A 57,671-nucleotide genomic window follows, 5' to 3' on the forward strand; every position below is an offset into this window, starting at 1 on the left:
GAAGTGCGAATCACCGCCTACGCCTCCTCGAGCTAGTTCCGTACCTAGAGGCCTTTGGCACTGCACGGGGCTACCACGAAACGGCAGGCGTCTTCCAATGGTTTGGCGTGGTTTCAATAGACAATGCATTTCTCCGCCTGGCCGTTAACTTCGGATGGGCATTAGGTTCCCTGTTCTTGCTGGCCGCGGCTTGGACTGTGTTCCGCGCCGTAAATAGAAAAGCTAATTCTCCAGAAATCGCGCTCGCGAGCGTGATGCCAGCACTGCTGACGGTCGCCTTGATCACGCAGTTCGGAATATTGGTGTGGTTCTACATGGGAGTTGCCGTCGCAACGACAGAACTAGGGCGCGCCCATATGGGCGGCCTCGAACATGAGGATAGTCGTGAGCCGGCGTTCGTCGGGCAGAAGGGGATGATTTGACGCAGCGCGCCTTGGTGCTTTGGGCTAAACATTCAGCAACAAATCTCGGGATACGGGTGTTGGCGACCGGCGCCGCTCGGCTATGTGAAATGGCATTCAAGAATGTTGAAGTGGACTTCCACGACCACGACACTCTGGGTACTCCACTAGGTAAGGGGGCCATTGTACGAGACGTCGGTCGGTCTAGCGGCTACATCAAAGAACTGTTTAGGAACTACGACGTTATTGTCGACACAACTTCCGGTGATAGTTTCACCGATATGTACAGCTCGCGACGCCTCACCGTCATGACCTACGCGCACCGCGCTGCCATCAAGGCCGGGATCCCCTTGGTTCTTGCCCCTCAAACTATCGGGCCTTTCGATTCGCGATACGGTCGAAGCATTGCGCGGGCATCCATTCGGGGCGCGACACGCGTTTATGCACGGGACTCAGAAAGCGCGAGGTACTCCGCTGCACTCGGTCGGCGCCCAGATGCTCTGTCGTCCGACCTTGTCTTTGCGCTCCCGCCGCTGCCGGAAGCTAACTCACGCGCCGGCGTATATATGAACGTATCTGGGCTGTTGTGGCGCTCAAATCCACACGTGGACTACTTGCGATACAGAAACGCTGTAATCGATGCCTGTCGCGCTATCTCGGGGGCCGGTCATCCTGTCACGATTTTCCCGCATGTACTACGATCAGCAGTAAGCCGCGAAGACGACGTTACCGCCGTTGAAGAAGCCGCCAAAGCGTTAAGAAGCGACGACGTTGGTTTTTTCGTTCCGCAGTCGTTGAATGACGTAAGAAGTCGCCTCAACGAGGCCGCGGCGGTTATCGGCGCACGAATGCACGCATGCTTGAACGCCCTATCCGTCGGCACGCCCGCTCTAGCATGGGCCTATTCGCGCAAATTCGCGCCCTTGCTGAATGATCTTGACTGGAGTGCGAGTCTCGACCTGCGCACGAGCCCGGATATAGTGGAGCAAACGAGCGCGTTCGTGAGAAATCTCGATCACTGGACAAGGAAAGCACCGTCCGTGCGAGCGGAAGCCGTGGGATCGATCGAGCGAGTTGCACAAGACCTCGCCAAGGCGCTGTAAATGAGCTCCCCCCAAGATGTCGGTGTGCCCCGCCTTGCCGCCTCCCCGAAGATCATCGCTTTCCCGATGCACGGGTATCGCAAAATGGTTGATGAGGGTTTCCGCACTCGTGACGCTCACTTGATCGAATGGCTCGCGAAGTTCGTCATGCCGGACGGGATAGTTGAGGTGCTTTCGCGGCCGGAACCAAAGGTGTTAGATCTGCGAAGGCGGTTTCGTAGACGTCCGAATTCAGCAACTACGAACCCGTACCTTGCTGACCATTCTTCTAGCACGTGGCGCCTGCCTAACCTCACGGACCGCCGCCGTTGGTGGGTCGATAGTGCGAGCCACTACGCCTCGCCGCGAGCACCAGCTAGCGCGCCAGCGATCATCTGGAACCCCTTCGTTGCTGTATCGAATGTTGCGGACACAGTCTTCAACATCCGGAGGCGAACAATCGCTGACCTCCTTGACGACTGGACAGTGCATTACGCTTTCGCGGGTATTCGCGATCGAGTTGAGGATGCCTACAGATGCTTATTCGATCGCGTGCACCATGTGACCGCAAATTCCGAAGGTACTGCGGAACTGGCGCGCCGACTCGGCCGCCCAGACGTTGAGCTGATGACGAACGGTGTTGACCCAGAACGATTCGACCCTGGTTCTACGGCGACCGGGCCAATGACCGTCGGGTACGTGGGGAAGATCGGACACCGCCTTGATCTGGATCTTGTCTGCACTGCGGCGCGCTCCCTACCTTCAGTCAAATTCGTCTTCGCCGGGCCGATCCTGGATGCTGGGTACCGGGATCCGCTGGAGCGTGAACCGAATATCACTCTGCTCGGCGACGTGCATTATGAGGATGTCCCATCGCTGCTGAGTACATTTGATGTCGGGTGGGTTCCGCACAGAGTTGGAGAGTTCGAGATCGGTGGGGACATACTAAAGACGTACGAATACCGAGCAGCGGGTCTGCCAGTTCTGACCACGCCAGTACGCGGTGCGGGCAAGCGAGGCCTCGTAGCGGTTCAAGTGGCCGAGGCGGAGGATCACCCACGGCTTCTGGCGACACTTGCATCAAATGGCCCTCGCGTCGAGCGTGATCCAACGCCGATACCGGTAGAGCATACGTGGGAAGCTAAAGCGCGCCGTCTCTTAACGCTCGCGGGGGGTTCATGACCGGTTCCGATAAGGCTAGCCTCGACACTTTCCGGTCGGCGGTGGATAGGGTGGTCGCTAACGAAAATTGCACGGGCTGCGGAGCATGCGCGCTTATCTCATCGAGAGTTCAGATGGCCTTATCTGCCGACGGATATATGCGTCCCACAGTGACCGCAGGTCCGAACTCCCCGATCGAAACCAAGCGCTTCCAATATGTGTGCCCGGGAGTCAGGGTTGACGCACGGGCCGTGAAGGCGCCCTACTCGCATCGAACCTTTGGCAGATATTGGTCGGTTTGGGAAGCGTGGGCGGTAGATCCGACGGTTCGGCACAGCGGTAGCAGCGCCGGGGTCATCACAGCCTTAGTGCAAGGCATCGTTGCTTCTGGTGGGCATGCCGTGGGAGCGTCTGCGTCGGCTGAGCAACCGAGCAGAACGGTGCCCATCACGCTGACCACTAAGGAGGAGGCACTGGCCGCAGCCGGTTCAAGATACGCCCCAGTAGCTACAGCTTCGCAGGCTAGGGGGCTTAACAGTAGCGACGCATTTATTGGTAAGCCGTGCGAGGTTTCTGCGCTGCGCGCCTATCAACTGCATGCGGATACCCACGAGGAGCCTTTCTTACTTTCGTTCTTTTGCGCGGGCACGCCGTCCCAACTGGCTACGGACAGGCTCGCTAACGACCGATTGGGGATCGCCACTGAGAACATTGAGCGACTCCGTTACCGTGGTAATGGGTGGCCAGGGGAGTTCCAAGTCGTGGCTCGTGACGGGGAGAGCCGAGCCCTCTCTTATAGGGAATCTTGGGGACAAGTACTCGGCAAATCGCTGCAGTGGCGGTGCAAGATATGCCCCGACGGCACCGGTCAACTCGCCGATGTGACGGTGGGCGACTACTGGGAGGCGGATTCGGGCGGGTACCCCCGGTTCGACACTGATTCCGTTGGCCGGTCGGTCGTCATTTGCCGAACGCGACGAGGGCATGAGAGCGTTATACGCGCCGCCCAAGCCGGGGAAATCGAGATTCGAGAATTAGGCATTGAGCGATTAGAGCCTGTTCAACCGCTCCAAGTTGACCGGCGCGAAACTATGGCCGGCCGGATCATCGGCACATCGGCAGCAGGCCGGGAAGTACCCAGTTATCGCGGCTTCGGTGTTATCAGTCTCGGGGCCAAGTATGCGAAACGCAATCTTCGAGCTGCGGTCGGCGCCTACCTTCGAGTACTCGGTCGACGCGCCTAGGTGGCCGCCATGAGACTGGCGTACGGCACAATACCTGTCGAGGGCGGCCTGCTGTGACCATCCGCCAGCGAAGAGGTGCGACCCCAGACGTCCCCGGCGGGGGCACGAAACGACACGCTTTCCCGAGATTGTTCCGCTCAAACCACGTCCCACTTCGTCGCGCGTAACCCGCGAACACGTTCGATAGCAACGCTGTAGCGACCATGGAAGTGTGATGACAAGAACAGATGCTAACAATTCGCGTTTTCGTAGGTCGCCGTCCGCGCTTATAGTCGGGCGCTTCCTAGCGACAGCGCTATCGTTGATTTCGGCGCCGATCATTTCGCGAGCCGTCGGGCCAGAAGGCAGGGGGGAAACAGCGGCAGCGTTGGCGCTCTTTCTCATTGTTCCGGTGGTGATCTCTATTGGAATGCCGATGGAAGTGCGTCGACTCTCGGCGATCTCGGAAGCCGATGCCGCCCTCCGCTCCGCACGCCTGGTCATCGCGATTTCGATATTTGCCTCGATAGTGCTAGCCCTGGCGTGCTATTTCTCCCTTTTCGAGTCGTTCGATAAATTCTCCCGCGTCACCGCCACAGTTGGCGTTGCCTTGTCCGCTCTCCCAGCCAGTTGGGCGCTCGATGTGAGCGTCTTGATCGCTCACGAACGATTCGGCGCAGTGGCAATCTTGCAAGTAATACAACCCGCGACGTACGTAGTCTTGATCGTAGCTTTCTGGCTGCTTGACATCGCGACCGTCGCGACGGTATTGGTCGCTTTCATCATAAGTAATTTTGCGAACTTCGTTACCGGGATAGCGCTGACAAGAGTTCCACTACGCGGCGAGGTGCTGGCGAGCCGACGTTTTCTGTCAAACAGCTTCGCCTTCTACGCAGGCTCAGTTGCTCAGATAGCTTCAACTCGACTAGACCAAGTACTGGCGTTACCTCTTATTGGAGCGCAACAAGCGGGTTATTACTCCGTGGCGGTAACCATCGGTTCTGCTCCCCCGTTAGTGTTGGGACATGCGCTTGCGGGCAGCATCTTCCGTGGAATCGCTAGGGCGGACGCTGGCGAACGTGCGCGTCTAGAATCGGCCGCAATACGTTCGGCGGCCGCGCTGGCCCTGATGTGCTGCCCCCTTCTCGCCATCGCCGCTTGGCCCATGGTGCCATTCGTATTCGGCGCGGATTTCGAAGGAGCACTGCCAGCCACTTTCGTTGCAATCATCGCCGGCGGAGCCCAGCTAATCGGCTTCGTAGCTTCTTCGGCCGCGAACGCACGTGGAAGAGGAAGGCTCCTCACGCTAGCGCAGGTGGGCGGTCTCGCGGTGGGAGTCTCGGCGTTGATACCTCTTGGCCACTTTGCCGGCGCTCTCGGCGCATCTATAGCTTCCGCTGCCGGCTTTATTGTTACCGTGCTGATCCTAGCCCTTGCGCTGCGTGTCCGGCTAAGCGACTTGGTGCCTAGACCGGCTGATTTCGTCAACGCCGTTAAACTGATCGGGCGGCGTTAACTTGTCCCTTCGCCGGCATCGACTCTTCGCCAACGCGCGGTCCTTTTGGATCTGAGCCGCACGCAGAGTCGACACGCTGTCAAAGTAGGCTGTTGCGGTGCGCACATCTGCGCGGCGTCTTCCTCACTTCCCCGCTGAGCGATCTGATCGAAGACTACTGCAGGGCATGAATCAAGCAGCAATGACCCTTCTTAATCCGTCGACCAAAGCTGGGGCTAGAGTAGAAAAGTATGTCGCGGTGACATGCGATCCGATGTCGCGGTAGACGATTACGTTCCCGATCACTGATGGGCAGCGGTCTTCGGTGCAGAAGTATTGCGTTAGATCCACAACGAAAGTGTTCGGAACGAGACCAGCAGCAGCAACTAATGGATCGGGTCTCGCGATCGCTTCCGCCCGTTCAGTTCCACAGTCCCCGATCTGCTCGCTACCGAAGGCTGGCCGAGTCAGACATTCAATCGAGTCTTCGCTGACCTCGGGGTTGTCAGCCACCACCGCAATGCGACTGCCAGCCTCGACGAAATCGTCCCACGCGTTCGCGTACTCCTTAGGTTCCCCTCCGAATTTGCGCGAAGCGGTAGTGATTATTAGGTCGTATCTACGCTCGGTCAGTTGCTTGCGGGCTTCCTCCATGGCGGTCACGCATGCTCTACCAGCCGGCTCCTTGAAGACGCATCCCCACCCAACGTACGTAGTCAGGCGCCATCTTAAGGACTCCAGATACGGCGCCAAAGCGACGAGGATCCTTGAAGCATGTGAGTCGCCTACGAGCGCGATGCGCGTTGCCCCGTCACCGTCGTATCCGTACGTACACGACTTAAGTGGCGAGTTTTCGCCAGTCCAGCAAGTCGGAGAGCCGAGATCTTTAGTGAAAGTCTCGACACTAGGTTGTAGGGGTTGGCCAGGGTCCCACAAGGCGCATTGGCTATCAAGCATAGCTGTGGCCCCAAAGCATGGGCCGGTCCCCGGCAGCGGCGTAGTGATCGGTTCGATTCGGTCGGAGGTCCCAGCGTGCGGAGCAGGCAACAGCGGCGGAGGCGCGAGTGGTCCCACTTTATCGACAAGTGAAGCGGCCTCGACCTCTTCCCTGGCATTCGTAATTTTGGTGCTGTAGTTACTCGCCAATATGGACAGCACGATCGCTACCACCAAAACGACTCCGATAGATGCCCAGCCTGATTGACTAATTCTCAAGCGCCCCTGGTGCACACCACGGGGATCGTCCGCGAGCCAAGAGGATTTTCGGATCGGATTCTCATAATAGAGGTACGTAACTGTCGTCAACCCGAAGGCTAAGCCGACTGCGACTATGTAGAACAGCGGCCCCTTTGGTACTACTGTCAGCATCAATATTATTATCGGCCAGTGCCACAAGTAAAGCGTATAACTAGTGTCACCAACGAACCTAGCGACTGGGTTCGTCAGAAGAGGCACGGCGCGGGCATCAGCACCATGGAAAGATGCTATCACCACCGCTGTTGACAGAACCGGTAACGCTGCCCATGGTGCCGGGAATTGAACAGATTCATCTATCAAAAACAGCGAAGCGAAAGCTCCAGCTAATCCGAGATACGCCAATCCTGGCCGGATACTCAGCGGCATCCGCGCAAACCATGGACCTGCGATTGCCACAAGAGCCCCAGTTCCCAGTTCCCAAACACGGGTCATGCTGGAAAAATAAGCGGTGTTCGCGTCCGCGCTTGACATGTGCAACGCTAATCCAAAGGACGTGGATACTACGAACGACATGGCACAAAAGAGCCCCCACTGCCGGATATGGCGATTACCCCTGCGTGCGCGACGACGGGTGATGACGAAAACCCCGAAGAGCAATAACGGCCAGACGAAGTAGAACTGTTCTTCGATTGATAGTGACCAGTAATGCTGCACGGGCGATGGCGGCTGATCTTTCTGAAAGTAGTCTGCCCCAACCGTTTCAAACCGGTAGTTCGCGGCGAAAACCGCCGCATAGAGCGCATCAATTAGCGTCTCTTTCGCGCGAAGCGCGGGGAATAAGGCATAGGACCCTATGACGGTTACGACGAGCACAAGTACCGCTGATGGTAGAATCCGCCGCGCCCGGCGGATGTAGAAATTCCGGAATGACAGCGATCCGGTCGCGGTCCTCTCCCGGATCAGAAGCCCAGTGATGAAGAAGCCACTCAGCACAAAAAATACATCGACGCCTACGAATCCGCCAGCCGGCCAGCCGAATAAGTGGTCCGCAAAAACCGCCAGAACCGCAAATGCTCTCATCCCTTGGAGGTCGACGCGTCTGGTGTGCGTATAGTCTCGAGACAGAGGCGAGGACGAAAGTTGGGTGTCGACGTGCACGGCAGGTCCCCCTGGAAGGCGCTTCTTCGAACGGGCGAGAATTTCGCTAATTCTCGCACGAAGACCGTTAGGCTGCGGCTGGAAACTACCGCATCGTGCCAAATCGGCGCTCGGGACAGTGCCCCGTGAACGCCCCGTAATCCAGTCTTCGGGTGGGAGCACATCGCGTCAGCAGGATGCTTTTCATCGACGTTTCTGGTTAGCGGAGCACCGACTGCCATGGATCGGGCACAGGCCAGCGCTAACTCTCCTCGCACTGAATTGAAGGACAACCGAGATGGCGTGCGGCGGTTATAAGCTCACTCAGTAATGAGGGCCAACAATTCGCGCCGATATACCTCGACCGGCTAGAGGATCCGGGACCTAGGCGACTACCGCCGGCCTCCACACGTGCAACGGCCCACTCAACCTGGGTCGGTTAAGCGCGATTTTCCCCACAGGCGACGCAGGCTCTCCTATCGGAGCAGGCAACTGCGCGTCAAACAGGCAACCTAAGCAACTGCCCGCCGCCCCAGCCAGGGCGAGTCATGGTTGCTGGGAACGCCGAAGTGCGGTGATCAACGCAGGTTCAACCGCGACCCCGATAACGGCATTCCCGGCGTCATTAGGGTGGATTCCGTCTTTACTGAGCCCCTCTGCCATCTGCACTTGCCCGCCAACTACCGGCCCGGACAACGGTTCCGCGACGTCTGCGACCAACAACCCGTTTGGCGCAAGCTGGAGAAGCTCAGAGTTATAGGCCACTCGTCTCGCATCAGTAGTCCCGTACGAACGAACTGTCGCATTCGTCGGAAGCCAAGTCCAGATGAGGGGCACTACTCCCTGATCTTGAGCAGCTGCAACGACGCTATCCCGGCCGACAGCAATTTTGGAGACCGCCTCGTCGGTGAGCGCGCCCGCCGACGCAGGATTAGGCGATCCCGCGGGAAATATCAAGACGTCGGGCTTCAATTCCGAATCCAGAAGTCGCAACGCTCGTTCGGTGTATTGCGCTGGGTTCTGCCCGGACCACCCGAAATTTGCGTACTCATACTTGGTCGAGTTGCTGTCAGAATTGAGCTTCTCCAAGAGGGGCAGTATGAAACCCTCCCCGATGTAGGAACCACGCCCTTCAGTGATAGAATCACCGACCGCGGCGACCGTTACGACCCGCCCACTGCACAGGTACTGTATGCCGAAAATGGGGGATTGACTTCGGTTAACAGATGACGCGAAGCCCGATGGATCGGAAACATGGTCGCCTTCTTGCTCTCTCCACCAGAACTTCCTACCGCCGTCTGACCGACTCGCCCAATTCGTGAAGTCGTCTTTTCCATTCCCAAGTACCGGCAGCGCAGAGGTGGGCGCCATACGAGCCCGCACACTTACCAGGGGAAAACCCGCGCCGTCCGTACGATCAACGGAAGTGAGAGGCAACCAGTCGCTAACCGTATAAGCGGTCTGTCCGTTCTCGTGTGGCGCCGACGAAATACTGAATTCGGTTTCTCCTTGGCTCGTTACGCGCGACCATGCGCCATTGGAATTATTAAGGTCATCCGCCGAGGATGGGGCGCTTACGATTGCCTCAGTCACTTTTACAGAGTTCTCTTCGTCATCAGAACCGAATATCACGCGCACAGCATCGAAGGAGCCAACCAACTCGTAGGTAGCCTGATAGGTCTTAGACGTCATATTGTTGATGGAACCGACGCGTCCAGCGGGGATCCGGGTTGCGATCTTCGACGAGTCTAAGATGAAGTTATTTCGCCGCGACTCCCCTAATGGTTGTTTTACAAGCACCGCCAGGCCGACCCCAAGTGCGACAATGGCGATCACACCGACCAACACAACCGTTGGGTTCCGTCTGCGGCTACTCCCTAGCTCACCGATGATCGTGGCCTTCCGCATTTCCTGTCAAACCGGCACAATTCTTTGCAGAGGGCTTCCAATCGCAGCCCTAGCACGCAGCCAGCATCCTCAGAGACTCTTCATAACTGCCGCAAATATCTGCCCACGCGTAGTGCTTTTCTGCGCGTCCAAGATTGGCTTTGGATGCCGTGTCGAGTGCGCGGGCATTGCTCATCATTTGTAAGACGCTTGTGGCAATCGAATCGGGGTCTGCCTTCACGAAGACCCCATTCTGGCCAAGTACCTCACGGTTGTAAACGGTGTCTCTGGCCAGGACGGGCGCCCCGGCTGCCATAGCTTGCACCAACGCCGGATTAGTTCCGCCAACACTGTGGCCATGAAAGTAGACACCGGCGTGTTGCCAGAGCGATAGGAGCAACCCATCATCGCTGACATGTCCCAGCCAAGATACAGACGGATTGGTAGCCGCCAAGTCCGCCGCGGTCGCATCCAACTCCCCGCCATATCCAGCGCTACCGACGATCACAACGGGATATTTTGCCGCAATGGCCGGCACGGCCTGAAAGAACTCCGGCACGCTGTTCTCAGGTACGAATCTTGCAACTATGAGCACATAACCACGATGCGTTAAACCCTCCGGCACCCGCATCATGGGCGGCACGTCACCTCCGTAGGGAATGAATCGCCCTTCAACCCCGAAGTGTTCATTCCAGTGACTCTCGATGGCGCGGGCGTCGAAAACAAGGCCGGACGCCCACTTGGCGGTGAACCGCGCACCCGTTCTGAAGACTTGCCTCGCTCGCGGACCCCATTTTGCCCGCTCCCACTCGAGGCCATCAACGTTCACCAGCGACGGTACACCCCTCGACCTCAGCAGCGGGAGATAGAAGCCGTTTGCGACGTTCATCACCAGAGCGACATCTGGTCGGTGCCTGGCGGCGTCGAAACTAGACGATAAACCGTACGACAGAGTGCTTAGACTTTTGGATTCAAGTCCCTTCGTTATGCGGGTAGTAACCCGCCCGTCCTTGTCCGGGTCATCCAGCCTCGTCGAACCAGGTCTGCCATAGACCGTCACATCCCACCCATTATCTGCGAGGTAGGGCGCCAGCTTTCGGATCGCTGTCTCGAAACCACCGTAGTAGCTGGGATACCCTCGCGTCCCAATCACTGCAACTGATGGCACCGCTACCCCTCCGATCCGCGTTGATATCCAGGTGAAAGTTTCTCCAAAAGCCGCGTACAAACTATCGCCATGATCGGGGGGTGATCCCGACAGCCGACATCGCAAAAGAAGCGCGACACCGTTACTGGCTCCACGACCGGTGACTCAATGCGGAGCAGATCTGCAAATTCATGGGCACGTAGCGACCGCAGCAGAGGAAAGCTGCGGTGACGCGATCCATTACAGATATCATTCCTCGAGGTTCCCCCGGCCTAGCGCATGTACTTTCCAGCCTGCTTCGATCCAGACCTCATGATTCAAGGCATTTCTGGCGTCAATCAGTACCGGCTGACCAACTAGGGACGCAAACACACGCGGGTCGATATCACGATAGTCCTGCCATTCAGTCGCCAGAACTACCAGATCCGCAGCGCGGCACGCCTCGTCGACATGCTCGTAGTAAGAAAGTGTAGGGAACTGTTTTTTGGCATTGTTGATAGCTTGAGGGTCATGGACTCCGACAGCTGCTCCTTTTAGGTGCATTGCTGCGGCGACATTCAAGGCAGGGGAATCTCGAACATCGTCACTATCGGGCTTGAAGGCGGCACCGAGGACTGCGATGCGCTTACCCAGGAAATCCCCGCCGAAGATGTTCGACGCTAATGACACAACACGGTCTCTACGTCGCTGATTAATCTTATCGATCTCTCGAAGGAAACTTACGGCGTCGGCTGCACCAAGCTCGCCAGCGCGCGCGCTAAATGCCCGGATGTCCTTCGGCAGACAGCCTCCGCCGAACCCCAACCCTGCGTTGAGAAACCGCGGTCCGATCCTCTGGTCGTAACCCAGTGCTCGGCTCAGCGTTACAACGTCTGCCTTCGCAACTTCGCAGATCTCGGCCATCGCGTTGATGAAGGAAATCTTCGTCGCCAGGAATGAGTTGGCGGCGACTTTGACCATCTCCGAGGTAGGCAAATCCGTCGTGACAACAGGGACGCCACTGTCAAGAAGACTTCTGTACACCTCCGCGAGGACTTTCTCCGCGGTGTCAGTGTCGACTCCAAAGACTAGACGGTCAGGACGCAGTGTGTCCGCGATCGCTGTACCCTCACGAAGAAACTCCGGGTTCCACGCCAGTTCTAGCTGACTTCCAGTTCGATCCTGCGATAGTGCATCAGCCAGGCGCCGGGCTGTTCCTACCGGAACAGTTGACTTACCGACAATGGTTCCTGGGCAGCTTGCGTGTTTAACAATTGCCTCGAAGGCTGAGTCAACGTAGCGGAGATCCGCCGCCTCAGCTCCTTGCTGTTGCGGCGTTCCCACACAGATGAAATGGACGTCGCTCCCCTCAATGGCGTCACGTGCGGATGATGTGAAAGTCAGCCTGCCCGTCGTCAACGTCGAACTGAGAAGCTCCTCAAAACCTGGCTCGTAGAAGGGAGCTTTCCCGTCTGCTAATAACGCGACCTTCGCAGGATCTATATCGTAAACCCTCACTTCGTGGCCAAGATGGGCCATACAAGCAGCGTGTACCGCACCCAGGTACCCAGCGCCTAGAACACTTAATCGCATATTTATCCCCCTGGTCGAGCCGCCGCCCCGCTTCTCGCATGTCTTTCCTGCGTCGATTAACGAAAGCGCCGGCGAGCGCCTCCGTTACATTATGGCATCACCAAGGCGACCCTGCCCGGCCGCGGGGCTCAAAGGCTCGTTGTGGTTTGCGTTCTCCGGCGATTCAGATTATTCGGCGGTCGCGCATGTGCTGACCTTGTCGACTTATTCATAGACTTCTGGTGTTTGCCGATTCGTCCACGGTGCTTTGCGCGGGATTGCCGTCGGGTGCCATATGTTTCGCGCCCACCTTTGGCTCCACACTCTGCGTCCGCACGGCGGCATCGCCGTAATAACCGTAGCTATATGACCCACTCCCTCTTGTGGGAACCATCGTGAATACTGCGCCCAACAAGGGGGCGCCGACGCTCTCAAGGCTCTCTACTGCGTGGGCAAGTTGCTCGCGTTTGGTATGGCCGAATCGTGCCATGATGAGCACCCCATCAGCGCCCGCTGCCAGTATTGCGGCGTCGGTGACCGCAAGCAGCGGAGTGGAGTCGACAATTACGAAGTCGAAATGAGCTCGCATCTCACTCAAGAGCTTCTTCGCAGCAAGAGACCCCAACAGTTCGCTCGGGTTTGGTGGGATTGCCCCGGAGGTAAGCACAGTCAGGCCTCGGAAGCGAGTTTCTTGTAACGCGTCGTCCAAAGACGCACTGCCACTCAGCACCGTGCTGAATCCTACCGGTTGGACCAGATCGAGGTGCTTATGGAGTGTTGGGCGCCTCATGTCGCCGTCAACCAGCACCACGTTATGTTCAGCCTCCGCCAAAGCCAGTGCGATGTTTATAGCTGTGGTTGATTTTCCCTCGTTAGGCACGCTACTAGTCACGACGATCACTCGCGGCGGGTTGTCAACAGCAAGGAACTGCAGATTAGTCCGCACCTTGCGGAACGCCTCAGCAATTGGGGAGTTATCACTCTCGAACGCTATGGCTGCTTGCTTCCTGCGCTCCTTGTCAAGAGGGATACTCCCTACAATTCCAGCTTTGGTAATATTTTCTAGATCCTCACGCCTTTTGACTGTGTTGTCCAAGAGGTCACGGAGAACGGCTAGTCCGATTCCGAGCACCAGTCCCAGACCGAGTCCGATAGCAATGTTCCGAATCGGTTGCGGTATCACTGGAGAATCGGATATGGAAGCGCGTTGTTCGACTACTACGCGCGCATTCGGGCTTGTGCCGTCTTCGGGCGTCTCCAGTTCGCGCACCATGGCGACGAACTCGTCTGAGAGCGTATTCGCAATATCGCGCGCCCGAACTGGGGAGGTGTCAAGGACCTGCACGTCTATAAGCACAGTGTCCAACTTCGAACTTGCGGTGACGTGACTTTGGAGTTCAGGAGCACTTATTTCAAGGCCCAATTTATCTATAGTGCGCTGCGCAAGCGTCTCCCCGGTCAGCAATTGAGCGTATGAAACCACACGCTCCTGCGACACACGATTCCCCTGGTACGTCTCCGCCAGCGTGGAGCCGCCGTTGGTCGACACGAACAACCTCGTTGAAGATTGGTAGAGGGGCGTTGTAAGTAGCGTTACAGCGACTGCAGACAGCAGGGTAATCACTACAGTCACAAACACGGTGAGCCACCGTGATCGCAATGTCTTTACGAAATCCTGTAGATTCAACGCATCCCCTTCACTACTGCTTGTATTAGCCCCCAAACGCCATTAACATCCGACGCCTCGATTTGCCCGAGCATACCGTTGCACCCTCAGGTGGCCCTCCGCGGATGGGCAACGATAATTATGTTTAGCCCGCATAAGCTGCTCCTAACGGGGGGTTCGTCTGTCCATAGTCATTGCGCCCCCATACCGATAGCTTGCTTAGAGGAAGACAGCGTGGCGCCCTTACGGATTTCTGTTGAAGCGCTTCGCATGACTGCCTGCTCGCCGACGACGCAATCCAGTATGGACGAGTCTCGGAGGGTGCTTTTCGTGCGTTGTAGCCGGTAGCTTCGATCGACGCGCGTTCGTCGCCCATCCGAGTCGTTGTAAATCGGCCCACACGCGAAGGGACGCCGACCTACCCCGAACACTGGGGCACCGACACTTTCGGTTCGACAGTGTCGATCAATGGCTGCACGGGTACACGCGCTGCGCCGGCAGAGGTCGGTTCTGAGAGCCGGAAGCTCAGCACGCCGGATTGACCGGGTGGTATGCCGAGCTGCACTTCGAAGCTCGGGTGTCCGCGTTCTGTACCACTGAAGACGGGCACTTGCTGCCCATCGACCAACGCACTGGTCAACGTGGCGCCGGTGGTCGCCACCAAACGAACGGAGGTGACCATCGCACCCCTCGGCACATCGAGAGGTATATCTGGACGAATCCCGGGTGCCGCGGCAACATACTCAGGGAGCCCAGTCTTGGGCGCCTCGTTGGACAGCCGAATCGTGACGGTCGAGTTCCTCGTCTCGGCACTACAGCCGTCGGCGACGTACTCGATTTGCCTTCTCAAGTAGTAGTCGAGCTTGTTGCCGCCCAGGTTGTTGATGACGACACCGGCGTACGGTGCGGGGTCATCGGGAACCACGTGAGCCAAGGGGGTCTCTTCGAGCAACTCCTGCTCGGCCGGCACCGAACTCCACACCGCTATTCGTCGTTCGCCGACCGCCTTCCCCAAGGCGTCGAGCAACTCTTGCGGCGATTCCACCCGCCCGGTGATCTTTCTGACCACTTCGCTCGCAATGTCCTGCAGGTAATTCTTGCGAGCGACCTGGTCGTTCGGGAAGCGGCTGTACGCAGTGGACTCGGTGAGTTCGACGACGTTGTCCTTGGTGATTACCTCACCATCCGGCATCCTCACCGAGCCGACTGCCCCGAGCACGTAACTCAGCGCCACCGGGTCGAGAGCGATCACCCCGTCGACATTCATCCCGGTCCGCTCCGCCCACATCGACTTCCATATCTGAGCTGCGTAGGGGAAGTGCGAGCTCAGGTTGCTGTTACGGAAATCCGTTGTGGGATTGGTGAAGCCGTACATTTCCGTGAACTCGCGGCCGAGGTCCACCGAAGCCGAAGCACCGTCCAGATCTCGGTTTGAGGCCAACGTGTCGACGGTCGCAGTACCGTTGTCGAACCGCAGAAGGCCGAAGCCTCCGAGTAAGCCACCGGTGCCTCGCGCCTCGGCATTCGTCTGGAAAGCCATGAAATACGTACGTGTGCCGTCCGCGCCCATCATCGAGGGCACGATGCGCGCGGCGAGCGCTGTGTTATCGAGTAAGTCTGCGACGTTGGCGGTCTGGTCCTGCAGTTGCGAACGAGCGTCACTCAGAAGCGAAACGTACTTCGGATCCGATATGGCCTGAGCGTTCTCGTTGAGTTTGGTGGCGGCAGCGGCCAGCGTGCTCAGCTCGGGTTCGCGGTCGCGAAGCACCTGAACGTCCACGCGGTTGCCTTGCAGTAGATGGTCCGGCGAGAGGACCGCACCAACCGTTGCCGCCGGCTGTAGGACATCGGTCGCAAGACCCACAACGACGTCGGATATCTCTTGACCCGTGGTGAATGGATCTCCTATCCATGGGACCGCCGAGGCAATGTTCCAGGGAACTGAATGCGTCGCGTCGCGCGCATGCTGGGCGTGAGAATGCGCGTCATCTGCATGTTTGGCGGCACCATCGGTGTCACCGTCTAATAGCGCATCTTTCGCCTGTTGGGCGCTGTTCCGCGCCGCCTCGAGGTTCGATTTCGCCTCGAAGGCTCGTAAAGCGAGCCAACAGCCGAATCCCACAACCAGGATCAAGACAAACAGCCCGGCGAAAATCACGTGGCGCCGCCGAAGATGTCGCAGCATCTTCGGCCGCCCCTCTCCCTCGTCCGGTCCTACGAACTCGTCTTGCGCATCGTTGTCACCATTCACTTCACGCATGGACGACCAACGCGCGAGTACGTGAAATCAATGATGACTCGCGTTCATTTGAAACTCTGATTTGCATAACCGCCAGCTCTGGTGCGGTTCACCTGAAGGCGAACCGCACCAGAATTGTCGCTAAGAGCAGCTGTTTAGCCGCGGCCCGTGGAGTAGGGCCCGATCTGGAAGAAGCGTTGAACGGCGGTGATGACCGCTTGCGCAACGGCGACGAACGGCGCAATGATCGCTCCGGTAACCGCAAAGACCAACGCGCCGAACCGCTCAATGATGGTGCGGCCGTTCTCCAACCAACCAGGCGCTCCGGGCTGCTCAGCGATGTTCATGACCGGGCTCAGCGGCGCCTCGATCAGGAGCTGCGTCACTGGCGCGAGAGGCGCAGGCACGGTCGGCTCAGCATTGGCAACTACTGCCGGAAATGCAGCAGCCGCAGCGACCGCGCATGCGGCGGTACCGACCTGCAGTCGAGTAACTCCCCCACGAAAATGTGTCGCCATAGTCGACATGTCCCCCCCTGTTTGTTGAAACGACTTTAGTGAGCAAAGTTTCTCAGACGCTAGTGGCCGTGTCAACACGAACGCGCTGTTCACCCTCAGTGCCGTTATCCCCACCACTGAATGCAACAACGCACCATTCGCTGCGGCCAAAACAACCGACGATCGCTTTACATCGGTGCGCTGCTGACATTCCGTGTCTAGGCAGGTCAAGCGTTGCGACATGCGCATGACTATGTCGAGTAACGCGTAAGAAACAATAAAATTCGCCGTCCTTCCTGGGCGTTCCCGCAACTGACGGCAACATCGGCCCCGAACCCCGCCTGGGCTACGAGTTTGCCAAAATTGCGTAGCAATGCGCGGGTCTGAGGCAAACGATCCAGCCAATAGCTACCCACCCTGACAAACCCACTTGTGCGATCGCCGGTCACAGCGGTTGGCCCCTGGTGGACGGACTGCTCCTCGCGGGATGCGACACAGAAATATGACCATCTATCGGGTGGACGAGTCTGCACTGCGGATGACCGGATCCGTTGCCGAGATTCTCGCGCCGAGACGCCAGTGCGACCGTATGACCGAGCCGCCGCGCGGCATCTCACTCGGGGCGAGCAGCCGAAACTCGCGGGGATCTGCGATTTTCAGGCACAGCTTATTTGCTACCGCTACTGTGGCGACATGGACGGTCCACAGGCGTACCTGGTCTCTTCCTGGCTTAACAACCAGGCTCAGTGCCAGTGCGGCTATCAAGGCAAACGGCGCTGGTTTCGCGGTAATGCCGTCATCGATGTCATCGAGCACTGCCAGCTGACCAAGCACAAGCCAGTCGGCCTACCCGCCCTGAAACAGCAGATGCAGGCGCTCTGACGACGATGCTCACCGACGTCGATCAGGCGCCGGACAGGAATTCTGCACCGGCCAGCCGCAGCACTTCCGTCGCTTAGAAATCGTTCGGCCCGCTCCCGCGCTGCCCGGAGCTCCCCGGTTCGCCAGGCGTGCCATCAATGCCGTCTGCGCCGTTGTCGCCAGCCGCGCCGGATGCTCCGCCCAACCCGCTCGCACCTCCCGCGCCACCGGCACCGCCGGTTCCCCGAGTGCCCCCGGCGCCACCTTGGCCCCCGTGACCGCCTTCGCCCCCCACACCATCGTTCAGCGCGTCAGACCCGTTGCCCCCATTGCCGCCGTTGCCGCCGCGGTCGCCGTCACCGCCATTGCCACCGGCACCGCCGATGCCGCCCGCACCACCGCGCCCACCGAAGAGTCCGCCACGGCCCCCGGCGCCGCCTGCGCCACCGGCCTGCCCGTTGGTGCCTGCGGCACCGTTGCCGCCGTCGCCACCTCGTCCGCCGTCTCCGCCGGCGCCCTGGACTCCTTGTTCAGGGGACGGGAATTCCTGTGACGCAACGGCGAATCCCCCGTTGCCTCCATTGCCACCGTCTGCGCCAGTTCCCCCATTGCCGCCATCGCCGCCGTTGCCCCCGTAGGCCTCCGGCATTCCGGTGGCGTCGATGCTGAACGCGTCGCCACCGGCACCGCCGTCTCCACCTCGGCCGCCCGGAGCCCCGTCGCCTCCCCGACCGCCGTTACCTCCGATGGCGACACCGCCGGGTGGAGTGACTTCCGGCTGCCCATTGACGTCCTGGACGCCGCTGTAGACGGTTTGTCCGCCCCCACCGGAGCCGCCGGCCTGGCCGGTTATGGCACCCGAAGCACCGGGCCCACCTGACGTGCCCGCCTGGTTCCCGGGACCTGACCTCTGCGGAGATGACGTACCGGAAGCGGCTGGCGTACCGCTGGATTCGGGATTGACGCCATCGACTCCGCTGGTTCCGGCCGCCCCGTTGCCGCCATCGCCACCGGCACCGAAGAGCAAGCCGCCATTGCCGCCCGCCCCGCCGGCCTGGCCGGCGTTCAGGCCGTCACCGCCGCGTCCACCGTTGCCGAAAAGGAAGGCGTCGCCGCCCTTTCCTCCGTTCGCGCCGTTGCCGCCGTTACCCCACAGCAGTCCCCCGTTGCCGCCATCGCATGCGGTCCCCGTGCAGTCGGCGGCGGCATCCATCCCGTCGCCGATCAGGCCGAGAAACGGACCGGTGTACGAGACCGTGACTCCCACCCGTGGCGCATCTGCCGAACCGTTGCCGCAGTCGGTCGTCAGTTGCGAGCACGCGGGTCCGAAGACACTAGACCCGCTTCCGATGGACTCCGAGGTGTCCGAGAACGACGGCGCCGCCAAGGCGACCGCGACCGGTCCGCCAGCGAGCAGGCCGCCCGCGACGATCGCTCCACTGACCGCGCGATTATTGCTACGTGTTGAACGCTTGTTGTGCCGACCCACGACGTGACCCCCCCCGATCAATTGACTGCGGCTACATAGCAGGGAGCGCCCAGAATCCACACAAGTGGTGGCTGGCCTTTTTGTTGATGACGGAACCGCGCATCGTGTGAACCATCGCAAGTACCCGCACAGCAGTGATCACTGCTTCTCCCCCCGAAGAACGGCGGCATAGTGACGCCGTCGCCGAAGTATTGCACGCGCGGGCACGCTCATCGCCGCATTGGCCTGACCGTTGACCGTTCCTTTGCGTGTGCAAGTATCTGTGCCGGCCTGCGAGACCTCAGGGCCTTCGCCAAATCGACTGCCCCACAACGCAAGAACCCCCGCACCCAAAGGTGCGGGGGTTCTTGCGGTTTCAGAGAACTCAGGCCTCGGCGAAGTTCCGGGTCACCTGCGGGTCGACCGGGATGCCCGGACCCGTCGTCGTCGACACGACGATCTTCTTCAGGTAGCGGCCCTTCGACGCCGACGGCTTGGCCCGCAGGATCTCGTCGAGCGCGGCACCGTAATTCTCGGCCAGCTTCTTCTCGTCGAAGGAAGCCTTGCCGATCACAATGTGCAGGTTGGCCTGCTTGTCCACGCGGAAGTTGATCTTGCCGCCCTTGATGTCCTGCACAGCCTTGGCCACATCGGCGGTCACCGTGCCGGTCTTCGGGTTCGGCATCAGGCCACGGGGGCCCAGGATGCGCGCGATGCGTCCGACCTTGGCCATCTGATCCGGCGTCGCGATCGCTGCGTCGAAGTCGAGCATGCCGCCCTGGATCTGCTCGATCAGGTCGTCGCTGCCGACGATGTCGGCACCCGCGGCCGCGGCCTGCTCGGCCTTGTCACCCACGGCGAACACCGCGACGCGCGCGGTCTTGCCGGTGCCGTGCGGCAGGTTCACGGTGCCGCGCACCATCTGATCGGCCTTACGCGGGTCGACGCCCAGGCGGATAGCGACCTCGACGGTGGCGTCCTGCTTCTTCGACGACGTCTCCTTGGCCAGCTTCGCGGCCTCGAGCGGCGTGTAGAGCCGGGTCTTGTCCACCTTCTCGGCGGCTTCGCGGTATGCCTTGCTGTCCTTGCTCATTGATCTTCCAATCGTGTGTGTTGGAGTCGTGGTGCGGGCCGATGCCAGCCCTCCCACGGGGACGGTCGAAACTGCTATTCGACGGTGATCCCCATCGACCGGGCGGTGCCGGCGATGATCTTGGCGGCCTGATCGATGTCGTTGGCGTTCAGGTCCGACTTCTTGGTCTCGGCGATCTCGCGCACCTGATCCCAGGTCACCTTGGCGACCTTGGTCTTGTGCGGCTCTCCGGAACCCTTCTGCACACCGGCAGCCTTCAGCAGCAGTTTGGCTGCCGGCGGCGTCTTGAGCGCAAAGGTGAAGCTGCGGTCCTCGTAGACGGTGATCTCCACGGGGATGACGTTGCCGCGCTGCGACTCGGTCGCGGCGTTGTACGCCTTGCAGAACTCCATGATGTTGACGCCGTGCTGACCGAGCGCCGGACCCACGGGCGGGGCGGGGTTGGCCTGCCCGGCCTGGATCTGCAGCTTGATCAGCCCGGTGACCTTCTTCTTCGGGGCCATGCTGTTGTTTGTTCCTTCTCTTTTCTGGGGCTTGCGTTAGATCTTGGAGACCTGGTTGAAGGTCAGTTCGACCGGTGTCTCGCGACCGAAGATCGACACGAGCACCTTGAGCTTCTGCTGTTCGGCGTTGACCTCGCTGATGGAGGCCGGCAGCGTCGCGAACGGTCCGTCCATGACGGTGACCGACTCGCCGACCTCGAAGTCGACCAGGATCTCCGGACGCTCCAGCGTCGCCTCGGTCGAGGCCGCACCGGCAGCCGTCGACGCGGCCTTTCCGGGCTTCTTCGCCGCGGCGGGCGGCAGCAGGAACTTCACCACGTCGTCGAGGCTCAGTGGCGACGGCCGCGAGGTCGCGCCGACGAATCCGGTGACGCCCGGCGTGTTGCGCACCGCACCCCACGACTCGTCGTTCAATTCCATGCGGACCAGAATGTAGCCGGGCAGCACCTTGCGGTTGACCTGCTTGCGCTGGCCGTTCTTGATCTCGGTGACCTCTTCGGTCGGCACCTCGACCTGGAAGATGTAGTCGCCCACGTCCAGGTTCTGCACGCGGGTCTCGAGGTTGGCCTTCACCTTGTTCTCGTAGCCGGCGTAGGAGTGGATCACGTACCAGTCGCCCGGCTTGAGCCGCAGTTCCTTCTTCAGCGCGACGGCGGGGTCCTCGTCGACTTCCTCCACCGGCTCGGCGGCAGCGGAATCGGCGGTCTCGGCCGGCGCGTCGGTGGCAGCCTCTTCGCTCACCTCGCCGCCCGCGACGTCGGCATCCTCGGTCGCGGGATCGGTCGTCACGTCGTCGACCAGATCGACGCTCTCGGCCGAAGGCGTATCGCCCTCGAAGCTCGTCACGGTTGTAGTCCTCTCTTGTTACTGGCCGATCCTCGGCTATTCGCCGAACACCAGTCCGACCAGTCGGGCCAGGCCATAGTCGAACCCGGCGATCAGCGTCACCATGAAGGCGAGGAAGACCAGCACCACGGTGGTGTAGCTGACCATCTGCTTGCGGTTCGGCCAGATGACCTTGCGCAGCTCGGCGACGACCTGCTTGATGTAGTTGACGACGAAGAGGAACGGGTTCGGGTAGCGACCCGGCTCCTTCTTCGCGGTCTTCTTCTTGGCCTTGCCGGAGCCGTTCTCGGTGCCCGCGCTCTCGGTCAGCTCGACGGCGTCTGATTCGGCGTCGGTCTCGACGGCCGCACGCCGCGTCCGCTTGCCGGTGGGACGCAGCGGCCGGGTCACCACAGCGGTCTGACCGCGGGTGTCTTCGACGCCGTCGGTCTCCGCGTCGTTGCCGGTGCCTGCGGAGCCGGCACTGTCGCGCTCGTCGCTCACCGCATGCCTTTCGTCTCAGGTTCCTGTGGACTGTTCGTTGTCATCACTGTCCAGTGTCCACACTTGTCCAGTATTCAGTTGGCAGGGGCGACAGGACTTGAACCTGCAACCTGCGGTTTTGGAGACCGCTGCTCTGCCAGTTGAGCTACGCCCCTTCAGCGACGACATTGCTGGCACCGTCATCACCGTGTACGGGGCTCACACAATTCGCGCGCTTCCAGACTTCGGTCGGAAGCGCGCTGTAATGGGAAAACCCCGGTCACCGAGTTTAGCGCGCAGCCTGTCGGACTTCCTAATCCGCTGCCCAGCGACTACTCGCCGGCGGCCTTGCGGACCACCTGACCCGTCTCCGGATCCCACCTCACCGAGATCGAGTTGTCACCCTCGTGCCCCATCAGCGTGGTGAACGACTCCATCACCACCATGTCGTGCTGATCGACCAGCACGTTGCGGGTGGTGACGATATCGGCGCCGAAACGCTCGTCGACCGTCTCGATGTGCATCGTCCCGGTCAGCGCGTCGCCCTCCTTGATCGGACGGTGGAACAGGAACTTCTGGTCCACCTGGACGATCTGCATGGTCTCCATGCCGATGTCGACGTTCTGGAAGAAGTGGTTCTGGATCATGACGGCGAAGATCGACATGAACGTCGGCGGCGCGATCAGTGCATCGTGGCCGAGCTCCTTGGCCGCGTCCTCGTCGTGCGACGCCGGATCGGTGACCTTCACGGACTTGGCGAACTGCCGGATCTGTTCACGCCCGACCACGAAGGTGTCGGGGTACTTCCAGACCATGCCGCGGATGTCGGTTTTGAGTGCCATGTGAGAGTCCCTCGCTACGCCAGTGTCGCAACCGCGACGGCACGGCCGAAGATCTTCTTGCCGCCGGCCGTGGCCGACAGAGCGATCGTCACTGTCTTGGTCTCCGGGTCGGCGGACTTCACCCGGCCGTTGAACACGATCTCGGCGCCCTTGCCGTCGTTGGGCACCGGCACGACGGCGGTGAACCGCACGTTGTACTCCTTGACCGCGGCCGGGTCGCCCACCCACGAGGTGATGTAGCCGCCGCCGAGACCCATCGTCAACATGCCGTGCGCGATGGCCGTGTCGAGCCCGACCTGCTTGGCGATCTCGTCGTCCCAGTGGATGGGGTTGAGGTCGCCGGAGACGCCGGCGTAGTTGACGAGGTCCTGACGGGTCAGGGTGATCACCTTCTCGGGAAGCTGATCGCCGACCTTGACCGAATCGAACTCACGCAGTGCCATTGCTGAAGCCACTCTCTCCGTCTTCGTCGCTACGCCCCGCGAGGGTGGTGTAGCACTCCTGTACGACCTCACCCTTGTCGTTGGTGATGACGTTCCTCGTCGTGATGATGTCGGTGCCGTGTGCCTTGCGGATCGAGTCGATGTACACGTCGCAGTGCAGCGTGTCCCCCGCCTGGATCGGCCTGATGAGCTTCAGCGTCTGATCGACCTGCACGATCTGCGCATCGCTGATCGCGATGTTGTTGGCGTGGAACATCGCCAACTGCGCCTGATAACCGAAGATCGAGATGAACGTCAGCGGCGCGAGCAGCCCGTCGTAGCCGAGTTCGGCCGCGGCAGCGTCGTCGAAGAACGCCGCGTCGTCGTTCTTGACGGCAACGGCGTACTCGCGGATCTTCTCGCGGCCGACGACGTAGTGGTCGGGATGGCGGTAATGCGTCCCGACGTAATCGTCCAGGAAAGACACGAGTGTTGAACCTACCTAGTCAGCCGAGGCGATCGCCAACGGGCCGACCGATCAGCGCGACTCCTTGTGCGCACGGTGCACACCGCAGTTCGGGCAGAACTTCTTCAGTTCCAGCCGGTCAGGGTCGTTACGGCGGTTCTTCTTCGTGATGTAGTTACGGTGCTTGCACACCTCGCAGGCCAAAGTGATCTTCGGCCGGACGTCGGTACTGGAGGCCACGTCAGCTGCCCTCTTTCACAGATCTTCGTTGTTGCACGTACTTGCTCTGTAGCGGTGGGGGGGCTCGATCCCCCGACCTCACGATTATGAGTCGTGCGCTCTAACCAGCTGAGCTACACCGCCATCCGGCGCCGCCGCTCGGGCGATCCACCGAGCCCCCTAACGGAATCGAACCGTTGACCTTTTCCTTACCATGGAAACGCTCTGCCGACTGAGCTAAGGGGGCCTGACCCTCGACGGCGGACAACGCCGTGCCGTGGGCCTTAAAGAGAGTACAGTCTGGCCCGCTTGGGCGCCAAACCGCTGGTCATTGCGACCATCAGCGGGCCAGTCCGCACTCCCCCGGTCAGGACAGCAGCCAGTCGTTCGGCGAGAACAGCTCGCAGTGCACCCGCTCGGCCGGGACCCCGTTTTCCTGCAGTTGCGAACGCACCGCCTGGACGAAACCGTTGCCGCCGCACAGGTACACCTCGGCGTCCTCGGGCACCTCCACATCGCCGACGTTCAGCAGCCCCTCACGCGCCCCGGGTTTCGAACCGTCGGCCTCCTCGTACCAGAGGTCCAGCGTCGCGTCGGGCAGCGCGGCCACCAGTTCCTGCTGCCGCTCGCGCAGCGGGTGGGTGGCGGCCGACCGGTCGGCGTGCCACACCCGCACGGTCGTCGCGGGGGCGACGGCGGCCAGGTGCTCGAGGATGCCGATCATCGGGGTGATGCCGATGCCCGCGGACACCAGCACCAGCGGCCGGTGGTGGGCCTCGGGATCCGGCAGGTCGCCGAACGGCACGGTGACGTCGAGGACGTCGCCCACCTGGACGTTGGCACGAATCCAGTTGGACACCTCACCGAGCGGGCGCACCGCGAAGGTCAGGTCGCCGTCGCCGGGGGTGTTGATCAGGCTGTACTGCCGCAGCTGACGGGCGCCGTCGGGCAGCGTGACGCCCACCGAGACGTACTGCCCCGGCCGGAAATCGGTGAACGGCTGCGCCGAGCGCACCGAGAGCAGGACGGCGCCGGACGGATCGTCGACCCGGGCGACCACGCGGGCGCGGCGGTAGACGTCGCCGTCGACGACCCCGGCCGCGGCGTACAGACCGTGCTCCAGCTCGATCAGCGTGCGCGCCATCATCCAGTAGACGGCGTCCCAGGCCTCGGCCACCTCAGCGGTGACGGTGTCGGCGCCCAGCACCTCGACGATCGCGGCGAACAGGTGCTCGTGCACGATGTCGTACTGGTCGGCGGTGATGCCGAGGGATGCGTGCTTGTGGCCGATCCGCGACAGCAGTTCGTCCGGATGCGGCAGGTTCGGGTCGACCAGGTGGGTGGCGTAGGTGGCGATGGACGCCGCCAGGGCCCGCTGCTGGGCGCCCTGTGCCTGGTTGCCGCGGTTGAACAGATTGCGCAGCAGTTCAGGGCGGGCGGAGAACATCCGGCTGTAGAACACCGTGGTGATCTCGTCGATGTGCGCGCCGACCAACGGCAGCGTGGCGGCGATGATCTGAGCGTGCGCGGGGGCGAGTTCTTCGCCGACGGCAACGGGTGCGGTGGTCATCGGATGGTCCTTTCATCGGTGGGGTTCTTCAGCGGTGCTCCGAGGAACACCAGGGGAAGTGCGGGGCCCGCCATCTCGGTGACGGTGTGGCGGTCGAGTTCGCGGTAGAACGCTTCCTTCGCGTCGGCCAGCGCGCGCCGCAGCCGGCACGCGGCGAGCAGCGGGCACGGGTCGTCGCCGCCGCATTCGATGACCTCGCGGTCGCCTTCGAGTCGGCGCACCAGCCAGCCGACCGACGCTTCGCGTCCGGCGTCGGTGAGGGTCAGGCCGCCGACGCGGCCGCGTCGCGCGTGCACCATCCCCAGATCGGCCAGCCGGGCGACGGCCTTGGCGACGTGATGCTCCGAGGCGTTGGCGCCCGCGGCGATCGTGCGGGTCGTGACGCGTTGCCCGTCGGCCTCGCCGGCGGCCAGCAGCATCATGGTCCGCAGGCCCAGGTCGGTGAAGCGGGTCAGTTGCACAATTCGAACGCTATGTAAATGCGCACCGCGGGTGCCAGTTTTGCGGGTGTGCCGTTAAACACCCCGCGACGTGCGGTTTTTTCACCAGCCGCTTTAGGCTGAGGGGCGTGCCGAATTCTGATCGCCTCTACTTCCGCCAACTGCTGTCCGGACGCGACTTCGCCGCCGGCGACATGATCGCCACGCAAATGCGCAACTTCGCCTACCTCATCGGCGACCGGGAGACCGGCGACTGCGTCGTCGTCGATCCGGCGTACGCGGCGGGCGATCTCGTCGACGCCCTCGAAGCCGACGGCATGCACTTGTCTGGGGTGCTGGCGACCCACCACCATCCCGACCACGTCGGCGGTTCGATGATGGGCTTCGAGCTCAAGGGACTGGCCGAACTGCTCGAGCGGGTCAGCGTGCCGGTGCACGTCAACAGCCACGAGGCCGACTGGGTGTCGCGGGTGACCGGCATCGCGCGCAGCGAGCTCACCGCACACGAGCACGGCGACGTGATCAACGTCGGCAGCATCGACATCGAACTGCTGCACACCCCGGGCCACACGCCGGGCAGTCAGTGCTTCCTACTGGACGGCCGACTCGTCGCCGGTGACACGTTGTTCCTCGAGGGCTGCGGCCGCACCGACTTCCCCGGCGGGAACGTCGACGACATGTTCCGCAGCCTGCAGGCGCTGGCCAAGCTGCCCGGCGACCCGACGGTGTTCCCCGGCCACTGGTACTCCGCCGAGCCGAGCGCCGCGCTGTCGGAGGTGCGTCGGAGCAACTACGTGTACCGCGCCAGCGATCTCGAACAGTGGCGCATGGTGATGGGCGGCTGAGCTCTAGTCTGGCGGTGCGGCCGGTCGCGAATCCGGCAACGCTTCGCCGGGCGCGACACGTTGCGCTGAACACGTCGACGGTCTCCGCGTTACGCCGTGTTTCCGCACCGGGTGCCACGAAATCCGTCGCCAAATACCGCGCAGTCGCAAGAAATCGTGGCGGAATCGCGGAAATTACGCGCGCAGGTAGTGACACGGCGAGGCGGAACGGGCAAACTCCTAAGGGGACAGAGTCGTTCATCAGCCGGGGGTAGCTGTGAAGAACATCGTGTTGTGTTTCGACCGTGCACAGGATCAGCCCGGACGCCACGCCGCAACCAACGCCGGTGCGCTCTTCGGGCTGATCGAGAGCTCCCCCCGACAGCTCACGTGGTACGACGCGGGTGCCGGCACGCAGCCGCTGCGGCGGGGTGTGAGCGCGTTGCGGTGGCGACAGACCGCCGCGGGATCCGCCAGGGCGAGCATCGTGGCGGCATACCGCTTTCTGGTCGACGCCTGGGCGCCCGGCGACGAGGTCTTCCTGTTCGGCGTGGGGCGCGGCGCCTCCTGCGCGCGGGAACTCGCCCGGTTGCTCGGCACGATCGGGGTCTGGCACGACCGGCGCGACCAACTGCTCGATTATCTGCTCGACGCCTACGCCTTGCCGCGCACCGACCGCACCGCCGCGGACTGGGGTCGGGTCAGCCGCCTGGCCGCGGTGCTGACGGGTCGGGGCACCGCCGCGGTGCCGGTCCGCTACCTCGGGCTGTGGGATTCGGTGACGGTCCCGGGCGCCGCGCGCTCGACCGACGACGCACTGAGCCACGTCGGGTCCGGCCGCCACGCCATCGCGATCGACGGCGGCCGCTTCGGCGAGCGTCTCGGCGCCGGCACCGTCGAAGAGGTCTGGTTCCGCGGTGCCCACTGCGACGTGGCCGGGACGCCGGGCGCCTGCTGGCAGCTCGCCGACATCCCGCTGGACTGGGTGCTCGACGGCGCGGTGCGTACCGGGCTGCTGCTGCGCGGCGGGTGCCGGCTGCCCACGCCGACCGAATTCGACGCGCTGGCCGGCAGCAGCCATCCGCTGTCGCTGCGCAGACTGCCCGAGGACGCCCGCGTGCACGCCAGTGTGGAGCTGTATCTGCGCGCCCACCCGCAGTACTGGCGGCGCCTGCCCGCCAGGGTCGAGTGGGCCGACGCGGAATGGCTGGCGCGCGGGGAACGGCTCGTGCACACGCGCGCGCCGTTGCCGATTTCCCCTCGCGCGCCGCGTGAACTGGCCGAGGCCCTGCCCTGACGCGGCTCGCCGTGGTTGCTGCAGAATCGCCAGCGAACGGTAGTCTGCCTCCAGCACACGATGACTCGTTGGGGGCGCGGTGGACTGGATCGAGGATCGCTGGCGGGACCTGACCGCACTCGGGTCGGCGGGCTGGCTGGCGGTGGCGGCCTGGGCTGCCCTGCTCCTCGGCGTGGTGGCGCTGATCGTCGTCACGCGAGCGCTTCGCCGGACCCGCGATCTGCGCGCCGACGAACTCAAACCGCACGTCGTGATGTTCATGGAACCGCACCCGTCGGACTGGCACGTCATCGAACTGGTCGTGCGCAACTTCGGTCAGTCCGCCGCACACGACATCCGCTTCGACTTCACCCATCCGCCGACGGTGGCCCGCTACGAGGAACGCGTCGACGGCCATCCCGACATCGTCGAACTGGAGTTGCCCAACGAGCTGCCGGTTCTCGCGCCCGGCCAGGAATGGCGCACGGTGTGGGACTCGGCGGTCGACCGCAACGAACTCGCCGGGTCGATCCGGTCGCGCTTCGACGGCCTCGTGACGTTCTACGACCGGCCACGCGCGTCCCGCCGCCCCAAGGAGTACACCAACCGCGTGGTTCTCGACTGGGCGACACTGCAGCCCGTGCAGCGCCTCGAGCTGATGAGCTCCCACGACCTGGCGCGCCAGGAGAAGCAGAAGCTCGAACTGCTGCGCACCGTGCTGACCTACTTCCAGTACGCGTCGAAGGAGACCCGTCCCGAGGTGCTCCGCGCCGAGATCCAGCGAATGAGCAACGCCGTCAAGGAAACCCAGGACCGGTGGCGCACCCGTCAGCACGACGAGACGACGGTGCTCGACTTCCCATGGATCGAACGCAACGGCGCGCCGGTGTACAGCGGCGTGACCCGGGAGGCGGGCCGGCACCACCGGGGTGCCTGACGGTTACGCGTCGACGGGCTCGTCGCCCCAGCCGGAGTTCCGCACCACGTCGAAGAAGGTGAGCGAGCTGCCGTTGAGCAGTTCGTGCAGGTGCGCGGGGAACGTGAACGGCGGGGCCTTCAGCGGGTTGGCGGCGATTCCGCCCGCGATGAGGTCGGCGATCGCGAAGCCGAGATCCTGACGCGGCCACGCGGCATGGACGCGCTCGACGAAGCCGGCCGGCAGTGACTCCTTCTCGGCACCGTCGATGTCGAGCGAGATGCCGGAGAACGACACCGCCTGCTCCGTGCCGAACCGGTGCACGAGCCCGAGGCTGGTGTGCAGTGCGATCCCTTCCCACACCGTGCGGGCGCGATCCTCCGCGACGTCGTGTTCGCGCAGGAACCGCACCGCGGCGTCGGCGCCGTCGACCTCGAACCGCTGATCGCCGCCGCCGAGGGCGGTGACGCCCAGATCGTGCAGGATGCAGGTGAGGAACACGACCTCATCGTCGTAGTCGCGCACTCCCCTGGCGGCCGCGAGTTCGCGGGCGAACAGGTAGCTGCGGACGGTGTGGTTGGCGATGACCGGCAGCGAGACGTCGAGCACCAATCGCACTGCGGCCGAACACACCTCGGTGTCCGGAAGGTTCCACTCGGACAGGCGGACCTCTTGGGGAAGCGTCATACCGACGACTGTGCCGGATCTCCCAGAACGGCCACGAGTGGCTAGATCGCCATGATGCGACGAGATCTGGCCATGCGGTCTTGGCATTCGTAACGGCGTTACGTAACATCGCTCGCACTTGATGTCCACTCATAGGAGAGTTGATGAGCAGCACGGTGAGCTACGACCTGACCGAGTCGGTCGCGACCATCACGATGGACGATGGCAAGGCCAACGTCCTGTCGCCGGCCATGCAGGCCAACCTCAACGAGGCCTTCGACCGCGCCGAGAAAGACGACTCGAAGGCCGTTGTGCTGGCGGGTAATCAGAAGCTGTTCAGCGGCGGCTTCGACCTGGCGGTGTTCGCCTCCGGTGACGCGCAGGCCTCACTGGACATGCTCACCGGCGGGTTCGAGCTCGCCGTGCGCTGCCTGACCTTCCCGAAGCCGATCATCATGGCCGCGACCGGGCCGGCGATCGCGATGGGCTCGTTCCTGCTGCTCTCCGGCGACGTGCGGATCGGGTCCCCGCGCACGCGGTGCCAGGCCAACGAGGTCGCGATCGGCATGGTGCTGCCCATCTCGGCGATCGAACTGATGCGGATGCGGTTGACGCCGGCGGCGTTCCACCGTGGCGTCTCGATGGCCACCACGTTCACCGGTGACGCAGCGATCGCCGGCGGCTGGCTCGACGAGGTGGTGGAGCAGGACGCGGTGCTCACCCGCGCGCAGGAGGTCGCGACCGAGGCCGCGGCCACGCTGCACCTGAACGCGCATGTGGCGAGCAAGCTCAAGGCCCGCGACCACGCGCTGCAGGCGATTCGCGCCGGAATCGACGGGCTGGCAGCGGAGTTCGGCGGCTGAGCGGCGATGCCCAGGGCCAAACAGCGCACCCCTGAACTACGGGACCGGCTGCTGGCGGTGGCCGTCGCGACGCTCAACGAGGAGGGCGTCGCACGGCTCACCACGCGGCGGGTCGCCGAGCGGGCCGGGACATCGGTGCCCGCCGTCTACGAGTTGTTCGACGACAAGGCCGGGCTGATTCGAGCGATCTTCTTCGAGGGGTTCCGGCTGCTGGGCAACGACCTGTCCGCGGTGCCGGTGACCGACGATCCGGTCGCCGACATCGAGGCGCTCGTGCCGGTGTTCCGCCGCTTCTGCCTGGACTCCCCCAGACTCGCGCAGGTGATGTTCTCCCGGCCGTTCGCCGACTTCGACCCGGGCCCCGAGGAACTGGCGGCCGGCGAGGCCGTGCGCGACATCTTCCTCGACCGCATCCAGCGGTGCCTCGACGAGGGCGTGCTGGCCGGCGATGCGGTGGACATCGCACACGTGCTGCTCGCGCTGGCCAAGGGTCTGGCTGTGCAGGAGGCCGGGTGCTGGCTGGGCACCACGGCACGGTCGGTCGAGCGACGGTGGCGCCTCGGCGTGCACTCGCTGCTCGCCGGATTCCGCCCGGCCGCCGCGGTTTGAGGCGAATGCCCCATGCCGCGGGCGCCGGTTGCGCCGCAGCATCGAGGGCATGAACACCCAACCCACTCCCCAGGCGGCCGCCGAGGCGACCGCGACGCAAACCCTTCCCGGCGGCGACGACGAACGTGTCGTCGGCTTCGGCGTGATGGGGCTGCCCTTCACCAGCGGCCACTACCTCGCATTCCGCGACTTCCCCGCGACATCGTTCTCCCCCGCCTACCTGTCCGTGTGGCACCGCACACCCGACGGCGTGTGGACGTTCTACGCGACCACGCCCGGCGCGCAGAGCTGTTCGCGCTATTTCAGCTCCGCCACCGAGGTGGACCCGGTCGTCTGCGAGATCACCGCGACGTGGACGACGCCGTGGACGCTGACCATCGCGATCCCTGGCGTACTCCGGTGGCAGGTCGACATCGCGGCCACCGCCGCGACGCGCGCGCTCACCGCGGTCGGCACCCGACTACCCGCGTGGATGTGGACGAATCGCATCGCGCTCGCGGTGCTCGGCCGAACCGTCGGCCCCGTCCTCGGTGCTGGCAGCATCCGGCTCACGGGCACCGCGTCCAACGGCCAGAAGTTCCGCATCGGGCCGAAACGAGTGTGGCTGGTCGCCGACTCGGCGGCGACCGTGCGCGGTGCGGACCTCGGGCCGACGGGTCCGCTGCCCCGCCAGGCCCGGCTGGCCGACTTCCGGCTGCCGCAGCGTGGCATCTGCGTGGTCGGCCAGGGCCTGTTCGACCCGTTCGACGCAAGCCGGCATCAGGACGCCGACCGGCTTTCGCTGACCTGATGACTGACGACGGCGCACAATCGGCTCGTGACCAGTCGCCCGCAGGCCGCGGGGCTTCCGACGCGTGCGGAAGTCCTCGCGGCGCTGTCGGTGGCGATCGACCTCGGGCTCGGCCAGCCGGCCGAGCACATGCTGCGGTCGGCGCTCATCGCGACGCGGCTCGCCGACCGGCTGGGGCTCAGCACCGCTCAGCGTGACTGTGCCTATTACACGACGTTGGTCATGTGGATCGGCTGTCACGCCGACTCGCACGAGTACGCGCGGTGGTTCGGCGACGACATCGCGGTGCGCCGCGCGTCGTATCTCGTCGACTGGTCGGGACTGCCGTACCAGCGGTTCCTGCTGGCCAATGTCCGCCACGGCGCACCGCTGCTCCAGCGGTTGCGTACCGTGACGGCGCTGTACGCCGATGCGCGCGGCCACATCTCGCGGCTCATCCATTCGCACTGCACGTCGGCTGCGCTGCTCGCCGAGCGGATCGGTCTCGACGGTGACGTGCAGCGGGTGCTCGGATTCACCTTCGAGCGGTTCGACGGCGGCGGGCTGCCTGCGGGCGTTGCCGGAGAGGCGATCCCGGTCGAGATGCGGGTGGCGCAGTTCGCCGACCTGGTCGAGGTGCATCACCGCGGCTACGGGGTCGAGGGCGCGGTCGCGATGGCGCGCAGCCGGCGCGGGGGGCAGTTCGATCCGGCGGTCGTCGATGCGTTCGTCGCCGACCCGGAACCCGTGCTGGCGGTGCCGATGACCGGAGATGCGTGGACGACGGCGCTGCGGCAGGCGCCGGACCGCAAGACACGGCTCGACGCCGCCGGCTTGGACGCCCTGCTGGTCGCGCTCGGCGACTTCGTCGACCTCAAATGTCCCTTCACCGCCGGACATTCGAGGGCGGTGGCCGCGTTGGCCGCCGATGCGGCGATGGTGGCCGGCCTCGACGCGGATGCGGTGGCACTGACGCGGCGGGCCGGCCACGTGCACGACATCGGCCGTATCGGGGTGTCGAACCAGGTCTGGTCGAAGCCGGGCGCGCTGAGCATGGCGGAGTTCGAACGGGTGCGCCTGCATCCGTATCTGACGGAGCGGATTCTGCGGCAGGTGCCGGGGCTCGCGCGGGTGGCGTCGGTGGCGGCGAATCATCACGAGCGGTTGGACGGCACGGGATATCCGCGAGGGCTCGCCGCGCGGGAGCTGACGATGCCCGACCGTGTGCTCGCGGCGGCGGTGAGTTATCACGCGGCGTGTGAGCCGAGGCCGTATCGGGCGGCGATGGCGGCCGGTGATGCGGCGCGGCGGGTGCGTGAGCGGGTACGGGACGGCGGACTGGATCCTGGTGCGGCGGAAGCGGTGCTGCACGCCGCGGGCCAGTCGGCGCGGCCGGTGTCCCACCCGGGCGGGCTGACCCCGCGCGAGGCGGAGGTGCTGCGCCTGGTGGCGCTGGGCGCGTCGAACCGCGAGATCGCGGCGACGTTGGTGATCAGCGAGAAGACCGCACGCAATCACGTCGAGCGGACGTACGCCAAGATCGGGGTGTCGAACCGTGTCGCGGCGAGCCTGTACGCGCTCGAGCACGGGTTGCTCGGCCGCCGGTGATTTCGGTGTGGTTGCTAGCGCTCAGCGCAACCAACTACACCGAAATCGCCAGTCTCAGTACTCCTGCAGGCTCTCGCGCAGTGTCGTCCCGGGATACCGGGTGCGGAACCGGCCGCGCCGCTGCAACTCGGGCACCAGCAGTTCGGTCATGTCGTTGAAGCAGCCCGGGGTGTCGGTGGCCAGCATCATGAAGCCGTTGCAGCCACCCTCGTCGATGTACTGCTCCATCTGGTCGGCGACGTCGGCCGGCGTGCCGACCGCGACCGGCGCGCCCATCGAGACACCGTAGATCTGCGCGGCCTCCCGCACCGTCACCGGGGCGCCGTCCTTGGCCTCGAGGATGGCGTCGAACAGCCCGCGGATGCCCTGCACGTCGGCGTCCACCACGTTGTCGTCGAGTCCGAGCGTGGAGAAGTCGAAGCCTGTGTGGCCGGACAGGATTCCGAGCGCACTCTCGATCTGCACCTTCTCGACGAACTCCGCGTAGCGGTCGTTGGCGCGGCCCTTGTCGCGGTCGATGATCGTCTGCAGCCCGTAGATCAGCTTCACCGACTCCGGGTCGCGGCCGTTGTCGTCGGCGCGGGTGCGGATGTCGTCGGCGTAGGCGCGCATGCTCTTGGGCGTGGGGAAGATGCCGAACACGGATTCGGCGTGCTTGGCGGCGAACTCGCGACCCTGGTCCGAGGACCCGGCCTGCCACAGCACCGGCCGCTTCTGCGGCGACGGGGCGACGAAATGCCTTCCCTTGGAACGGAAGAACTCACCCTGGAAGTCCACCTCGCGCACCTTCGCCGGGTCGGCGAAGACACCGTTATCCCGGTCGTAGACGATGGCGTCGTCGTCCCAGGAATCCCACAGCTCATAGAGCAGCTGCATGTACTCCTCGACCACCTCGTAGCGCTTGTCGCGCGGGGTCAGGTTCTCCTTGCCCATCGCCTGGAACTCGCTCTTGGAGTACGACGTGACGATGTTCCAGCCGACGCGGCCACCGGTGAGGTGGTCCAGCGTCGAGAGCTGGCGGGCCATCATGTACGGCGGCACAAAGGATGTCGACAGCGTGATGCCGATGCCGAGGTTCTTGGTGAAGGCGCCCACGATCGGCACCACACTGGCGGGTTCGTGCACCGGACATTGACCGGCGAACTTCACCACCGGGTCCGAATTGCCCTTGTAGGTGGTGTACGGGGCGAGTTCGTCGGCGATGAACATCGCGTCGAACAGACCGCGTTCCATGATGCGGCCGAGGTCGCGCCAGTACTCCGGACGCGACCAGTGGTAGCCGATCTTGTCCCGCGGATGCGCCCACATCGTCGACGCGTGGTTCATGACGCCGTGCTGGACGAAGCCCAGCAGGTGCATCTTCTTCTTGCTCATGTGGTGCTCCTGCGGTCGATGAGGAAGGCGGCGATCACCGCGACCGCTGAGCCGATGGCGAGGACGGCGGGGACGTACCAGAACAGGGAGTTCACGCCCAAGAGGACGATGACGGTCGTCGACGCTACCACTGCGCCCAGCGCCTTCCAGGTGAAGGTGTCGGCCTCCTGGTTGTCGAGGGCCGTGACGTCCAATTCGGTTGTCTCCCCGGCGGCGGCGAGCGCGAGCACCTCCTTGCGCACCCGCAGGAACGCCTGCACGCCGAGCGCGAAGTACACGACGGCGATCACCACGCCCACGACGAGGGCGAGCCAGAACGCGATCATCGGACCGGATCCGGGTCGGCGGCCACGACCGGCTCGGCGGCGCCGCGGTCGCCGGTCAGCGCGTCGCCGCGGTTGCGCAGCGTCGCGAAGTCGAAGGACTGTTTGGACAATAGGCTGATACCGACGGCAGCCACGAGTGAGATCGCCTCCAAGGTGATGATTCCCTGTAGTTCACCGACGGTTTCGCGGACCGGGTAGCCGATCGCGATGGCCAGCACCAGGCTGGCGACGAATGCCGTCGAGGTCATGCGTTTCCAGAAGATGGCCAGGCCGAGCGGGATGATCAACGCGGCCTTGAGGAAGAACACGGTGTTGACCAGCTGGACGTAGTCGATGCCGGAGCTGACCACGACACCGCCGATCACGCCGGCCACCAGGATCGACGCTTTGGTGTAGCGGAACAACGACTTCGGCGCGATATCGGGCTTCGCACGCTTGAGGACGTCGACGGCGACCACCGAGGACAGCGCCGAGAACGCGCCGTCGATCGACGAGTAGCAGGCGTTGAGGATGATCAGCACGTAGAGCGCGACGAGCACGATCGGCAGGCCGAGATGGCTGACCACGTAGGGGCCGATGCCGCCCGGCCCGGCGTCGCCGAGGTCGGCGGGGTTCACGTCGAAGGCGAGGCCCACCAGGCCGAGCAGGCCCAGCACGATCGGGATCGGGTAGAACCACATGCCCGCCCAGACGAACGTGCGGCCCATGGAGGCCGGCTTGAGCGCCCACGCCTTCTGCCAGAACGTCTGGTCGGCCATCGTCGACGCGAGCAGGCCCAGCGCCAGCGAGATGCCGAACGCCGCGGCCGCCGAACTGTCGAATGCGTTGAGCGTGTTGGGCCCTGCCGCGTCGACCTTCTGGAAGACGAGCTCCGGCCCGCCGACCTTGTGCAGCACGTAGAGCACGACGAGTGCGGCGGGCACGGTGATGAGCAGGGTGTTGAACGTGGCGGTGATCGCCGAGGTCCACAGCCCGCCGAAGTACGAGTAGACCGTCACGGTGGCGAGCGTGACGATCAGCACGACGGTCGGGTTGAGTTCGAACACCACCCCCATCACGAGCACCACGCCGAAGAGGTTGATGAAGATCTCGGCGAGCAGGCCCAGCAGCATCGCGACGAGCATGACGGTGGTGGCCGGCTTGTTCTGGAAGCGCGCGCGGATGAACTCGACGATCGTGTAGCCGGCGGGCATCTGGCGGCGCAGACGCAGCGCGAACGGCACCATCACCATCACGGCGAGACCGTTGGGGACGACGAACCAGATCAGCCCGGACGTGCCGAAGGTGAAGGCCTGCGCGGACGACATCATCACGGCCATCGACCACGTCCACACCGCGATGACCGAGCCGACACCGAAGCCGAACCCGATGCGGCGGTCGGCGATCACGAAGTCGTGGGTGTTCTTCACCATCGACCGGACCGCGAACGCGACGACGAACATGACGGCGCCCAGCCCCAGCATCAGCGCGAAGCCGATCCCCGGTGACAGGTTGGACGGTTGGAACACGCAGCCTCCTGGGACACGACCTAAACGCGCTTATGGGCGGACGGCAGTGTCCCAGCCCGCGAGGACGTCGCGAGAGGGTTCAAATCCTGATGAGTCGAGCTCTCGCCGCGGGGTGCGAATTACTGTAATTCGGAAGGACCGTTTCGGCTCGGGGAGCGAATCCGGCCCGTTCCGTCAGACGGCGTGACGGTGTGTGGTGTCCGAATGTTCCGTCTGCCACAGCCGCTCGATGCGCAGCACCCGCCGGTGCTCCAGGGCGATCAGGCCGCCGCCGGCGGTGACGACCGCACCGGTGACGATCGCCAGCGGCAGCACCAGGCGGCTCTCGCCGTACGCCGCGGCCGCCACGATGGCCGCCAGCCCGACGACGCCGAGCGCGATCAGCAGCAGACCGGGAAACCAGAGAGTGTCGATGAACGATTCGCCGGCACGGGGCTGGTAGGTACGGGAGTGATCCACGGGATCGTGATAGGCGCCCTTCATGGCATCCTCTTTTCCTCGCGAGATGCACCCAGGCTACGCCTGCGGTGATCTACGTCACAGCAGGTTGGCCTGACAGGATGTCCCGGTGAGTGACGTCCGCGGCCGCGTATGGCGCAACGGTGAACCCCAGGACGATTTCGTGTTCTCGGAGATCTCGGATTGTCTCGCCGAGCCGGGCACGCTCGTGTGGGCCGACGTCTACGCCTCCGATCACGCGATTCTCAAGGACCTCGCCCACGAACTCGGCCTCAACGAGTGGGCGGTGGAGGACGCGGTCGCCGAATCGGAGCGCACCAAGGCCACCGTCTACCCGACGCACACCTTCTTCACCGTCTACAGCGTCGAGACCCACGAGCCGGAATCCGACACCGACTCAACGCTGGTGGTCCACCGGATCTCCGGGTTCGTGCTGCCGCAGGGTCTGATCACCGTGCGGTTGTCGCCGGACTTCGACATCGACGCGGTGTCCCAGCGGTTCGACGATCTCGGCGGCCAGCAGTTCGGTGTCGGCGCCCTGGTGCACGCACTGCTCGACACGGTGGTCGACAGCCACTTCGTCGCGGTCCAGTACCTCGACGACGCGATCGAGGACATCGAGGACGCACTGTTCGCCGAGTCGCTGCCGCGCAACGGGTTGCAACGCAAGACGTTTCAGCTGCGCAAGGACCTCGTGCACCTGCGGCGGGTGGTGCTGCCGATGCGTGAGGTGGTCAACTCCATCCAGCACCGCCGCATCGACGCGAAGATCTCCCCCGAACTCGACCCGCGGTATGCCGACCTCTACGACCACGTGCTGCGCGCCTCGGAGTGGACCGAATCGCTGCGCGACATGATCACGACCGTGTTCGAGACGAACCTGTCCCTGCAGGACGCGCGGCTCAACATGGTGATGAAGAAGCTCACCGGGTGGGCGGCGATCATCGCGGTGCCGACGGCGATCACCGGGTTCTACGGGCAGAACGTCATCTATCCCGGCATCGAGACCGTCGCCGGCTTCGTCACCAGCTCGGTGATCATCGTGCTGCTGGTCGCGATTCTCTACGTGATGTTCAAACGCCGCGATTGGCTCTGAGGTCGGCGTACGGCCGGCTCAGTCGCTGACCGGCACGTGGGTGCCGACCAGCTCGGCTGCCAGCCGGTAGTCGTCGTCGGCGTTGAGGCTGAGCACGCCGACCACCTCGCCGCTCGCCTCGTACCAGATCGTGAACCCGTCGCGGTGGTCGACGAGGCGGGTGTGCTCGTAGCCGATGCCCCAGCCGCGGTATTTGAGCCGCGCCTCGCCGATGGCGCAGTGGAAGCCGGGCACCTTTCCCCACGCGGTCGGATATCCCGCCGCGGACGCGCCGGCGATCTCACCCTGGTCGGCGGCGTCGCGCCAGTGCTCGGTCGGGATCCGCCTGCCCGCGGCGATGTTGTGAGCCAGCGCGACGTCACCGGCGGCGAAGACGTTGGGCGCCGAGGTGTGCATGTGCGCGTCCACGACGATCCGTCCGCCTTCGGTGCGGATATCCGCCGACTCGGCCAACCGCGCGTCCGGGCGCACCCCGGTGGCGGCGACCACGAGGTCGCCGTCGAGGCAGCCGCCGTCGTCGAGCGTCACACCGTCGTCCCGCACCTCGACCACGCGCGCCGGACCGATGAAGCGAACCCCGCAGTCCGACAACAGCTTCGCGATGCGCTCACCGGCGTCGAGGCCGAACCGCCGCTGCAGCGGCACCGGTTCGCCGGCAACCATGGTCGTGGCGATGCCACTGCCGGCCAGGCACGCCGCCGCCTCGCAGCCGATCAGCCCACCACCGATCACGACCGCGGAGCGGGCCTGCAGTGCGGCCATGCGGATGGTGACGGCATCGGCGAGGGAGCGTAGTTGCAGGGCATTCTCGGCGCCGGGCACGTCGAGCGGGACGGGGATCGCGCCGGGCGCCAGCACGAGGTTCCAGTACGGGTAGCGGCGGCCGCCGCGCGTGATGACCTCCCGGGCGTCGAGGTCGACATGGTCGACGGTGATGCCGCGGACGAGTTCGAGGCGCCGGCGGTCGAACCAGTCCGGCGTGTGGAGGTCGACGTGGTGGTCGCGGCCGCATAGGAACTCCTTGCTCAGCGGCGGCTTGGCGTAAGGCATCGCCGGGTCGGCGGTGAGGATCTGCACGCGCAGCTCCGGATGCCGCGCGCGGAACGCCGCGGCCGCGCTCAGGCCCGCCGGACCGCTACCGACGGCGATCAACCCTGACGACGTTGCCACGTGCGCGGAGTACCACCAACGAGGCCCGCTTATGCGCCGGTTCGCATTTGGTCATCAGTTATATGCATGTGCTATGCATATAACTGTGCCGACCCCTCGCTACGACCATCTCGACGAGCTGCTGACCCGGATCCACATCATCCGGCAGCGGCCCGAATGGCGGCGGCGACTGCTCGACAGCGTCGACCCCGTGACGACCGTGTCGACCCTGCGGGTCCTGCGCGCGGTCGAGCAGTGTGAGAAGAGCGACCGCGGGGCATCCATCGGCGATGTCGCCGACTACATGGCCGTCGAGCATTCCACCGCCAGCCGCACTGTCGGAGCCGTCGTCGCCGCCGGGCTGTTGACCAAGAGCCTCGCCCCCGACGATCAGCGCCGCTGCGTGCTGATGCTGACCGAGGCCGGCCGCAAGGCGCTCGCCGCCGTGACCGGCCGGCGCCGCGAGATCGTCGCCGGCGTGGTCTCCGACTGGCCCGACACCGATGTCGACGCCCTGGTCGATCTGCTCGGCCGGCTCGTCACGGACTTCGAACGCGGAGTGCGGGCATGACCGCACAGACCACGGCGCCGCCGCAGGCGCGCGGCGCGCTCGGGCTGATGTTCGACCCGGTGTTCGGCGCGCTGTTCTGGGGCAAGATCTTCTCGGTCGTCGCGGTGTGGACACACGGCATCGTCGCGGCGATCGTCATGTACGAGGCGACGGGCTCGGCGCTGATGGTCGGCCTGGTCGGCGTCGTGCAGTTCGGACCGCAGCTCATCCTCAGTCCGACGAGCGGCAAGTGGGCCGACACGGGCAACCCGGCGCGTCAGATCCTGCTCGGCCGCGTGCTGTGTCTGGCCGGGTCCGGCCTGGTGGCCGGATGGTTGGCGATCTCCGAGCGCCAGGCCGCGATGGCCGTGCTGCTCGGCACGCTGCTGGTCGGCATCGGGTTCGTGGTGGGCGGCCCGGCGATGCAGTCGATCGTGCCGAACCTCATCCGCGACGGCGAGCTGTCGACGGCCATGGCGCTCAACAGCATTCCGATGACCATCGGCCGGATGATCGGTCCGGTGATCGGCGCGTATCTGGCCGCGCATCTCGGATATGCCGAGGGCTTCGCGGTCAGCGCGGGGCTGCATCTGATCTTCGCGGTGTTCCTGCTGGTGGTGCGCTTCCCCGCGCCGCGGCCGCACCGCGACGGCGCCGACTACCGGGTGCGCGCGGCGCTGAAGTACGTATGGCGCGACAAGCCGCTGTTCCTGGCGCTGCTGGCGGTGACGACGGTCGGGTTCGCCGCGGACCCCTCGATCACGTTGACGCCGTCGATGGCCGATGCGCTCGGCGGTGACACCCGGCTGGTGGGTCTGCTCTCGGCGGTGTTCGGGATCGGCGCCGCGCTGAGCATGGTGGTGCTGGCCCTGCTGCGGGGCAGGATCGCGGCGGGATGGGTGTCGTCGATCGGGCTGTGGCTGCTGGGCGCCGGGTGCGCGGTGCTGGCGGTCGGGACGGTGACGCCGGTGGCGCTGGCCGGATTCGGGCTCGCGGGCTGTGGCTTCGGCTGGGCGATGACGGGGCTGAGCACCGTGGTGCAGGAGCGCGCGCCGGAGGAGTTGCGCGGCCGCATCATGGCGCTGTGGCTGGTCGGGTTCCTGGGGTCGCGGCCGATTGCGGCGGCGGCGCTCGGCGGAGCGGCCGACGCGGTCAACGTGTACGTGTCGTTCGTGGTGGCGGCGCTGGCGGTGGTGGTCGTGGCGTTGATGTGCCGGCCCTCGCTGCTGGCGGGGCGGTTACCGGTCCACGTCTAGGCGCGCGCTCACGCGAACCACTCAGACCGTCGCGGCGACCGGCGGACCGATCTCCTCCCCGAGATCCTGGAGCACCCGCGCCAACTCATCGACCAGCCAGCTCGAACTGCGGCGGCGATAGATCTCGAGAAGCTGCTGGTAGTACCAGAGATGGTCCTGCGGATCGGCGGTGCTGAACCGCTCCCACAGCGACGGCCCGATCCGGCGCAGATCCCGCAGCAGAGCCCGCGCGTTGTCGAGCTTGTCGGCCATCGACACCAGCACCGCACTGTCCGACGCCTTGCCCACCTCCGCGATGTAGTCCTCTTTGCGCTGACGCCACGGCGGCTTCGGCGTCACCATCGTGTCGCTGCACTCCTCGACGATGTCGGCGACCTCCGACCCGAACCTCGTCCGGATCTCGTCGAGCGTCGACTCCCCGCCCTGATCCTCGGCCGCATCGTGCAGCAGCCCGGCGATCGCCTCCGTCTCGCTGCCGCCGGCCTCGATCACCAGCCCCGCCACCGACAGCAGATGCCCGACATAGGGCACATCCCCACCTTTACGCAGCTGGGTGCGGTGCAGTGCGGACGTGTAGGCGAGCGCCTGGTCGAAACGTTCGGTCAATCGTGTGGCCATGACCGGAGGATGCCCGCCTTCCGCGCGATTAGTCGGACCCGCGCTCTATCGTTTGCGTCGATGCCATTCCATCTGCACCGGGCGGAGCGCACCGACCTCCTGGCCGACGGACTCGGCGCCCTGCTGTCCACTCCCCTGGCAGACCCGTTCGCCGAAGAACTCGTCATCGTCCCGGCCAAGGGCGTCGAACGGTGGCTGAGCCAGCGCCTGTCCCACGTCCTCGGGCGCGGCTCGGGTGACGACGGCGTCTGCGCGGGCATCACCTTCCGCAACCCCCGCTCGCTGATCGCCCAGGTCATGGGGGGATCACGCGGACCACAGGACGACGATCCATGGGCGCCCGACGCACTCGTGTGGCCGCTGCTCGAGGTCATCGACGAGAGTCTCGAGCAGCCATGGTGCACCACACTGGCCACCCACCTCGGCCACTTCGAACACGGTGAAGAGAGGGAGCTCCGGCAGAGCCGTCGCTACGCCGTCGCCCGCCGCATCGCCGGGCTGTTCAGCTCCTACGCCCGGCAACGCCCGCACCTTCTCGTCGACTGGCTCGCCGGCACCACCACCGACCTCGACGACGACCTGCACTGGCAACCCCACCTCTGGCGGGCCCTGGCCGCCCGCGTACCGGCCGACCCGCCGCACATCCGGCACGCCGAAATCGTTGCGCGCCTGCGGGAGTCGCCCAGCGAGCTGCCCGAACGCCTGTCGCTGTTCGGCCACACCCGTCTGCCCGCCACCGAAGTCGAACTGCTCGACGCGCTGGCCACCCACCATGATCTGCATCTGTGGCTGCCGCATCCCAGCGACGACCTGTGGACGTCACTGCAGCCCCACCGCGGACCCGTCCGCCGCCGCGACGACACCACCCACCGCGAGGTGGGCCATCCGCTGCTCGCCACCCTCGGCCGCGATCTGCGCGAACTGCAGCGCAGCCTTCCCGCGCCCCCGCGGACCGACGAACATGTCGGCGGCGTCGACCATCCCGACACCCTGCTGGGCTGGCTGCAGTCCGACATCGCCGCCAACGCGGTCCGCCCCGGGGGCAGGCGCCTGCAGCCCGACGACCGGTCCGTGCAGGTGCACAGCTGCCACGGCGCCGCCCGCCAGATCGACGTCCTGCGTGAGGTGCTGCTCGGCCTGCTTGCCGACGATCCGACGCTGGAACCCCGCGACATCCTTGTCATGTGCCCGGACATCGAGCACTACGCGCCGCTGATCGTCGCGGGCTTCGGCCTCGGCGACGTGGTGCACGGCGCGCATCCGGCGCACAGGCTGCGCGTCAAACTCGCCGACCGGGCGCTCACCCAGACCAACCCGTTGCTCGGCGTCGCCGCCCAACTGCTCGACCTTGCCGGCGGCCGCGCCACCGCGACCGAGGTGCTCAATCTCGCCGAGGCGCCGTCGATCCGCGCCCGGTTCGCGTTCACCGACGACGACCTGGACGCGATCGGTGATTGGGTGCGCGAGGCCAACATCCGGTGGGGCTTCGACCGCGAACACCGCCACCCGTACGGCGTCGACTTCGTGCAGAACACCTGGCGGTTCGGCCTCGACCGGGTGCTCGCCGGTGTCGCGATGTCCGACGACTCGCATGCCTGGCTCGACACCACGCTGCCGCTGGACGACGTCAGCAGCGACCGCGTCGAACTCGCCGGCCGGCTCGCCGACTACGTCGACCGGCTGCAGACCTGCGTCGAAAACCTCAGCGGCACACGGCCGCTCAACGAGTGGCTGGACGCATTGCGCACCGGTATCGAACAGCTCACCGCCGTCCACGACGACGACACCTGGCAAACCAGCCAGCTGGAACGGGAATTCGCCGACGTGCTGATCCAGGCCGGCCCGCGACAGGGCACGCTCCTGCGGCTGGCCGACGTCAAGGCGCTGCTCGGCCGCCACCTCGCCGGGCGGCCCACCCGCGCGAACTTCCGCACCGGCACGCTGACCGTGTGCACCATGGTGCCGATGCGGTCGGTCCCGCACCGCGTGGTCTGCCTGGTGGGTCTCGACGACGGGGTGTTCCCCCGACTCGGCGTGGTCGACGGTGACGACGCGCTGGCCCGCGATCCGATGACCGGGGAACGCGACATCCGCTCCGAGGACCGTCAGCTTCTGCTCGACGCGATCGGGGCGGCGACGGAGAAACTCGTCGTCACCTACACCGGCGCCAACGAGTACTCGGGCCATCGCAGACCGCCCGCGGTGCCGCTCGTCGAACTGCTCGACGCGCTCGATGTCACCACCGAGGCGCCGGTCCGCGATCGCATCGTCGTCGAGCACCCGTTGCAGCCCTTCGACATCCGCAACGTCACCCCCGGCGCACTCGGCGTGCCGGACGAACCGTTCACCTTCGATTCCACGGCGCTCACCGCCGCGACCGTGGCGGCCGGTGACCGCGCCGAGCGGCCAGGACTGCTCGCCCGCCCGCTGCCCCCACCCCCGCAGGACGACGTCGCGCTCGACGACCTGATCGCGTTCTTCAAGGATCCCGTCAAGGGGTTCTTTCGCGCGCTGGACTTCACGCTCCCGTGGGACGTCGACGCCGTCGAGGACGCCATGCCGGTGGAGATCGACGCGCTGGCCGAATGGCAGATCGGCGAACGCATGCTCGACGACATGCTGCGCGGGCTGAACCCCGAACAGGCCCAGCAGGCGGAGTGGCGGCGGGGCTCACTGCCGCCCGGCCGGCTCGGCTGGCGCAAGGCCCAGGAACTGCGCGACCAGGCGGCCGCACTGGCCACCGCCGCGCACCGGCACCGCGCCCAGCCGCCACAGGCGTACGACGTCGACGTCCACGTCGGCAACAGCCGGCGCGTCACCGGGACCGTCCCGAAGGTGTACGGCGACCGGACGGTCACCGTGACCTACTCCAAACTCGACGGGCGCCACCTGCTCGCGTCGTGGATTCAGCTGGCGGCGTTGACCGCTGCGCGTCCGAGCCCGAACTGGGCGGCGGTGTGCATCGGCCGCGGCAGGCGGGGCGGTACGCGGGAGCGGATGCTCGGTGCGCCGGCCGACGCGGTCGGCGTGCTGCGGGACCTGGTGAGCATGTACGACGCCGGCCGCCGCGAGCCGATCCCCTTGCCGCCCAAGACCTCCTACGCGTGGGCCGAGGCGCGCCACCACCGCGGTGAACCGATGCGCGAGGCCCGGTTCAAGTGGAACACCGGCAAGTTCCCCGGCGAGAACGAACAGCCCGCGCACGCCCACGTGTGGGGTGTGCGCTCGTCGGTCGAGGTGCTGCTGGCGCCCGTCCGACCCGGCGAGGAGTGCGAGGGTGAGAACACCCGCCTCGGCGCGTACGCGGCGCGTCTGTGGCTGCCCATGCTCGCCGCCGAGAAGGACCCCGACTGATGCGGGGGCAGATGCGCGATCCGCTCCGCTCCTCGCTGGATTTCGATCTGCTCGGTCCGCTGCCTGCCCCGCGGACCACGACCGTGCTCGAGGCCAGCGCGGGCACCGGCAAGACGTTCGCGCTCGCGGGTCTGGTGACGCGCTACATCGCCGAGGGCGTCGCGACGCTCGACCAGATGCTCCTGGTCACCTTCGGCCGCGCGGCCAGCCAGGAACTGCGCGAGCGGGTGCGCTGCCAGATGCTCGACGCATTGGTGGCGTTCGACGACCCGTCGACGGTCGGCGACAATCAACTGATCGCCTACCTGATCGACGGCTCCGAGGACGAGCGTCACGTCCGCAGGCAGCGGCTCAGGGACGCACTGGCCGGTTTCGACGCCGCCACGATCGCGACCACCCACCAGTTCTGCCAGCTGGTCCTCAAATCACTTGGGGTGGCCGGCGACACGGACACCGGTGTGCAGCTCGTGGAGAGCCTCGACGACCTGACCGCCGAGATCGTCGACGATCTGTACCTCGCCCACTTCGGCCAGCAGCGCGACGATCCGGCACTCACCCGCGGGCAGGCGTTGGAACTGGCCCGCGAGGTCGTCCGCAACGCCGGAACCGAACTGCGCCCGCTGAACCCGCCGCCGGACACCGAGGCCGCGGTGCGCGTCGAGTTCGCCAAGGCGGTCTGCACCGAACTCGAACGACGCAAACGCAGGCTCGGCATCCTGCACTACGACGATCTGCTGTCACGGCTGGCCAACGCGCTGACCGACGACCACTCCGCGGCGCGCGCCCGCATGCACCGGCGCTGGTCGATCGTGATGGTCGACGAGTTCCAGGACACCGACCCGGTGCAGTGGCAGGTCATCGACCGCGCGTTCACCGGACGCTCGACGCTGATCCTGATCGGTGACCCCAAGCAGGCGATCTACGCGTTCCGCGGCGGCGACATCGTCACGTACCTGCACGCCGCGAGTACCGCCGGACACCGCCGGACGCTCGGCACCAACTGGCGCAGCGACGGGGAACTCGTCGACCGATTGCAGGTGGTGCTGCGCGACGCCGAACTCGGCGACGCCGAGATCGTGGTCCGCCCGGTCGAGGCCCACCATCAGGGCCACCGCCTCGAGGGTGCGCCGCGCAACGATCCGTTCCGCCTGCGCGTCGTCACCCGCGAGACCTTCGGCACCCGCCCCGACCGCGTCATCCCGATGGACAAGCTGCGCCCGCACATCAGCCGCGATCTGGCGACCGACATCGGCCAACTGTTGTCCAGCGGAGCGACGTTCTGCGGCAAGCCGATCGAGGCCAAGGACGTCGCGGTGATCGTCGAGACGCACAAAGACGCGCGGGCCTGTTTCGACGCCCTGTCGGACGCCGGGATCGCCGCGGTCTACACCGGCGACTCGGACGTGTTCAACTCCCCAGCCGGCGACGACTGGCTGTGCCTGCTCGAGGCGTTCGACCAGCCGCACCGCTCCGGTCTGGTGCGCGCCGCCGCGACGACGATGTTCTTCGGCCGCACCGCCGAAGACCTTGCCACGCAGGGTGACTTGCTGACCGACGAGATCGCCGACCGGCTGCGGGAGTGGGCCGACCATGCCCGCGACCGCGGCGTCGCGGCCGTCTTCGAGGCGGCGAACCTGACCGGGATGGGCCGACGGGTGCTGTCCTGGCACGACGGCGAACGCCACATGACCGACCTCGCGCACCTGACGCAGGTGCTGCACGACACCGCCCACCGCGAGCATTTCGGCCTTCCGGCACTGCGGGACTGGCTGCGCACCCAGCGCGAGGAACGCAGCGGCGCCGTCGAACGCAACCGCCGCCTCGACAGCGACGCGGCCGCCGTGCAGATCATGACGGTGTGGGTGAGCAAGGGCCTGCAGTATCCGGTGGTGTACCTGCCGTTCGCGTTCAACCGCAACATCCAGACCCGCGACGTCGTGCTGTTCCACGACGGCCGGCAGCGGTGCCTGCACATCGGCGGCGACCGCAGCCCGGATTACCCACAGGTCGAGCGACTCGGCCGGCGCGAGGCCGCCAGCGACGACGTCCGTTTGACCTACGTCGCACTGACCCGCGCACAGTCGCAGGTGGTGGCGTGGTGGGCGCCGTCGTGGGACGAACCCAACGGCGGGCTGTCGCGGCTGCTGCGGGGCCGCAGGCCCGGTGAGGCCACGGTGCCCGACCGCTGCGACCCGCCGAAACTCGACGATGCGGACGCGATGGCCGCGCTGCGCGCCTGGGCGGACCTGGGCGGGCCGGTGCTCGAGGAGTCCGTCATCGCCGCCCCCGCCGGCCAGCGCCCGCAGCCGCAGCCGACAGGACTGGCGGTGCGTCACTTCCACCGCGGTATCGACACCACGTGGCGACGCACGTCGTACTCGGGTCTGCTGCGCGCCGCCGAGGACGCCGTGGGTGGCGGGGTCACCAGCGAACCCGAGGTCGCCGAACTGGACGACGAGATCGCCGACATCCCGGTCTCGGAGACCCCCACCGCCGGCGCAGACGTCCCGTCCCCGATGGCCGACCTGCCGACCGGTGCGAAGTTCGGCTCGCTGGTGCACGTGGTGCTCGAACACGCCGACCCGTTCGCCGCCGACCTCGAGACCGAACTGGAGAACCGGATCCGCGAGCATGCGGTGTGGTGGCCGGTCGAGGTCGCCCCCGACGCGCTGGCCGACGCGCTGGTGCCGATGCACGACACCCCGCTCGGGCCGCTGGCGCCGGATGCGACACTGCGCCGGATCGGCTTGCGGGATCGCCTGCGGGAGATGGACTTCGAGTTCCCGCTAGCCGGTGGCGACGTGCGCGGACGGGCACCGTCGATCACGCTTGCCGACGTCGGCCGGCTACTCGCGCAGCACCTGCCGGCCGACGACGTGCTGGCACCCTACGTCGAGCGGCTCACCGACCGGGCGCTGGGCGCGCAGTCACTCAAGGGCTACCTGACCGGATCGCTCGACGCCGTGCTGCGGGTCGGGGGGCGCTACCTGGTCGTGGACTACAAGACGAACTGGCTGGGCGAACCCGACCGCCCGCTCACCGCGGCGGACTACGGCCGGCCGCGAATGACCGAGGCGATGCTGCACTCGGACTATCCGCTGCAGGCGCTGCTGTACGGCGTGGTGCTGCACCGCTTCCTGCGGTGGCGGCAACCGGGATACGACCCCGACGAACACCTCGGTGGCGTGCTGTACCTGTTCGTTCGGGGAATGTGCGGCGAACGAACGCCGGTGGTCGACGGGCATCCGGCCGGGGTGTTCAGCTGGCGGCCGCCCGCCGCGCTGATCACCGCACTGTCCGACCTGCTCGATGCGGGTACCGCCGCCGCATGAAATGTGACGTCGTCGGTCAGGAAGTTGCGTTGACGGGGGGCCGACCGCGTAGGGTTGGCAAAGGTTGATCATCCAGCCGCGGCTGTCGCACAGATCGGGCGGTAGGAAATCCCGTTGCAGACGCCGCCCCCTTCTTTCTTTCGCCCCTCTTTCGCGCCCGCTTGTGGCGCAGTTTCGGAGCTGAATCCATGCCTTCCATCGATCATCTGAAGTTCTCCACCGAATGGCTCGCCCCGTTCGAGGTCCGCATCACCGTCGCCGGATCCGTCGACGCGGCCAACGCCGCCGAACTGTCCGAATACGTCCTGCGTCGCGGCGCCAACTCGCGCCATCTGACCCTCGACATGACCGGTGTTGACTTCCTGTCCACCGCGGGCTTCTCCGTGCTGTGCTCGATCAGTGAGCGGTGCGCACGGGCCAACGTGGACTGGACGCTGGTGAGCAACCCGACGGTGCGCCGCGTCCTGGACATCTGCGATCCGCACCTGACACTGCCGCTGGCTTCCTGATTCCCGGGGGCCATGGGCCACACTGGACAGCGTGACGGATCCGGGAGCCACACGCGTCGCGGTCTACCTCGACTTCGACAACATCGTCATTTCGCGCTACGACCAGGTCAACGGACGTAGCTCGTACCACCGGGACAAGACCAAGGACGCCGACGCGTTCGCCGAGCGGTTGCAGCGCGCCACCGTCGACATCGGCGCGGTGATCGACTTCGCCTCGTCCTTCGGGACACTGGTGCTCACCCGCGCGTATGCGGACTGGTCCTCCGAGGTCAACGCCAAGTATCAGGGCCAACTGGTGGCTCGTGCCGTCGACCTGGTGCAGCTGTTTCCGGCGGCCGCCTACGGCAAGAACGGCGCCGACATCCGCCTGGCCGTCGACGCCGTCGAGGACATGTTCCGGCTGCCCGACCTGACCCACGTGGTCATCGTCGGCGGCGATTCGGACTACATCGCGCTGGCGCAGCGCTGCAAACGGCTCGGCCGCTACGTGGTGGGGATCGGAGTGGCCGGCGCGTCGAGCCGGTCGCTGGCGGCCGCGTGCGACGAGTTCGTCACCTACGACGCGCTGCCCGGTGTCCCGGTCCCCCAGCCCGACACGCCGCCCGCCGAAGCCGGTGCCGCGCCCAAGAAGCGCACCCGTCGCCGTAAAGCCGATGCCGACGAACCCGAACCCGACCCTGAGGACGCCGCGACGGCGCTGCTGATGCGGGCGTTGCGGATCGGCTTGGAGAAGGACGACGCCGACTGGCTGCACAACTCGGCGGTCAAAGCCCAGATGAAGCGGATGGATCCGTCGTTCAACGAGAGGTCACTCGGTTACCGGTCGTTCAGCGACTTCCTGCGCTCGCATGCAGATCTGGTCGAACTCGACGAGAGCTCGACCACCCGGATGGTGCGGTTGCGGGCGCCCGCCGACTCATGATCGCGTTCGCCGACGCCGAGGTGTTCGAACCCGCCGACGTGCACGTGGCGCGGCGGCTCACCGCGCTGGCGGGCGAGGATGACGAATCCGTCGCTCTGGCTGTCGCATTCGCGGTGCGGGCGCTGCGCAGCGGGTCGGTGCGCGTGGACCTTCGATCGGTGGCCTCGCAGGTCGGGATGCCGGAGTTGCCGTGGCCGGACGCGGATGCGTGGCTGGCGGCGGTGCGCGGGAGTGCGCTGACGGGTACGCCGCCGGTGTTGAGGTTCCACGGTGATGCGCTGTATCTCGACCGGTACTGGCGCGAAGAACAGCAGGTGTGCGACGACGTGCTCGCCCTGCTGCAATCGTCGCCGGCGGGTGAGGTGCCGGGCCTTGACCGGCTGTTCCCCGCCGCGGACTATCCCGAGCAGCGGGTGGCCGCTGAAATCGCTCTGTCGCAATCTCTTACGGTGTTGACGGGCGGGCCGGGCACGGGAAAGACGACGACGGTGGCGCGGCTGTTGGCGCTGCTGGCCGAGCAGGCGGCGCTCGAGAACCGGCCGCCGCTGCGGATCGCGCTGGCCGCCCCGACCGGTAAGGCGGCGGCGCGCCTGCTCGAGGCGGTGCACCTGCAGATCGGTGAGCTGGACGCCGTGGACCGCGACCGGCTGCCCGAGCTGACGGCGTCCACCCTGCACCGGCTGTTGCAGCGGCGCCGCGGTAATTCGTCGCGGTTCCGGCACCACCGGGAGAATCGGCTGCCGCATGACGTGATCGTCGTCGACGAGACGTCGATGGTGTCGCTGACGCTGATGGCCCGGCTGCTGGAGGCCGTGCGGCCCGACAGCCGGTTGCTGCTGGTGGGCGACGCCGACCAGCTGGCGTCAGTGGAGGCCGGCGCGGTCCTGGCCGACCTGGTCGACGGGCTGGGCGCGCGCGACGACGTGCGGATCGCGCGGTTGGTGACCTCACACCGGTTCGGCGCGCCGATCGGGGCGCTGGCGGCAGCGATCCGCGACGGGGAGACCGATCGCGTGATCGAGCTGCTGCGCGAAAGCGGCCCCGGCATCGAGTGGGTGGACACCGACAACCCCGGCGAACGGCTGCGCAATGTGCTTCTGCCCCATGCACTTCGGCTGCGGGAGGCGGCGATCCTCGGTGACGCCCCGGCGGCGTTGGCGACGTTGGACGAGCATCGGCTGCTGTGTGCGCATCGGCGCGGGCCCTATGGGGTGCGGCACTGGAACCGGCAGGTGGAGCGGTGGCTGACCGATGTGACGGGTGAGCCGATCTGGTCGGAGTGGTACGCGGGGCGGCCGTTGCTGGTGACGGCGAACGACTACGGGTTGCAGCTGTACAACGGCGACACCGGGGTGACGATCATGCGCGACGACGGGCTGGCGGCGGTGGTCGGCGCCGGGGCGGGGCCGCTCGAGTTCTCGACGAGCCGGTTGGCTGATGTCGAGACCGTGCACGCGATGACGATCCACAAGAGCCAGGGCAGCCAGGCGCAGGAGGTGACGGTGCTGCTGCCCGACGAGGAGTCGCGGCTGCTGACGCGGGAGCTGTTCTACACGGCGGTGACGCGGGCCAAGAACAAGGTCCGGGTGGTCGGGTCGGAGGCGGCCGTGCGGGCGGCGATCGAACGGCGCGTGGTGCGGGCGTCGGGTCTGGGCGAGCGGCTGCGCGCTTCGCATTGAGCGCTGTCCACGCCATCACGCATGTGCGCTCAGACACAATCCGCGCCCGCGATTTGGAGACCAACCCTCCAGTAGGGGTAGAGTCCCTCCTCGGCATCGACCGCCCCTGAGCTGCAATGCCTTTCGCGCAGCGTTGCGCCCACCCGCAATCGAAGGGAGTGGCGGCTTTGGACACCACACCGCAGCAACAACAGTCGGTGCTCGCCGCCCTGCGCTCACCGCGCCGGCTCCGCACCGAGGTCCTCGCCGGACTCGTCGTCGCGCTCGCCCTCATCCCGGAGGCGATCTCGTTCTCGATCATCGCCGGCGTCGACCCCCGGGTCGGCCTGTTCGCCTCCTTCACCATGGCCGTCACCATCGCGTTCCTCGGCGGCCGGCCCGCGATGATCTCCGCCGCCACCGGCGCGGTCGCGCTCGTCGTCGCCCCGCTGGTGCACAGCCACGGCCTCGACTATCTGATCGCCGCGGTGATCCTCGCCGGCCTCCTGCAACTCCTGCTCGGCGCCCTCGGCGTCGCGCGGCTCATGCGCTTCGTCCCGCGCAGCGTCATGGTCGGCTTCGTCAACGCGCTCGCCATCCTCATCTTCGTCGCCCAGCTCCCCCACCTGGTCGGGGTGCCGTGGCTGGTGTATCCGCTGGTCGTCGTCGGCATCGCGCTGATCGTCCTGCTGCCCAGGCTCACCACCGTCGTCCCGGCACCGCTGGTCGCCATCGTGCTGATCACCGGCGCCTGCCTCACCTTCGGCTGGCCGGTGCCCACCGTCGGCGACGAGGGCGAACTGCCGTCGACCCTGCCGTCGCTGCTTCTGCCCGACGTCCCCTTCACCCTGCACACCCTCGGCGTCATCGCCCCCTATGCGCTCACCATGGCCATCGTCGGCCTCATGGAATCGCTGATGACCGCCAAACTCGTCGACGACATCACCGACACCCACTCGAGCAAGACCCGCGAATCACTCGGTCAGGGCGCCGCCAACATCGTCACCGGTTTCTTCGGCGGCATGGGCGGCTGCGCGATGATCGGGCAGACGATGATCAACGTGAAGGCCTGCGGGGCCCGCACCCGGATCTCCACGTTCCTCGCCGGCGCCTTCCTGCTCGCGCTGGTCGTCGGCCTCGGCGACATCGTGGGACAGATCCCGATGGCCGCGCTGGTCGCCGTCATGGTCATGGTGTCGGTGGGCACCTTCGACTGGCACAGCATCGCCCCGAAGACGTTGCGTCGCATGCCCAGGAGTGAGACGACGGTCATGCTCGCGACTGTCGCCGTCACCGTGGCCACCGACAACCTCGCCTACGGGGTCGCCGTCGGCACGCTGACCGCCATGGTGCTGTTCGCCCGCCGGGTGGCGCACCTCACCGACGTCGTCAAAGTCTCACGGCCCGACGAGAACACGCAGGTGTACGCGGTCAGCGGGCAGCTGTTCTTCGCTTCGAGCAACGACATGGTCTACCAGTTCGACTACGTGGGCGATCCCGACAACATCGTCATCGACATGTCCGACGCCCACATCTGGGACGCCTCGACCGTGGCCACCCTCGACGCGATCACCACCAAGTACGAGGCGAAGGGCAAGACCGTCACGATCGTCGGTCTCGACGACAACAGCGCCGAGCGCCACCGCCGCCTCAGCGGTCAGCTCGCCGGCTCCGAGTAGATGGCCGAGCGCCTGCAGATCGGCGAGGTGTCCGCCCGCACCGAGCTGTCGATCAAGACGATCCGCCACTACGACGACGTCGGACTGGTCACCCCCTCGGCGCGCTCGGCGGGCGGCTTCCGGCTCTACACCGAGGACGACGTCGAGCGGCTGCTCACCATCCGGCGGATGAAACCGCTCGGCTTCACCCTCGACGAGATGCGGGACCTGCTCGCCGCGCTCGACACCCTCGCCGGCACCGACGCCACGACCGCGCAGCGTGACCAGGCCGCAGCCCACGTCGCCGACTGCCACAGCCGCGCCGAACGGGCCTGCGCCGACCTCGCCCGCCAGCTCACCTACGCCCACGAACTGACCGACCGACTCGCCCGCTATCGCTGACCACCGCGCACCGGGCACCGTAGGGTGGCCCTGTGGTGGCACAGATCAGTCGTCGCCGAACCATCAGCGCCGACCCCCAGACGGTGTGGGACGTGCTCGCCGATTTCGGGTCGATCCACGACTGGCTGCCCGGCGTCGACCACTCCTGCGTGTTGAGCACCGACCCCGACGGGCCGGTCGGCACCAAGCGGCGCGTCCAGATGGGCCGCATGACGCTGGTGGAGACCATCACCGAGTTCGACGCCCCGACCGCACTGGCCTACGACATCGCCGGTCTCCCCGGCTGGCTGCGCCGCTTCAACAATCGGTGGACCGTGCGGGCCGCGGGAGCCGGTACGACCGTCACCGTGACCAGCACCGTGGATCTCGGTCCCGGCCGGCTGCGCGCGCTCGCCGCCCGGCTGGTCTGCCTGGCGATGGCCAAATCGTCCGACACCATGCTCGCCGGCCTGGCGGCACGATGGGAGACCGCACATGTCTGACCGCCCGGACATCGTCATCCTGATGACCGACGAGGAGCGCGCCGTCCCGCCCTACGAGGCACCCGAGGTGCTGGCGTGGCGCGACCGCACCCTGGCCGGCCGCGCATGGTTCGACGACCATGGCGTCAGCTTCACCAGGCACTACACGGGATCGCTGGCGTGCGTGCCGAGCCGCCCGACGATCTTCACCGGCCAGTTCCCCGACCTGCACGGGGTCACCCAGACCGATGGCATCGGCAAGAGCGCCGACGACTCCCGGATGCGGTGGCTGCGCGCCGGCGAGGTGCCGACGCTGGGCAACTGGATGCGCGCCGCCGGCTACGACACCCACTACGACGGCAAATGGCACATCTCCCACGCCGACCTCACCGATCCGGCCACCGGAGCGCCGCTGGCCACCAACGACGACGACGGCGTCGTCGACCCCGATGCGGTGCAGCGCTACCTCGACGCCGACCCGCTGGCGCCGTACGGATTCTCCGGCTGGGTCGGGCCCGAACCGCACGGAGCGGCCCTGTCCAACAGCGGGTTTCGCCGCGACCCGCTGATCGCCGACCGGGTGGTGGCGTGGCTGGAGGACCGCTACGCGCGCCGGCGCGCCGGTGACCCCGCCGCGCTGCGGCCGTTCCTGCTCGTGGCCAGCTTCGTCAACCCGCACGACATCGTGCTGTTCCCCGCGTGGTCGCGGCGCAGCCCGATCGGGCCGTCACCGCTCGACCCGCCGCACGTGCCCGCCGCTCCCACCGCCGACGAGGATCTCTCGACCAAACCGGCCGCGCAGATCGCTTTTCGCGAGGCCTACTACTCCGGCTACGGTCCGGCGGCGGTGATGGAGCGCACCTACCGCCGCAACGCCCAGCAGTACCGCGACCTCTACTACCGGCTGCACGCCGAGGTCGACGGTCCGCTGGACCGGGTGCGCCGCGCGGTGACCGAGGGCTCCGGCGAGGCGGTGCTGGTGCGCACCGCCGACCACGGCGACCTGCTCGGCGCGCACGGCGGATTGCACCAGAAGTGGTTCAACCTCTACGACGAGGCCACCCGCGTGCCGTTCGTCATCGCCCGTATCGGCGCCGGCGCCACGACGGCACGCACAGTGGCCGCCCCCACCTCGCACGTCGACCTGGTGCCGACGCTGCTCGGCGCCGCGGGGGTGGACGTCGCCGCGACGGCCGCCGTCCTCGCCGAGGAGTTCTCGGAGGTGCATCCGCTGCCTGGGCGCGACCTGATGCCCGTCGTCGACGGTGCGGCCCCCGACGAGGATCGCGTGGTGTACCTGATGACCCGCGACAGCGTGCTCGACGGCGACACCGGTGCATCGGGTCTGGCGCGCAAGATCAGGCGCAGCGTCGATCCGCCTGCGCCACTGCGTATCCGGATTCCCGCGCATGTGGCGTCGAACTTCGAGGGCCTGGTGACGCGGGTGGACGGACACCTGTGGAAGCTGGTCCGCAGCTTCGACGATCCGGCCACCTGGACCGAACCCGGTGTGCGGCATCTGGCCGCCAACGGTCTGGGCGGAGAGGCGTACCGCGCCAGCCCGCTCGACGACCAGTGGGAGCTCTACGACCTCACCGACGACCCGACCGAGGCCGTGAACCGCTGGACCGACCCCGATCTCGACGAGCTGCGCGCCCATCTACGCCGTCAGCTCAAGCACCTCAGGACCGAATCGATCCCAGAGCGCAATCACCCGTGGCCGTACGCTGTCCGCCGCCCGCCGACCGGACCGGCGCGGACGAACCCGATCCGCCGGGCGCTCGCACGCCTGGGGGTCGGCGCCGCGGTTTGAGTATGCGAGTCGACGGGCGGGAGATCGCCGTATCGGGCAGTCTGCTGCTGCCTCTGACCCGTCGTACCAACGACATTTTGCGGCTGGTGCTGGCGACGATCCTGCTGGCCGTCGTGATCACCAGCTCGTTCATCACCCGCTACGAGTGGAGCGCGCTCGAGCAGTCGATCTCCGAGATCGTCGGTGTGCTCACACCCACGCAGTCCAACCTGGTGTACCTCGCCTACGGCGTCTCGATCCTGGCGCTGCCGTTCGTGATACTCGTCGGGCTGATCCTGGTGCGGCAGTGGCGGCTACTCGGCGCGTTCGCCGCGGCCGGGCTGGTCGCGATCCTCTCGCTGTCGATCACCGGCAATGGAATCGCCGCGCCGCGTTGGCATCTCGACCTGTCCGAGCGCCTGGACACGCTGCTGTCACAGATCCTCGACGATCCGCGGTGGATCGCGATGCTCGCCGCGGTGCTGACCGTGTCGGGGCCGTGGGTGCCTGCCCGGTGGCGGCGGTGGTGGTGGGCGCTGCTGCTGGCGTTCGTGCCGATCCACCTGGTGGTCAGCGCCGTCGTCCCGGCCCGCTCGCTGCTCGGCCTGTCGGTGGGGTTCTTCGTCGGGGCACTGGTCGTGCTGGTGGTCGGCACTCCCGCGCTGGAGGTGCCGCTGACCGACGCCGTGCGCGCGCTCTCGCGACGCGGGTTCGACGTGACCGCGCTGACAGTGGTGCGGCCCGCCGGCCGTGGACCACTGCTGATGACCGCCGACACCGTGGGCCCCAGCTGCGCGACGGTGCACATGTACGGGCCCAACCAGCGCAGCGGCGGTGCGCTGCGGCAGGTCTGGCGCAAGCTGCGGTTGCGGTCGAGTGAGACAGCGCCGCTGCAGGCGTCGCTGCGGCGCGCGGTGGAGCACCGGGCGCTGATGGGCATCGCGATCGGTGAACTGGGGCTGGCCAACACGTCGGCGGTGGTGGCCGCGACGCTGGCGCGCGGCTGGGCGCTGTTCGCGCACGACGAGGTGCGTGGCGAACCGCTCGACGGGACCACACCGCCGCATCTCGTGTGGGTGGCGCTGCGCCGGCTGCACGACTCCGTCATCTCCCACGGCGACCTGCGTCCCGCGGAGATCACCGTCGACGGCAGTGCGGTGCTGTTCGGCGGGTTCGGGCACGCCGAGTACGGCGCGACGGACGCGCAGCTGCAGACCGACATCGCGCAGCTGCTCATGACGACCGCACAGCTCAACGGCGCCGAGCGGGCCGTCGCCGCGGCGATCGAGGCGTTCGGCGCCGACGCTGTGCTCGTCGCGTCGCGCCGCCTCACCAAACACGCGGTGTCGTCGCGGTTCTGGAACGGGATGCCGGATGCCAAGGCCGTCGCGGCGGCCACCCGCGAGGAGGTCATGCGCCAGACCGGCACCGATTCGATCAGCCCGGAGAACATCACGCGGTTCACCCGCACGCAGATCATCCAGCTGGTGCTCATCGGCGCGCTGGTCTACGTCGCCTATCCGTTCCTCACCGCGGTGCCGACGTTCTCCAACGAGCTGCGCAACGTGAACATGTGGTGGGCGCTGCTCGGGCTGGCGGTGTCGGCGCTGAAGTATCTCGGCGCCGCGGCGGCGCTGTGGGCGTGCGCGGACGGGCTGGTGACGTTCCGGCATCTGGCGCTCATGCAGATCGCCAACACGTTCGCCGCGACCACGACCCCGGCCGGGGTGGGCGGGCTGGCGTTGAGCACGCGGTTCCTGCAGAAGGGCGGGCTCGGCGCGGTGCGCGCCACGACGGCGGTGGCGTTGCAGCAGTCGGTGCAGGTGGTCACGCACATCACG

Annotated in this window: 51 protein-coding genes and 3 tRNA genes (2 of these 54 running past the window's edge); 27 read left to right on the plus strand and 27 right to left on the minus strand. The window is 65.8% G+C overall.

Going from position 1 to position 57,671, the window contains the following annotated elements; all coding sequences use genetic code 11:
• The 5 genes from G6N30_RS16020 to G6N30_RS16040 all read left to right on the plus strand — a co-directional run.
• A protein-coding gene (locus G6N30_RS16020) for an O-antigen ligase family protein (protein ID WP_134054419.1) crosses the window boundary here: on the plus strand, positions 1-422 show its 3' end. It extends 919 nt beyond the left edge of the window; only the last 422 of its 1,341 coding nucleotides appear in the window; the start codon falls outside the window, past its left edge; it ends in the stop codon at positions 420-422.
• The gene (locus G6N30_RS16025) at positions 419-1,504 is read left to right on the plus strand and encodes a polysaccharide pyruvyl transferase family protein (protein ID WP_163687610.1); all 1,086 of its coding nucleotides are present in this window, start codon (positions 419-421) and stop codon (positions 1,502-1,504) included. Before G6N30_RS16020 ends, G6N30_RS16025 begins: the two co-directional genes overlap by 4 nt.
• A 663-nt stretch (positions 1,505-2,167) precedes the next feature.
• On the plus strand, positions 2,168-2,665 hold the full coding sequence (locus G6N30_RS27260; protein WP_234880187.1) for a glycosyltransferase: 498 nt from the start codon (positions 2,168-2,170) through the stop codon (positions 2,663-2,665).
• A 137-nt stretch (positions 2,666-2,802) separates the two neighbouring features.
• Complete coding sequence (locus G6N30_RS16035) at positions 2,803-3,888, plus strand: Coenzyme F420 hydrogenase/dehydrogenase, beta subunit C-terminal domain (RefSeq protein ID WP_234880188.1); 1,086 nt, start codon at positions 2,803-2,805, stop codon at positions 3,886-3,888.
• A 214-nt stretch (positions 3,889-4,102) separates the two neighbouring features.
• Positions 4,103-5,383, plus strand: a complete 1,281-nt coding sequence (locus G6N30_RS16040) for a lipopolysaccharide biosynthesis protein (protein ID WP_134054425.1) — start codon at positions 4,103-4,105, stop codon at positions 5,381-5,383.
• Between the two features lie 171 nt (positions 5,384-5,554).
• Here the strand turns inward: G6N30_RS16040 and G6N30_RS16045 are convergent, their stop codons facing one another.
• The 7 genes from G6N30_RS16045 to G6N30_RS27265 form a co-directional block, all read right to left on the minus strand.
• Positions 5,555-7,717: an acyltransferase family protein gene (locus tag G6N30_RS16045; protein ID WP_234880152.1), complete on the minus strand. Its 2,163-nt coding sequence runs from the start codon at positions 7,715-7,717 to the stop codon at positions 5,555-5,557.
• 525 nt (positions 7,718-8,242) lie between these two features.
• The gene (locus G6N30_RS16050) at positions 8,243-9,532 is read right to left on the minus strand and encodes an SGNH/GDSL hydrolase family protein (protein WP_163687613.1); all 1,290 of its coding nucleotides are present in this window, start codon (positions 9,530-9,532) and stop codon (positions 8,243-8,245) included.
• Between the two features lie 121 nt (positions 9,533-9,653).
• Positions 9,654-10,751: a glycosyltransferase gene (locus G6N30_RS16055; RefSeq protein WP_134054429.1), complete on the minus strand. Its 1,098-nt coding sequence runs from the start codon at positions 10,749-10,751 to the stop codon at positions 9,654-9,656.
• Between the two features lie 228 nt (positions 10,752-10,979).
• The gene (locus G6N30_RS16060; protein ID WP_134054431.1) at positions 10,980-12,302 is read right to left on the minus strand and encodes a UDP-glucose dehydrogenase family protein; all 1,323 of its coding nucleotides are present in this window, start codon (positions 12,300-12,302) and stop codon (positions 10,980-10,982) included.
• A 208-nt stretch (positions 12,303-12,510) separates the two neighbouring features.
• The gene (locus G6N30_RS16065) at positions 12,511-13,968 is read right to left on the minus strand and encodes a tyrosine-protein kinase domain-containing protein (protein ID WP_134054433.1); all 1,458 of its coding nucleotides are present in this window, start codon (positions 13,966-13,968) and stop codon (positions 12,511-12,513) included.
• 397 nt (positions 13,969-14,365) lie between these two features.
• Positions 14,366-16,132: a DUF4012 domain-containing protein gene (locus tag G6N30_RS16070; protein WP_134055344.1), complete on the minus strand. Its 1,767-nt coding sequence runs from the start codon at positions 16,130-16,132 to the stop codon at positions 14,366-14,368.
• 209 nt (positions 16,133-16,341) lie between these two features.
• Positions 16,342-16,572 (minus strand): hypothetical protein, encoded by a 231-nt coding sequence (locus G6N30_RS27265; protein WP_234880153.1) that lies wholly within the window; start codon positions 16,570-16,572, stop codon positions 16,342-16,344.
• Positions 16,573-17,376: 804 nt separating this feature from the next.
• Here G6N30_RS27265 and G6N30_RS16080 point away from each other — a divergent pair.
• Entirely contained in the window at positions 17,377-17,565 is a 189-nt protein-coding gene (locus G6N30_RS16080) for a hypothetical protein (protein WP_134054437.1), read from the plus strand.
• Positions 17,566-17,818: 253 nt separating this feature from the next.
• Complete coding sequence (locus tag G6N30_RS27345; protein WP_163687616.1) at positions 17,819-18,097, plus strand: hypothetical protein; 279 nt, start codon at positions 17,819-17,821, stop codon at positions 18,095-18,097.
• A 1,300-nt stretch (positions 18,098-19,397) separates the two neighbouring features.
• On the opposite strand, the gene rplA is transcribed toward G6N30_RS27345, so the two are convergent.
• The 13 genes from rplA to G6N30_RS16150 form a co-directional block, all read right to left on the minus strand.
• Entirely contained in the window at positions 19,398-20,105 is a 708-nt protein-coding gene (gene rplA, locus G6N30_RS16090) for a 50S ribosomal protein L1 (protein WP_134054439.1), read from the minus strand.
• A 74-nt stretch (positions 20,106-20,179) separates the two neighbouring features.
• Entirely contained in the window at positions 20,180-20,608 is a 429-nt protein-coding gene (gene rplK, locus G6N30_RS16095) for a 50S ribosomal protein L11 (protein WP_011558342.1), read from the minus strand.
• Positions 20,609-20,644: 36 nt separating this feature from the next.
• On the minus strand, positions 20,645-21,454 hold the full coding sequence (gene nusG, locus G6N30_RS16100) for a transcription termination/antitermination protein NusG (protein ID WP_134054441.1): 810 nt from the start codon (positions 21,452-21,454) through the stop codon (positions 20,645-20,647).
• Between the two features lie 36 nt (positions 21,455-21,490).
• Positions 21,491-21,937 carry a preprotein translocase subunit SecE gene (gene secE / locus G6N30_RS16105; protein WP_134054443.1) on the minus strand — a complete coding sequence of 149 codons (447 nt, stop codon included), beginning with the start codon at positions 21,935-21,937 and terminating at the stop codon, positions 21,491-21,493.
• Positions 21,938-22,016: 79 nt separating this feature from the next.
• Positions 22,017-22,092, minus strand: a tRNA-Trp gene (locus tag G6N30_RS16110).
• A gap of 156 nt (positions 22,093-22,248) precedes the next feature.
• A complete protein-coding gene (gene hadC, locus G6N30_RS16115) occupies positions 22,249-22,758 on the minus strand; it encodes a (3R)-hydroxyacyl-ACP dehydratase subunit HadC (protein ID WP_134054445.1) in 510 nt (169 codons plus the stop codon).
• 14 nt (positions 22,759-22,772) lie between these two features.
• Positions 22,773-23,201, minus strand: a complete 429-nt coding sequence (gene hadB / locus G6N30_RS16120; RefSeq protein ID WP_134054447.1) for a (3R)-hydroxyacyl-ACP dehydratase subunit HadB — start codon at positions 23,199-23,201, stop codon at positions 22,773-22,775.
• A complete protein-coding gene (hadA, locus tag G6N30_RS16125) occupies positions 23,188-23,667 on the minus strand; it encodes a (3R)-hydroxyacyl-ACP dehydratase subunit HadA (RefSeq protein WP_134054449.1) in 480 nt (159 codons plus the stop codon). Before hadA ends, hadB begins: the two co-directional genes overlap by 14 nt.
• Positions 23,668-23,718: 51 nt before the next feature.
• Positions 23,719-23,886, minus strand: coding sequence for a 50S ribosomal protein L33 (gene rpmG / locus G6N30_RS16130; protein ID WP_011854752.1), 168 nt, complete (start codon positions 23,884-23,886; stop codon positions 23,719-23,721).
• 49 nt (positions 23,887-23,935) lie between these two features.
• Positions 23,936-24,009, minus strand: a tRNA-Met gene (locus G6N30_RS16135).
• Positions 24,010-24,039: 30 nt separating this feature from the next.
• A tRNA-Thr gene (locus G6N30_RS16140) sits at positions 24,040-24,112 on the minus strand.
• Between the two features lie 120 nt (positions 24,113-24,232).
• A complete protein-coding gene (locus G6N30_RS16145) occupies positions 24,233-25,435 on the minus strand; it encodes a globin domain-containing protein (RefSeq protein ID WP_134054451.1) in 1,203 nt (400 codons plus the stop codon).
• On the minus strand, positions 25,432-25,896 hold the full coding sequence (locus G6N30_RS16150; protein ID WP_134054453.1) for an RrF2 family transcriptional regulator: 465 nt from the start codon (positions 25,894-25,896) through the stop codon (positions 25,432-25,434). Before G6N30_RS16150 ends, G6N30_RS16145 begins: the two co-directional genes overlap by 4 nt.
• Positions 25,897-26,003: 107 nt before the next feature.
• Here G6N30_RS16150 and G6N30_RS16155 point away from each other — a divergent pair, with 107 nt between their 5' ends.
• From G6N30_RS16155 to G6N30_RS16165, 3 genes are all read left to right on the plus strand, one after another.
• Positions 26,004-26,720, plus strand: a complete 717-nt coding sequence (locus G6N30_RS16155; protein ID WP_134054455.1) for an MBL fold metallo-hydrolase — start codon at positions 26,004-26,006, stop codon at positions 26,718-26,720.
• A 256-nt stretch (positions 26,721-26,976) separates the two neighbouring features.
• Positions 26,977-27,996 (plus strand): phospholipase effector Tle1 domain-containing protein, encoded by a 1,020-nt coding sequence (locus tag G6N30_RS16160; RefSeq protein WP_134054457.1) that lies wholly within the window; start codon positions 26,977-26,979, stop codon positions 27,994-27,996.
• A 79-nt stretch (positions 27,997-28,075) separates the two neighbouring features.
• Positions 28,076-28,912, plus strand: a complete 837-nt coding sequence (locus G6N30_RS16165) for a DUF8453 domain-containing protein (protein ID WP_179965464.1) — start codon at positions 28,076-28,078, stop codon at positions 28,910-28,912.
• 3 nt (positions 28,913-28,915) lie between these two features.
• On the opposite strand, the gene G6N30_RS16170 is transcribed toward G6N30_RS16165, so the two are convergent.
• Positions 28,916-29,578 (minus strand): HD domain-containing protein, encoded by a 663-nt coding sequence (locus tag G6N30_RS16170; RefSeq protein WP_134054459.1) that lies wholly within the window; start codon positions 29,576-29,578, stop codon positions 28,916-28,918.
• Positions 29,579-29,721: 143 nt separating this feature from the next.
• Here G6N30_RS16170 and G6N30_RS16175 point away from each other — a divergent pair, with 143 nt between their 5' ends.
• From G6N30_RS16175 to G6N30_RS16190, 4 genes are read left to right on the plus strand one after another with little or no spacing between them, the layout of a single operon-like run.
• Entirely contained in the window at positions 29,722-30,420 is a 699-nt protein-coding gene (locus G6N30_RS16175; RefSeq protein WP_134054461.1) for a crotonase/enoyl-CoA hydratase family protein, read from the plus strand.
• 6 nt (positions 30,421-30,426) lie between these two features.
• Positions 30,427-31,029 carry a TetR/AcrR family transcriptional regulator gene (locus G6N30_RS16180; RefSeq protein WP_134054463.1) on the plus strand — a complete coding sequence of 201 codons (603 nt, stop codon included), beginning with the start codon at positions 30,427-30,429 and terminating at the stop codon, positions 31,027-31,029.
• Positions 31,030-31,078: 49 nt separating this feature from the next.
• A complete protein-coding gene (locus G6N30_RS16185; protein ID WP_134054465.1) occupies positions 31,079-31,819 on the plus strand; it encodes a hypothetical protein in 741 nt (246 codons plus the stop codon).
• Positions 31,820-31,822: 3 nt separating this feature from the next.
• Positions 31,823-33,406, plus strand: a complete 1,584-nt coding sequence (locus G6N30_RS16190; protein ID WP_134054467.1) for an HD domain-containing phosphohydrolase — start codon at positions 31,823-31,825, stop codon at positions 33,404-33,406.
• A 54-nt stretch (positions 33,407-33,460) separates the two neighbouring features.
• Here G6N30_RS16190 and G6N30_RS16195 read toward each other — a convergent pair whose 3' ends face one another.
• The 4 genes from G6N30_RS16195 to usfY form a co-directional block, all read right to left on the minus strand.
• Positions 33,461-34,780, minus strand: a complete 1,320-nt coding sequence (locus tag G6N30_RS16195; RefSeq protein WP_134054469.1) for an LLM class flavin-dependent oxidoreductase — start codon at positions 34,778-34,780, stop codon at positions 33,461-33,463.
• The gene (locus G6N30_RS16200; RefSeq protein ID WP_134054471.1) at positions 34,777-35,106 is read right to left on the minus strand and encodes a hypothetical protein; all 330 of its coding nucleotides are present in this window, start codon (positions 35,104-35,106) and stop codon (positions 34,777-34,779) included. The genes G6N30_RS16195 and G6N30_RS16200 overlap by 4 nt, the downstream gene beginning before the upstream one ends.
• The gene (locus G6N30_RS16205) at positions 35,103-36,614 is read right to left on the minus strand and encodes a sodium:solute symporter family protein (RefSeq protein ID WP_179965465.1); all 1,512 of its coding nucleotides are present in this window, start codon (positions 36,612-36,614) and stop codon (positions 35,103-35,105) included. The genes G6N30_RS16200 and G6N30_RS16205 overlap by 4 nt, the downstream gene beginning before the upstream one ends.
• A gap of 174 nt (positions 36,615-36,788) precedes the next feature.
• The gene (gene usfY / locus G6N30_RS16210) at positions 36,789-37,097 is read right to left on the minus strand and encodes a protein UsfY (RefSeq protein ID WP_134054473.1); all 309 of its coding nucleotides are present in this window, start codon (positions 37,095-37,097) and stop codon (positions 36,789-36,791) included.
• An 85-nt stretch (positions 37,098-37,182) separates the two neighbouring features.
• On the opposite strand from usfY, the gene G6N30_RS16215 reads away from it, so the two are divergent.
• Positions 37,183-38,169, plus strand: coding sequence for a magnesium transporter CorA family protein (locus tag G6N30_RS16215; RefSeq protein WP_134054475.1), 987 nt, complete (start codon positions 37,183-37,185; stop codon positions 38,167-38,169).
• An 18-nt stretch (positions 38,170-38,187) separates the two neighbouring features.
• Here the strand turns inward: G6N30_RS16215 and G6N30_RS16220 are convergent, their stop codons facing one another.
• A complete protein-coding gene (locus tag G6N30_RS16220; protein WP_134054477.1) occupies positions 38,188-39,339 on the minus strand; it encodes an NAD(P)/FAD-dependent oxidoreductase in 1,152 nt (383 codons plus the stop codon).
• A gap of 73 nt (positions 39,340-39,412) precedes the next feature.
• Here G6N30_RS16220 and G6N30_RS16225 point away from each other — a divergent pair, with 73 nt between their 5' ends.
• Complete coding sequence (locus tag G6N30_RS16225) at positions 39,413-39,889, plus strand: MarR family winged helix-turn-helix transcriptional regulator (protein WP_179965466.1); 477 nt, start codon at positions 39,413-39,415, stop codon at positions 39,887-39,889.
• The gene (locus G6N30_RS16230) at positions 39,886-41,124 is read left to right on the plus strand and encodes an MFS transporter (RefSeq protein ID WP_134054481.1); all 1,239 of its coding nucleotides are present in this window, start codon (positions 39,886-39,888) and stop codon (positions 41,122-41,124) included. The genes G6N30_RS16225 and G6N30_RS16230 overlap by 4 nt, the downstream gene beginning before the upstream one ends.
• Positions 41,125-41,145: 21 nt before the next feature.
• Here G6N30_RS16230 and G6N30_RS16235 read toward each other — a convergent pair whose 3' ends face one another.
• Entirely contained in the window at positions 41,146-41,742 is a 597-nt protein-coding gene (locus tag G6N30_RS16235) for an HD domain-containing protein (RefSeq protein WP_134054483.1), read from the minus strand.
• A gap of 60 nt (positions 41,743-41,802) precedes the next feature.
• On the opposite strand from G6N30_RS16235, the gene recC reads away from it, so the two are divergent.
• From recC to G6N30_RS16285, 10 genes are all read left to right on the plus strand, one after another.
• On the plus strand, positions 41,803-45,096 hold the full coding sequence (gene recC / locus G6N30_RS16240) for an exodeoxyribonuclease V subunit gamma (protein WP_134054485.1): 3,294 nt from the start codon (positions 41,803-41,805) through the stop codon (positions 45,094-45,096).
• Entirely contained in the window at positions 45,096-48,428 is a 3,333-nt protein-coding gene (recB, locus tag G6N30_RS16245) for an exodeoxyribonuclease V subunit beta (protein ID WP_134054487.1), read from the plus strand. Before recC ends, recB begins: the two co-directional genes overlap by 1 nt.
• A 188-nt stretch (positions 48,429-48,616) precedes the next feature.
• Positions 48,617-48,937 carry an STAS domain-containing protein gene (locus tag G6N30_RS16250; protein ID WP_134054489.1) on the plus strand — a complete coding sequence of 107 codons (321 nt, stop codon included), beginning with the start codon at positions 48,617-48,619 and terminating at the stop codon, positions 48,935-48,937.
• Positions 48,938-48,968: 31 nt separating this feature from the next.
• On the plus strand, positions 48,969-49,859 hold the full coding sequence (locus tag G6N30_RS16255; protein ID WP_134054491.1) for an NYN domain-containing protein: 891 nt from the start codon (positions 48,969-48,971) through the stop codon (positions 49,857-49,859).
• Complete coding sequence (gene recD / locus G6N30_RS16260) at positions 49,856-51,538, plus strand: exodeoxyribonuclease V subunit alpha (protein ID WP_134054492.1); 1,683 nt, start codon at positions 49,856-49,858, stop codon at positions 51,536-51,538. Before G6N30_RS16255 ends, recD begins: the two co-directional genes overlap by 4 nt.
• A gap of 116 nt (positions 51,539-51,654) precedes the next feature.
• Positions 51,655-53,196 (plus strand): SulP family inorganic anion transporter, encoded by a 1,542-nt coding sequence (locus tag G6N30_RS16265; RefSeq protein ID WP_134054493.1) that lies wholly within the window; start codon positions 51,655-51,657, stop codon positions 53,194-53,196.
• Positions 53,197-53,577: a MerR family transcriptional regulator gene (locus G6N30_RS16270; protein ID WP_134054494.1), complete on the plus strand. Its 381-nt coding sequence runs from the start codon at positions 53,197-53,199 to the stop codon at positions 53,575-53,577. It abuts the gene before it with no gap.
• Positions 53,578-53,609: 32 nt separating this feature from the next.
• On the plus strand, positions 53,610-54,059 hold the full coding sequence (locus G6N30_RS16275; RefSeq protein WP_134054495.1) for an SRPBCC family protein: 450 nt from the start codon (positions 53,610-53,612) through the stop codon (positions 54,057-54,059).
• Positions 54,052-55,851 (plus strand): sulfatase-like hydrolase/transferase, encoded by a 1,800-nt coding sequence (locus G6N30_RS16280; RefSeq protein ID WP_134054496.1) that lies wholly within the window; start codon positions 54,052-54,054, stop codon positions 55,849-55,851. Before G6N30_RS16275 ends, G6N30_RS16280 begins: the two co-directional genes overlap by 8 nt.
• A 2-nt stretch (positions 55,852-55,853) precedes the next feature.
• Positions 55,854-57,671: the 5' portion of a lysylphosphatidylglycerol synthase transmembrane domain-containing protein gene (locus G6N30_RS16285; RefSeq protein ID WP_134054498.1), read on the plus strand. Its footprint extends 546 nt past the window's final position; the window shows 1,818 of its 2,364 coding nt (coding positions 1-1,818); the start codon lies at positions 55,854-55,856; its stop codon lies off the right edge, out of view.

Origin of the sequence: Mycolicibacterium litorale (assembly GCF_010731695.1) — a bacterium.
In the GTDB taxonomy this organism is placed as follows: domain Bacteria; phylum Actinomycetota; class Actinomycetes; order Mycobacteriales; family Mycobacteriaceae; genus Mycobacterium; species Mycobacterium litorale.

Bases quoted from the DNA above. Each gene is read 5' to 3' on its own strand.
- G6N30_RS27260 (WP_234880187.1), top strand. From the start codon at position 2,168: ATGACCGTCGGGTACGTGGGGAAGATCGGACACCGCCTTGATCTGGAT.
- G6N30_RS16035 (WP_234880188.1), top strand. From the start codon at position 2,803: ATGCGTCCCACAGTGACCGCAGGTCCGAACTCCCCGATCGAAACCAAG.
- G6N30_RS16040 (WP_134054425.1), top strand. From the start codon at position 4,103: ATGACAAGAACAGATGCTAACAATTCGCGTTTTCGTAGGTCGCCGTCC.
- G6N30_RS16060 (WP_134054431.1), bottom strand. From the start codon at position 12,302: ATGCGATTAAGTGTTCTAGGCGCTGGGTACCTGGGTGCGGTACACGCT.
- G6N30_RS16070 (WP_134055344.1), bottom strand. From the start codon at position 16,132: ATGCTGCGACATCTTCGGCGGCGCCACGTGATTTTCGCCGGGCTGTTT.
- G6N30_RS16080 (WP_134054437.1), top strand. From the start codon at position 17,377: ATGGACGGTCCACAGGCGTACCTGGTCTCTTCCTGGCTTAACAACCAG.
- rplA (WP_134054439.1), bottom strand. From the start codon at position 20,105: ATGAGCAAGGACAGCAAGGCATACCGCGAAGCCGCCGAGAAGGTGGAC.
- rplK (WP_011558342.1), bottom strand. From the start codon at position 20,608: ATGGCCCCGAAGAAGAAGGTCACCGGGCTGATCAAGCTGCAGATCCAG.
- hadC (WP_134054445.1), bottom strand. From the start codon at position 22,758: ATGGCACTCAAAACCGACATCCGCGGCATGGTCTGGAAGTACCCCGAC.
- hadB (WP_134054447.1), bottom strand. From the start codon at position 23,201: ATGGCACTGCGTGAGTTCGATTCGGTCAAGGTCGGCGATCAGCTTCCC.
- G6N30_RS16145 (WP_134054451.1), bottom strand. From the start codon at position 25,435: ATGACCACCGCACCCGTTGCCGTCGGCGAAGAACTCGCCCCCGCGCAC.
- G6N30_RS16170 (WP_134054459.1), bottom strand. From the start codon at position 29,578: ATGACGCTTCCCCAAGAGGTCCGCCTGTCCGAGTGGAACCTTCCGGAC.
- G6N30_RS16175 (WP_134054461.1), top strand. From the start codon at position 29,722: ATGAGCAGCACGGTGAGCTACGACCTGACCGAGTCGGTCGCGACCATC.
- G6N30_RS16180 (WP_134054463.1), top strand. From the start codon at position 30,427: ATGCCCAGGGCCAAACAGCGCACCCCTGAACTACGGGACCGGCTGCTG.
- G6N30_RS16185 (WP_134054465.1), top strand. From the start codon at position 31,079: ATGAACACCCAACCCACTCCCCAGGCGGCCGCCGAGGCGACCGCGACG.
- G6N30_RS16195 (WP_134054469.1), bottom strand. From the start codon at position 34,780: ATGAGCAAGAAGAAGATGCACCTGCTGGGCTTCGTCCAGCACGGCGTC.
- G6N30_RS16200 (WP_134054471.1), bottom strand. From the start codon at position 35,106: ATGATCGCGTTCTGGCTCGCCCTCGTCGTGGGCGTGGTGATCGCCGTC.
- usfY (WP_134054473.1), bottom strand. From the start codon at position 37,097: ATGAAGGGCGCCTATCACGATCCCGTGGATCACTCCCGTACCTACCAG.
- G6N30_RS16225 (WP_179965466.1), top strand. From the start codon at position 39,413: ATGCATATAACTGTGCCGACCCCTCGCTACGACCATCTCGACGAGCTG.
- G6N30_RS16230 (WP_134054481.1), top strand. From the start codon at position 39,886: ATGACCGCACAGACCACGGCGCCGCCGCAGGCGCGCGGCGCGCTCGGG.
- G6N30_RS16235 (WP_134054483.1), bottom strand. From the start codon at position 41,742: ATGGCCACACGATTGACCGAACGTTTCGACCAGGCGCTCGCCTACACG.
- recC (WP_134054485.1), top strand. From the start codon at position 41,803: ATGCCATTCCATCTGCACCGGGCGGAGCGCACCGACCTCCTGGCCGAC.
- recB (WP_134054487.1), top strand. From the start codon at position 45,096: ATGCGGGGGCAGATGCGCGATCCGCTCCGCTCCTCGCTGGATTTCGAT.
- G6N30_RS16250 (WP_134054489.1), top strand. From the start codon at position 48,617: ATGCCTTCCATCGATCATCTGAAGTTCTCCACCGAATGGCTCGCCCCG.
- recD (WP_134054492.1), top strand. From the start codon at position 49,856: ATGATCGCGTTCGCCGACGCCGAGGTGTTCGAACCCGCCGACGTGCAC.
- G6N30_RS16265 (WP_134054493.1), top strand. From the start codon at position 51,655: ATGCCTTTCGCGCAGCGTTGCGCCCACCCGCAATCGAAGGGAGTGGCG.
- G6N30_RS16270 (WP_134054494.1), top strand. From the start codon at position 53,197: ATGGCCGAGCGCCTGCAGATCGGCGAGGTGTCCGCCCGCACCGAGCTG.
- G6N30_RS16280 (WP_134054496.1), top strand. From the start codon at position 54,052: ATGTCTGACCGCCCGGACATCGTCATCCTGATGACCGACGAGGAGCGC.